This is a genomic window from Pseudomonas sp. NPDC087690, from assembly GCF_044743175.1.
In the GTDB taxonomy this organism is placed as follows: domain Bacteria; phylum Pseudomonadota; class Gammaproteobacteria; order Pseudomonadales; family Pseudomonadaceae; genus Aquipseudomonas.
On sequence record NZ_JBIUVX010000036.1, the window covers coordinates 1 to 52,203 of the forward strand.

Below are 52,203 nucleotides of genomic sequence, written 5' to 3' on the forward strand. Positions count from 1 at the left end.
CGGCAGGTGTGTCAAATCTTCCCGACCGTTCGACGCGTTCATGCCTCGAACCGGCAGCCTACTCATAGACTATTGCGTTGTGGTGAAAGTCACAGCACCAAGGACATGAATGTACACTTGTGCACTGAAATTTTTATTCAAGCCCCTTTTGAGGCTTGTTCGGGTGCCTAAGACTGCCGCACTTTCGCTTTTCACGCCAGTCGCAGATGGTCGAAAGGCCCACACTACGACACCCAGCGCTGCAGAATCTGCTGCAGATCATTACGTTTGAACGGCTTCGCCAGATAATCGTTCATGCCTGCCTCCAGGCAGGTTTCGCGGTCACCCTGCAACGCGTTGGCGGTCAGTGCGATGATCGGCACGTCGCTGCGTCCCGGCAGTTGGCGGATCTGTCGCGTCGCCTCATAGCCATCGATGATCGGTAAGCGGCAATCCATCAGAATCACTTCGAAATCACTTTCTTCAGCGCTGCGTACGGCCTGCGCGCCATCGACGGCGACGCTGACAGTAAAGCCCAGACTGCGCAGCATCGCTTCGATAACCGTCTGGTTCACCGGATTGTCTTCCACCAGCAAGACATTGCGCCCTTCACCCTGTCCTTTGCCGTTCAGCGCGCGCGGCGCGGCCAATGGCGGTAGCGCTTGCTTATAAAGCGCCAGCGGGATCTCCAGAGTAAAGACCGAACCGCGACCTTCCTCGCTCTGCGCGCGCAAAGTGCCGCCCATGCGTTCTGCCAGGGTGCGGGCGATTGGCAAGCCGAGGCCGGTGCCGCCATAGCGCCGCGAGATCGAACTGTCGGCCTGCTGGAAAGCGTTGAACATCAATTCCAGACTTTCGGAAGAAATGCCGATGCCGCTGTCGCGTACCGAGCAGGTGAACCACAGCAATTCGTGATCCAGCGATTGCCACTGCGCCTCGATGCTGACCCGACCCTGTTCGGTGAACTTCAGTGCGTTGCCGACCAGGTTGACCAGAATCTGCCGGATCCGCGTCGGATCGCCCTGCACCTGCAAACTGCGCATGTCGTCCGGGATCCGCAGATTCAGCGCCAGGCCGCGTTGCACCGCGCTGTGCTGGAACGACTGCGCGCAGGCACCGATCAGCTCGGTGAGGTTGAACGGAATGTGCTCCAGCTCAAGTTCTGATCGCTCGATGCGCGAGAAGTCGAGAATGTCATTGATGACTTTCAGCAAGTGCTCGGTGGACTCCGACGCGAGGGCTGCATACTCGATCTGCTCCTCAGTCATCTCGGTGGTTTCGAGCAACTGCAACATACCCAGCACACCGTTCATGGGGGTGCGCAGTTCATGGCTCATCATCGCCAGGAAGTCGGATTTTGCGTTGTTGGCCTTTTCCGCTTCTTCGCGGGTCTGGATCAGTTGCGCCATGGCTTGATGCTGCTCGCGGCTGGCCTGTTCCAGCGCCTGTGCGAGGTTGTTGATGTGCTGCGACAAAGCCCCCAACTCAGTGTCGTCGACAATCGGCAACGGGGTCTTGTAGTCGCCGTCCTGAATCGCCTTGACCGCATCGCCGATGTCGCGAATCGGCTGCGACAGGCTACCGGCCAGACGCCGAGCCAGGACAAAAGTGAAGAGCAGGGCGAACAACGCGAGAATCCCGGCCTTGAGCAGAATTTCCTGCTGGCGCTGACTGAAGGCATCGTTGGACAGACCGACGATCACGCGTCCCAGATAATCCTCGGCGGCCGCACCATTACTGACTTTGCCGTCCTGGAAGAAATCATTGTGCAGAGAGATCCGCTGCAGTCGCACCGGGGCCTGAAACACTTCGACCTGATGCGGGCGATTGTGGGTGTCAGCCGGTTGTTCGACGTACACCAGAATCCGGTTGGCGCTGTCCTGCACTTCAAGAAAACGCACATTGGGCGTAGCCAGTGTGGCTTTGAGCAGGCTCTCCAGCACTTCATTGTTGCCGGAAATCACTCCGTACTCGGTGGCAGGGGCCAGTTGGTTGGCGATCAGTTGGCCGGTGTGGTTCAGCTCCTGGCGCAAATCCTGGAGGCGCACAAACGTGAAGAAGCTGATCAACAGCAAGGTCAGCAACAGCGCCGGGCCCAGGCTGATCAGCTGGGTGCGGGTGTTGATGTCCCAGCGGCGACGGAAACTCATGGGCGGCGTTCTCCTTCGGCCAGCGCTCTGGCGACAGACGCATCATTCAGCGGTTCGATACCTAATGAACGAGCCACCTGTGCATTACTTGAAACATTAAAACGTGCGGGATAGAGCGCTCGCGGCCAAGCAGCCGAGGGTTGGTCAAGCAATTGATCAAGGATTGCCAGCCAATCGTTCTGATCGCTGTAGCTGCTGGCCAGGCTGCCGGCACGGACGAAAGCGACGTTGGGTCCGACCAGCGCGACTTGCCGCGAGTAGCTGCTGAGCAACAGGTTCTTCGCGGTCTTCGGGTTGTAGAGATCGGGATCGTCGAGGCCCAACAGCACGTCGCTGTTTTTCAGCACGGCTTGCAGTGGGCGACTGTCAAGGGTGTTGTCCCAGCGCTGGCTGACGATTTGCAGATTCAGCGGTTGTGCAGCCAGATTCAGTTCTTTCAGCAAAAACTCGCTGTGTTGATCGAACAGCACGCCGACCCGCCGTGCCTGCGGCAAGATTCGCCGGATCAATTGCAGTTGCCGACTCAGTGGCGGATCGCTCCACAGCAGGCTCAGGTGTGCAGGTTCTGCGTCACCAAAACGCTGGCGCGCTTGCAAGCGGCTGATGCGCAGCACCAGCGTTGCCGGACCTTGGGGTTCTTGCAGGCGCCAATCCAGGCTTGGCAGATCGAGGAGGATCAGGCGCAGGCTGGCCGGCAGTTTGCCCGGTGCCGGGAGACTGTCCAGCGGCTGGAAACGCACGTTGTCGGTCGGGCGCAATTCGCTCAGAGCCTGAACGAACGCTTGTACGCCGGGGCTTTCCTCGGCCCCCGTGAGCAGAATGTCCGCGGCCTGGACCGCGACACCGTGCAGCCACGCAGTCAAAAACAGACAGACCCCGGCCAGCCAGTGGCCAAGGGTTGGCGTCTTCCGTGACAGGCCGTGACGCATCCTAGAACTCCAGTTCGGCGCTGAAGTACATCACCCGGCGCTCGTCGTAGTTGTTTTCGACGAAGGTAGTCGGCTCATGGTCGAGACGTTGTTGCAACACGCCGGCCAATTGCAGCTGAGCCTTGCCCAGCGGGATGCGTTTGGCGATGCGCGTGTCGACCCGTTCGAAGCGGTAGCCATTGAGCGCGTTGTCACCATAATAGAAGAGGGCGCTGTTCCAGCCATGCCCCCAGTCGCGCAGCCAGCCGGCGGAACCGCTGTTGCGCGAAGTGAATTGCTGATCGAGCGGATTGCTCGCCTCGGCATCGACAAAAGCGTAAGTGAAACGCAAGCGGTCGGCCCTGCTCACACGCCAGTCGAGCTGGGTTTCGGTACCGCGAAAACGTGAGCTGTTGGCGTTGCTGGCGATGTACTGATTGTTGCGTAATGGCTCGCTGATCATCCCGGTGATTTCGTCGTAGAACAGCTTTACGTCGAGTGCCAGACCCAGTTCGGCGAAATAGCCGTTGTAGCCCAGTTCACGCGAGCGCATGTGTTCCTGATCGAGATCGCCCGGACCGCGCGTCTTGACGAAGTAGCGCGCCGAAGACTGTCCGTAGGCCGAGGGCCGCAGGTTGTTGACCTGATAGCTCCAGTTCACATTGTTCTCGAACATGTCCGGCGAGCGGATTGCTTCCGAGTACACCGCGCGCAAGCCGTGGCGCGGATTGATCAGATAATTGACGGCAAAGCGCGGCGTCAGCGAACTGCCGATCAGTTGCGTGTCTTCGAACATCGCGCCGCCCTGCAACAACCAGTGCTCAGTGGCGCGCCATTCCAGTTGGCCGAACGCACGCCAGGTGGTGTCGTCCAGCGTGCCATTGAAATAGGTTTCGGAATCGGCGCGGTCGTAACGATAGTTCATGCCACTGACCAGACGCAGGCTGTCGGACAGGCTGAGGGTGTCCTGCAATTCGAGGTCGTAGCGCGATTCGCGGGCGCTCTGGTCGATGTCGCCGCACAAGGTCTGGCTGGCGCCATTGCGCCATTGATCCAGCACCCGATTGGCCAGAGCCATTTCCTGCGGTGTGCCCGGTGCTGCGCCGGGGCCGGTGAAACGGGTGATGTTGCGCGCCAGGCGTTCGGTGTAATTGGGGTTGAGTTGCCACAGTTGCGTCAACTCGGGGCTGAATGACACCTCGGCATCGCAGGCGCGCCAGGTTTGCTGGCGATCCCAGTGTTGCGCCGAGCCTTGTATATAAAGGCTGTGTTCGGGATTGATGTCGAGGTTCCAGCGCACCGAACCGGCGTAATCCTTGGCGACTACGTCAGAATTGTTCCCGGCGGCGGTAATCCCGGAGAACACCGGCCGATAGGTGTAGGGCCGCTGATTGGTGCCGTCTTTGGCGTTGACCTGCCAGTCGAGACTCTGGTTATCACTGAGGGTGTGGCTGACCGCAAGACTGAAACGGTTCAAGCGGCGGCTGTCACGGTAATCGGCGCCACTGCGATCGCTGTCGAAGCCGTCATCTTCCTGACCGGACAGCGACAGGCGCAGATCGCCGCCATTCCAGCCGGTGCCCTGGCTGGCATAGAAATCATTGATGCCACGCTGGCCGCGGGTATATTTCAGACGCGTTCCATGGCTATCCGCCGGGTTGCGCGTGATGATATTGACCACCGCCATCAGCGCGTTGGCGCCATAACTGACGGTGTTCGGGCCGCGAAAGACTTCGATGCGCTCGATGTCCTCCATGGCCACGGGGATGTCACTCCAGTCCACCGTGGCCAGACCTGCGCGGTACACCGAACGGCCGTCGATCAGCACCTGCATGCGCCGCGCTTCGGTGGCATTGGTGCCGTGGTAATTGACCGCCGCCTGATTGCCGCTGATGTTGCCGACCATCATCCCAGGCACCAGGCGCAGCAGTTCGCTGATGTCACGGGCACCGCTGGCGTTGATCAATTCGCTGTCGAGTACGGTCATGCTCCCCGGCACTTCTGCCGGTGTCTGTTTCAGGCGCGTGGCCGTCAGCACCTGCGGCAGTGCCTGGTTGTCCATGAACAGGTCGTCCGCCAGCACTAGCGGGCTGAACAACAGCGCCAGCAACAGGGGCGAACGGGGAGGGCGAGGAGCGAAAAACACGACGCAGCCTTGATCGTAAAGATTTGGCGCGCATGTTAACCGAGCACCGTGACTTTTCCATTCACGTTAGTAGCATTTTCCTAGGTTTTATTGGTCTTCTTCCTACAAGTGTCGGTAATTGTTGCTGGGGCTGGCCGCGACCGGGCTGCCCCGTATAATGCCGCCATCGCCACTGGTATGGATTAACGGATTGCATATGACTGAACAGCGCCCGATTGCGGTCCTGGGAGGCGGAAGTTTCGGTACCGCCGTGGCCAACCTTTTGGCCGAGAACGGCCATCAAGTCCGGCAGTGGATGCGTGACCCCGAGCAGGCCGAGGCCATCCGGGTCAATCGCGAAAACCCGCGTTACCTCAAAGGCATCAAGATTCTGCCGGGCGTGACCGCCGTCACCGACCTGCAGGAAACCCTCGACGCCTGTGATTTGTGCTTTGTCGCACTGCCGTCCAGCGCGCTGCGCACGGTGCTCGCGGCCCACGCCGAGCGCTTGAGCGGCAAGATGCTGGTCAGCCTGACCAAAGGCATCGAAGCGCAGACCTTCAAATTGATGAGCCAGATTCTTGAAGAGATCGCCCCGCAAGCGCGCATTGGCGTGCTGTCCGGGCCGAACCTGGCGCGGGAAATCGCCGAACATGCGCTGACCGCCACGGTGGTCGCCAGTGAGGACGAAGAACTCTGCAAGCAGGTGCAAGCCGCGTTGCATGGTCGTACTTTCCGCGTCTACGCCAGTGCTGATCGCTTCGGCGTCGAGCTGGGCGGGGCGTTGAAAAACGTTTACGCGATCATTGCCGGCATGGCGGTCGCGCTGGAAATGGGTGAGAACACCAAGAGCATGCTGATCACCCGCGCACTGGCGGAGATGACCCGCTTTGCGGTGAATCAGGGCGCCAACCCGATGACCTTCCTCGGTCTGGCCGGTGTCGGCGATCTGATCGTCACCTGTTCGTCGCCGAAGAGTCGTAACTATCAGGTCGGTTTCGCGCTGGGTCAGGGCTTGAGCCTCGACGAAGCGGTGTCGCGCCTCGGAGAAGTCGCCGAAGGCGTCAACACCCTGAAAGTGCTCAAGGCCAAATCCCAGGAGGTCGGCGTGTACATGCCGCTGGTCGCCGGGCTGCATGCGATCCTGTTCGAAGGACGCACGCTGGAGCAGGTGATCGGTCTATTGATGCGAGCCGAGCCAAAAACCGACGTCGACTTTATTTCCACCAGTGGTTTCAACTGAGTGAGCCGGGAGCAGCAAGCCATGAACGATCCGAAAACCGAAGCCAAGTACGAATCCATCCTCCTGCGGGTGCTGTGGATGATCGTCTACGTGCTGGTCTGGCAAGTGGCGCAGTTCATCCTCGGCGCGGTGGTGCTGGTGCAACTGATCTATCGTTTGATCTATGGCGCACCGAGCGCCAGCCTGATGAACTTCGGCGACAGCCTGAGCCAGTTTCTGGCGCAGATCGGCCGCTTCGGCAGTTTCCACAGCGACCAGAAACCCTGGCCGTTCGCCGACTGGCCAGCGCCGCGTACCCCGGAAGGTGAAGCGCCGCACACCGTGCCGCCGACACCGCATCCGGTTCGAGATGAGGAACCCAAGCTATGAAACTCTGGGTATTGCGTCACGGTGAGGCCGTGCCTTACGGCTCGTGCCCCGATTCCGAACGGGAGTTGACCGAGCACGGTCGCAAAGAAGCCTTGAGCAGCGCTGCCCATTTGATTGGCCAGCCGCTTACTGCGATCTACGCCAGCCCTTATCTGCGGGCGCAGCAGACTGCACAGATTGTGCGCGAAGCGCTCGGGTTCGAACCGGAGATTCGCACGGTGGAGTGGCTGACGCCGGAAGTTGATCCGGACAAGGTTACCGATCAACTGGTGTCGGTAAGCAACGTGCTGCTGGTCAGCCACAACCCGCTGGTGGGCAATTTGCTGAGCTATCTGCAGCATGGCGCCGGACATCCTCCGGAGCGGGTCAGCACCGCCGATCTGGCTGAGCTGGAAAGCCCGGAGTTGCTGATCGGCTCGATGACCCTTAACAGCCTTAAACACCCGTGAAGTTGTAAACACCGACCCCTGTAGGAGTGAGCCTGCTCGCGATAGCGGTCTATCAGTCGCTATTTATGTCGACCGACAGACCGCTATCGCGAGCAGGCTCACTCCTACAGGTACCGCGTACACCATGAAATTATTTGTTTGAATTTTCCAACCAAGCACTTGCTTGGTTGACTACGCTTGCTCCAGACCAAAATCACAGGAGCGAGTCGCATGTCTGCCGCATTCCGATTGCCGCTGGACGTGTTTTACGAACGTGAAGCCCGGCATCCGCGCCAGCGCTTTCTGGTGCAGCCCACTGGCGGCGGGCAGGTCGAGACCCTGACCTGGGCCGACGTCGGCCATCAGGCCCGCTGCGCCGCGCACTGGTTGCGTGCCCGTGAGTTGCCGCACGGCAGCCACATCGCCCTGATCTCGAAAAACTGCGCACACTGGATCATCGCTGACCTCGCTATCTGGATGGCCGGGCACGTTTCTGTTCCGCTCTATCCCAATCTCACCGCCGACTCCGTAGCGCAGGTGCTCAATCATTCGGAAAGCGTCCTGGCGTTCATCGGCAAACTCGATGACTGGCCGGGCATGGCCAAAGGCGTGCCGGCCGATTTGCCGACCATCAGCCTGCCGCTGCATCCGCCTGGCGAATTCGATTTCAACTGGGCAGACCTGCAACGCAGTTCGCCGATCCAGGACGATCCGCGTCCTGCCGCCGAGCAACTGGCAACCATCATCTACACCTCCGGCACCACCGGCCTGCCCAAAGGCGTGATGCACAGTTTCGCCAATCTCGGTTTCGCCACCACGCGCGGCACGCAGCTGTTCGGTCTCAACGAGAACGACCGGTTGCTGTCGTACCTGCCGCTGTGCCACGTCGCTGAACGCATGTTTGTAGAACTGGCCTCGATCTATACCGGGCAGACGGTTTTCTTCGCCGAGAGCCTCGATACGTTCATCACCGATTTGCAGCGCGCGCGGCCGACCGCGATGTTTGGCGTGCCGCGAATCTGGACCAAATTCCAGATGGGCGTGTACAGCAGGATCCCGGCAAAACGTCTGGATTTTCTTCTTGGTCTGCCTTTCATCGGTAAACGGGTCGGGCACAAAGTCCTCGCCGGGCTGGGGCTGGACGCCCTGCGCGTGGCGTTGTCCGGTGCGGCGCCGGTACCGCAGACCTTGCTCGCCTGGTATCAGAAACTCGGTCTCGACGTGCTTGAGGTCTATGGCATGACCGAGGGTTGCGGTTACTCGCACATCTGTCTGCCAGGGCAATACAAACAAGGCTGGATCGGTAAACCGTGCCCGGATGTCGAAGTGCGCATCGATGAGTTGGGTGAAGTGCAGGTGCGCAGTCAGGCGAACATGCTCGGCTATTTCAAGGAACCGCAGAAAACCGCCGAAACGATCACCGAGGACGGCTTCCTGCGTACCGGTGACAAGGGCGAGCAGGATGCCGAAGGGCGTCTGCGCCTGACCGGGCGACTCAAGGAAATCTTCAAGACCAGCAAGGGCAAATACGTCGCTCCAGCGCCGATCGAAAACCGTTTGGCCGTGCATTCACGGATCGAGCAAGTGTGCGTGGTCGGCGATGGCCTGAGCGCGCCACTGGGGTTGTGCGTGCTGTCGACGGTCAATCAGGAAGAGGCCCGGGCCAGCCTGCATTCGAGTCTGGAAAAACTCCTGGAAGAGGTCAATGCGGTGCTCGACAAGCACGAACGCCTGCGCCGCCTGGTGGTGGTCAAGGACAGCTGGGCGGTGGAGAACGGCTTTCTTACGCCGACGCTGAAGATCAAGCGCAACGTCATCGAAGACACCTATGGCGCGCGTTTCGAAGAATGGAGCGAGCGCAGCGAGGCGGTGCTGTGGCAGGATTGAGCGACCACTACAACAACAAAGGAAGTCTGCGATGAGCTTGTGGCGTACTACTCCCGACATCGAGCAGTTGAACGCGATCCAGAAAAATACCATCGGCGAAGTGCTCGACATCCGCTTCGAAGCGTTCGACGAAGAATCGCTGACTGCAAGCATGGTCATCGACCATCGCACGCACCAGCCTTACGGCTTGCTGCATGGCGGCGCGTCGGTGGTGCTGGCGGAGTCCGTGGGTTCGATGGCCAGCTACCTGTGCATCGACGCCAGCAAGTTCTATTGCGTGGGGCTGGAAATCAACGCCAACCATTTGCGCGGCTTGCGCAGTGGCCGGGTGACGGCGGTGGCCAAGCCGATTCACATTGGCCGCACCACCCATGTGTGGGATATCCGTTTGACCAGTGACGAAGGCAAGGCCAGTTGTGTGTCACGGCTGACCATGGCGGTTGTGCCGTTGGGTGAGCAGCCACCCTCACCCTAACCCTCTCCCAGAGGGAGAGGGGACTGACCGAGTGGGTTGTTCGAAGTACATCGACCTGAGATATCGAGTCGAATACAGATTCGCAATAGCATGGAGATCGGCTCCCTTTCCCCTCGCCCCCCCTGGGGGAGAGGGGACTGACCGAGTGGGTTGTTCGAAGTACATCGACCTGAGATACCGAGTCGAATACAAATTCGCAATAGCATGGAGATCGGCTCCCTTTCCCCTCGCCCCCCTGGGGGAGAGGGGACTGACCGAGTGGGTTGTTCGAAGTACATCGACCTGAGATACCGAGTCGAATACAAATTCGCAATAGCATGCAGATCGGCTCCCTTTCCCCCTCGCCCCCCCTGGGGGAGAGGGGACTGACCGAGTGGGTTGTTCGAAGTACATCGACCTGAGATATCGAGTCGAATACAAATTCGCAATAGCATGGAGATCGGCTCCCTTTCCCCCTCGCCCCCCTGGGGGAGAGGGTTGGGGTGAGGGGGTAGCGATCCGGCTGACTCACCATAGCCCTGACCGGACTGTCATCATTCCTGGCAGTTACGGTCATTGCTGTAAGGCACGGTCTTACGGACAATCAACACCACGTTTCCCGCTCATGGATTTTCCGGTATGTCGCAACCGATCTTTTTCGCCCACGCCAACGGGTTTCCCTCGGGCACCTATGGCAAGTTGTTCGCGGCGCTGGCGCCCGAGTACCGGGTCGCGCATCTGGAGCAGCACGCCCATGACCCGCGTTTCCCGGCGGATGACAACTGGTACAACCTGGTTGACGAGCTGATCCACCATTTGCAGCAGCAGGATCAACCGGTATGGGGTGTCGGCCATTCTTTCGGCGGTGTTTTGCACCTGCACGCGGCGCTGCGTTGCCCTGAGCTGTATCGCGGCGTGGTGATGCTCGACTCGCCAGTGCTGACCCGCACCGATCAGTGGGTGATCCGTGCCGCCAAGCGCTTGGGTTTCATCGACAAACTGACACCGGCGGGGCGCACATTGGGCCGACGTGAAGAGTTCGCCGATCTCGACAGTGCGCGCAGCTATTTCGCCGGTAAAACGCTGTTCCGGGGCTTCGACCCGGAATGCTTCGATGCCTATCTGCAATACGGCTTGCACCAGGTCGGCGACAAGCTGCGCCTGCGTTTCGACCCCGCCACTGAAATCAGCATCTATCGTGGTGTGCCGCACACCAGCCCCGGTCGCACCCGGCAGTTGCAGGTGCCACTGGCGGTGGTGCGCGGGCACAAGAGCCGCGTGGTCATGCGTCATCACACCCGCTTCGTTTCGCGCCTGGCACAAGGCGAGGCGCTGAGCATGCCAGGCGGGCACATGTTCCCGCTGGAGCGTCCGCAAGACACTGCGCGGTTGTTGAAGAACCTGTTTACCCGTTGGGAAAACCGTCAGGACAAGGATTGCGCATGAGCCCGACCTTCGAAGAAGTGCGCCTGAGCCTGCCGCATATCGAGCTGGCGGCGCATTTGTTCGGTCCCGAGGACGGTTTGCCGATCATTGCGCTGCACGGCTGGCTCGACAACGCCAACAGCTTCGCGCGGCTGGCGCCGAAGCTCAAAGGTTTACGCATCATTGCCCTGGATATGGCCGGGCATGGGCATTCCGGGCATCGACCGAACGGCGCCGGTTATGCGCTGTGGGACTACGCCCATGACGTGCTGCAAGTCGCCGAACAACTGGGCTGGAAGCGTTTCGGCCTGCTCGGGCATTCGATGGGCGCAATTGTTTCCATGGTGCTGGCCGGCTCGATGCCGGAGCGCATCAGCCATCTGGCGTTGATCGACGGCGTCATTCCTCCTACAGACAAAGGCGAAAACGCAGCCGAGCGCATGGGCATGGCCCTACAGGCGCAACTGGATCTGCGCGAGAAACGCAAACCGGTCTACAACACCCTCGACCGCGCCATCGAAGCGCGCATGAAGGGGCTGGTCGCGGTCAGTCGTGAGGCGGCTGAACTGTTGGCGCAGCGCGGATTGATGCCGGTGCCGGGCGGCTACACCTGGCGCACGGATAATCGCCTGACTTTGCCGTCGCCGCTGCGCCTGACCCAGGAGCAGGCAATGGCTTTCGCCCTGCGCGTCAGTTGCCCGGCGCATTTGGTGGTTGCCGCTGATGGCATGCTGGCCAAACACTCCGAACTGCTGGAGCGGCTACCCTTTAGCCAGGAACAGCTGCCGGGCGGGCACCATCTGCACTTGAACGACGAGCCAGGCGCGGGTCTTGTCGCAGACTGTTTCAATCGGTTCTTCGCCATTCCTTGACTTGCCGTGGGCAACTGTCGAGGCTGGGCGGGTTGAAATGGGAGACAACCACGATGGATCTTTATACCGCTGCGACCCCGAATCACACAGTCACTCCGATCCGATGAGCCTGACTATGCGGTCACTCAGTCTGTTGGCACTGTGCTGTTTCAGTTCCGTTTCTTTCGCTGCCGACGTGCCGGGCAGTCACGATCTGCAGATCGTGCCACGGCTGGCCGATGCGCAAATCGTCGACTATCGCCCGCCGGCCGAGCTGGAGCGCATCTATCCGTTGGGCTCTATCCGCAAGATCAGCGGCCAGTTACGTTTCGACGGCCAGGTCACCGCCCGTGGCCAAATCACTTCGGTGACCTACGAGTTACCGCCCGAACATTCCGCCACCGAAGCCTTTACCGCTGCCCGCGAAGCCTTGCAGGAGCAGGACGCCGAGTTGCTGTTCTGGTGCCAGGCCCGTGATTGTGGTGAAAGCAGCCTGTGGGCCAACGAGGTATTCGGCAACTCCAAGTTGTACGGTGCTGACGAGCAGCAAGCGTATCTGCTGTTGCGACTGGCAGCGCCGCGAGACAACACGCTGGTGGCGCTGTACAGCATCACTCGCGGCAATCGCAAAGCCTATCTGCATGTTGAACAGTTCGAAGCAATTGCGCCGCTGGGCGAGTTGCTGCCGACCTCGGCGACCCTGTTGCGTCAACTCAAAAGCACCGGCGAACTGGATTTCCCCGATCGAGTCGATGATCCGGATGACACCTGGCTGCGCCTGATCTCCCGTGGCCTGAACCTCGACACGACATTGCGCGTCACGGTATCCGGGCCCAAGGCCGAGGCCTGGCGTCAGGCCCTGATCAATCAGGGCGTGCGCGCTGCGCGGATGGAAACCGGCACTGTCGAGGGTAAAGGCCTGCGCATCGACCTGTTGCGATAAGCTGTGGCGAGCGAGCACGCACGGCGTGTTCGCCTACTCTTGGCCTGACTGACTTTTTCGAGACCTTACATGCTCAATAACGATCGCCTGCTGGTGCAGATCCTGCTGCTGGTGTTGTTTGGTGCCAGCTTCTGGGTGATGGCGCCGTTCTGGTCGGCGCTGTTCTGGGGCGCGGTGCTGGCGTTCGCCAGTTGGCCACTGATGCGCCTGCTGACCCGTTTGCTCAATGGGCGCGAGGCGTTGGCCGCGGCGATTTTGACCCTCGGCTGGATGTTGCTGGTGGCGGCGCCGCTGGTCTGGCTGGGGTTCAACCTGGCCGATCATGTGCGCGATGCCACGGCGTTTATCAAGGACGTGCAGGTTGATGGCCTGCCGGAGGCGCCGGTATGGCTGGCTACTGTGCCGTTTGTGGGTGAACGGCTCGTCGGCCTCTGGAACAGCATCGATCAGCAGGGCGCGGCATTGATGGTGTCGATCAAGCCGTATCTGGGTCAGGTCGGCAACTGGTTGCTGGCGCGCAGTGCGCAGATTGGCGGCGGGATTCTCGAGCTGACGCTGAGCATTGTCTTTGTGTTCTTTTTCTACCGCGACGGCCCGCGACTGGCGGCGTTTGTGCACAGTCTGCTGGAGCGCCTGATCGGTGATCGCGCCGGCTATTACATCGAACTGGTCGCCGGTACGGTGCAGCGGGTGGTTAACGGCGTAATCGGGACGGCGGCGGCGCAGGCGATTCTGGCGTTGATCGGGTTTTTGATTGCCGGCGTTCCCGGGGCTCTGGTGCTCGGGATTGTGACGTTTTTGCTGAGTCTGATTCCGATGGGGCCGCCGTTGGTGTGGGTGCCGGCGACGGCTTGGCTGGCGTGGAAGGGTGAGTACGGGATGGCGGTGTTTCTCGGGATCTGGGGAACGTTCATCATCAGTGGCGTGGACAACGTGCTCAAGCCGTATCTGATCAGCCGAGGCGGCAATTTGCCGTTGGTGATTGTGTTGCTTGGGGTGTTTGGCGGGTTGATTGCGTTTGGGTTTATCGGGTTGTTTATCGGGCCTACGTTGTTGGCGGTGGCTTACAGTTTGTTGACGGATTGGAGCAAGAGTCAGTCTCGGGTTGAGGATCGGCGGTAGCTGTTTTGGGTTTTGGGTTTTGGGTTTTGGGTTTGGGTTTGGGTGTATATCCATTGCTGCGGTAACGGCGGCTTAGGGTTCCGCCCTTCACGGCGGGTCACCTTTTCCAAACGCCGAAAAGGTAACCCAAAAGGCTTGCTCCTGCGTGCGGCCCGCTCGCTGGGGCTCGGGGTTCCTTCGCTCCGGGATCAATCCGGGCGCAGCGCCTACGGTTTGCTGCGCTGCACCTCCTCTCGCTGTGTTTGGCTTCGCCAAACGGTCGCTGCGCTCCCACCCCCGGATCAATCCCTCCGCTCAGCCTTCCGACGTCGCCCGTGGATCAAGATCAAGATCAAGAGCAGGCGAGCTGACACTCGGCCTATTGAGTGGTGAAGAGCGTGGGGTGTTCGGCGTTTGATTTGCGTTCAACGCGGTATCGCACGTCGGTGTACCTCTCCCAAACACCTCGATCAGTCCCCTCTCCCTCTGGGAGAGGGCTAGGGTGAGGGGCTTTTGATCTGTTTCAGAATCTGAGTTCGACTCGGTGTTTCACGTCGGTGTACCTCTCCCAAACACCCCGATCAGTCCCCTCTCCCTTTGGGAGAGGGCTAGGGTGAGGGGCGTCGACTCAAGTCGCCACATTCAAATACTTGCCCACCGACGCAGTGTTTTCCAGCGAGTACTGCTTGCTCAAATTGGCAATCATGCGATTCAGCGCTTCTGCCGTGCTCTGGGTCGATGCCGTCTGTTCTTCGTCCGGTCGTTCATGCCCGGCCTGTAAAGCCGCTTTCAGCTCATCACTGCTCACGCCACCACTGCTGTCGCTATCGAGAACCTTAAGCAGCGCGGCACTGGTGTCAGTGCTGGTGGTTGAAGTCGCGCTGTCGCTGGTTTGCAGTGCGCTGCTGAGTTCGGTCGCGGTCACGCTGCCATCGCCATCCGCGTCGAGCTGGCTGAACAGTTCGTCGCTGTTGATTTGTGGTGGCGGTGGCGGTGGGGTCAGGCTGGCGGTGAGTTCGTCCTGGCTGACGGTGCCGTCCTTGTTCTTGTCGAGGGCGGAGAAGAGTTCGTTGCTGTCGGCGGTACTGCCGGCGCTGGTCAGGCCGCTGCTCAGTTCGTCGCTGCTGATGGCGCCGTCGCCGTCGATGTCGAGGGCGCTGATCAGGGCGTCGGCGAGGTCGGTGTTCGGTGCTTGATCCTGTGGCGGCGGGGGCGGCGCCGTGGCCGTCATTTCTTCGGCGCTGAGGCTACCGCTGTCGTCGCTGTCGAGATCACCGAACTGCTTGCTCAGGTTGACCAGCAGGCCGTCGTCGGACTTCTGTGACAAGGCACTTTTCAGTTCGTCCTGATCCACTGCGCCGTCGCCGTTACTGTCGAGCTTGGCGAACAGTTCTTTTTGCAGTTGCTGGCTGCGCGAATTTTGTGTGGCGGTGCTGCTGGTGCTGGTATAGCTCGTGTAGTTGCTGACGCTACCGATCATCGGGCTCACTCCCTGGAATGGCAAACCGGCGGGTGTACCGGCTTATGCAGGGTCAGGGTGCGAGTTGTCCGGGGTATGTGGGGTTTGTACCGGACGGTACACACGGCAGAATGAACACCGCCAAACCCTGTGGGAGCGAGCCTGCTCGCGAAGAGGCCAGTACATCCAAAAAAGATGTTGGATCAGATGACGCCTTCGCGAGCGGGTTCGCTCCCACAGTGAGTCGGTGGCGTTCTCAGGGGCGTGGCAGGCGAATGATGGCGGTAAGGCCGCCGCCCGGGGTTTCTTCAAGATTGAGCTGGCCGCCCAGACGCTGCGCCGCCTCGCGGGCAATGGTCATCCCTAGCCCCACACCGCCGGAATTGCGATTGCGCGAACCTTCCAGCCGATAGAACGGTTCAAACACGGCTTCGCGTTTGTCGGCGGCGATTCCCGGGCCGTGGTCGATCACGCGAATCAGCAATTGCTCGCGCTGATCCTGCAATTCGATTTGCGCCTGCCCGGCATAGCGCAAGGCGTTATCCATCAGATTGTTGATGCACGAGCGCAGTGCCATCGGCTGCACGGGCAAGGGCGTGCAATGGCCGCTGACCTGCACGTCGGCGCCCTGATCCTGCGCATTCTCCGCCAGCGATTCGACCAGTGCCTGCACATCCATCATTTGCAGCGCTTCGCTGGTGCGCTGTTCATGCAGGTAGGTGAGCGTGGCGTCGAGCATGCCGATCATGTCGTCGAGGTCCTGACGCATCTGGCCCTGCAGTCGTTCATCGCTGATGTTTTCCAGGCGCAGTTTCAGACGTGACAGCGGTGTGCGCAGGTCGTGGGAAACCGCGCCGAGCATGCGCGCGCGTTGCTGCACCTGCTCGCGAATGCGTTGCTGCATCAGGTTGAAGGTGTGCGCCGCTTGCCGTGCTTCGCGCGGGCCGGACTCGTCCAGTGGCGGACTGTCAAGGTCTTCGCTGAGGCGCTCAGCGGCGTCGCTCAGACGCTGGATCGGCCGACTGAGCAGTTTGGCGCCGTACCACGCCGCGATCATCAGCGTGATGAATTGAAAGGTCAGTGGCACCACCGGGCCACCGAACCAGGGGCGCGGTGGCCGCTGCGCATAGCGTGGATCCGGCATGGGCCGTTGCCCTTCGACACCCTGGGAAAACTCTGGCGGCGGTGGTGGCGGTGGCGGGCCGTAGAGGCGGAACCAGGTGAACGCCAGCAAGTGCGCCAGGACAATCGCCACGAACAGCACGCCAAACAGGCGTCCGAACAGCGTGTCGAAGCGCGCTCGCATCAGCCGATGTCCCGTGCGTCGAACAGGTATCCCTCACCGCGTACGGTTTTGATCAACTGCGGGGCTTTCGGGTCGTCGCCGAGCTTCTGGCGCAGGCGCGAGACCAGCAGATCGATGCTGCGGTCAAATGCTTCGATTGAACGGCCGCGCGCGGCATCGAGCAGTTGTTCGCGACTGAGCACTCGGCGCGGGCGTTCGATAAAGACCCAGAGCAGGCGGAATTCGGCGTTGGACAGCGGCACCACCAGGCCGTTGTCGGCGATCAACTGGCGCAGAACGCTGTTCAGGCGCCAGTTGTCGAAACGAATGTTGGCCCGTTGCTCGGTACGATCATCGCGCACCCGACGCAGAATGGTCTGAATGCGCGCCACCAGTTCGCGCGGCTCGAAGGGTTTGGCCATGTAGTCATCGGCGCCCAGTTCCAGGCCGATGATGCGGTCGGTCGGTTCGCAACGGGCGGTGAGCATCAGGATCGGGATGTCCGATTCGGCGCGCAGCCAGCGGCACAGCGACAAGCCGTCTTCGCCGGGCAGCATCAGGTCCAGCACGACAACATCGAAATGCTCGGCGAGCAGCGCCTGACGCATCGCCGCGCCGTCGGTGACGCCGCTGGCGTGGATGTTGAAGCGGGCGAGGTAATCGATCATCAGCTCGCGAATCGGCACGTCGTCGTCGACGATCAGCGCGCGAATGCTCCAGCGCTTGTCGTCTTTTGGCTCATCCGTCGCGGTCGTTTGGGTGTTGTGCATGGGGCTGTTCATCTGCCAGTAGGCCGCCAACCACAAAGATGGGCTGCGAGGTTGTGGTTTCAGCATAGGCGTCCTGCCGTGAGGCGGGAAGTGCTGATGTAAGGGCGTGTTGCGGCTGGCGAGGCTAGCGCGGGCGCGTGTTGGCGGCATGTCGGTTGTGTATCGGAGTCGACACAATAGCAGCGGACGCTATGCTGATCACGGTCAGCGCGACGATTTACCGATCATCGGGTGCCGCGCCGCCGCCGGTTCCGCTACAATGCGCGCCGATTTCGACCTGCCTGAGAGCCCATTCATGTCCGCCTGCCAGACTCCTATCATCGTCGCCCTGGATTTCCCCACCCGTGACGCCGCACTGAAGCTGGCCGACCAGTTGGACCCGAAACTGTGCCGGGTCAAAGTGGGCAAGGAACTCTTCACCAGTTGCGCCGCGGAAATCGTCGGCACCCTGCGTGACAAGGGTTTCGAAGTATTCCTCGACCTGAAATTCCACGACATTCCCAACACCACCGCGATGGCCGTGAAAGCCGCTGCCGAGATGGGCGTGTGGATGGTCAACGTGCATTGCTCGGGTGGTATGCGCATGATGGCCGCCTGCCGTGAAGTGCTGGACAAGCGCAGTGGCCCGCAGCCATTGCTGATCGGCGTCACCGTACTGACCTCGATGGAGCGTGAAGACCTCGCCGGTATCGGTCTGGACATCGAACCGCAAGAGCAAGTGCTGCGTCTGGCCGCATTGGCCGAGAAGGCTGGCATGGACGGCCTGGTGTGCTCGGCGCTGGAAGCCACTGCACTGAAAACCGCACACCCATCACTGCAACTGGTGACCCCGGGGATTCGTCCGGCGGGCAGTGCGCAGGACGATCAGCGCCGCATTCTGACCCCGCGTCAGGCACTGGATGCCGGTTCCGATTATCTGGTGATCGGCCGTCCGATCAGCCAGGCGACGGATCCGGCCAAGGCATTGGCTTCGGTTGTAGCCGAAATCGCCTGATCAGACACCGCGAAACCCTGTAGGAGTGAGCCTGCTCGCGATAGCGGTGTGTCAAACAACGTTAATGTTGACTGACACACCGCTATCGCGAGCAGGGCTCACTCCTACATTTGTTTTCTGGTGATTTTAGATTTTCAACACCAACTTGCCGAAATTCTCGCCGCTGAACAGTTTCATCAGCGTCTCTGGAAAGGTCTCCAGGCCTTCGACAATGTCTTCCTTGCTCTTGAGTTGCCCCTTGGCCATCCATCCGGCCATTTCCTGCGCGGCGCTGGCGTATTGCGCGGCATAGTCCATCACTACAAAGCCTTCCATCCGCGCACGATTGACCAGCAGCGACAGGTAGTTGGCGGGGCCTTTGACCGCTTCCTTGTTGTTGTACTGGCTGATCGCTCCGCAGATCACCACCCGCGCCTTCATGTTCAAGCGACTCAGCACTGCGTCGAGAATGTCACCGCCGACGTTATCGAAATACACGTCGACGCCTTTCGGGCATTCGCGCTTGAGGCCGGCAATCACATCTTCGTTCTTGTAGTCGATGGCGCCGTCGAAGCCCAGTTCATCAATGAGAAATTTGCACTTGTCGGCACCGCCGGCGATTCCCACCACGCGGCAACCTTTGATCTTGGCGATCTGCCCGGCAATGCTGCCTACCGCACCTGCCGCGCCTGAAAGCACAACGGTATCGCCAGCCTTCGGCGCGCCGACATCCAGCAGGGCGAAGTAAGCGGTCATGCCGGTCATGCCCAGCGCGGACAGATACACCGGCAGCGGCGCCAGTTTCGGATCGACTTTGTAGAAACCTCTGGGTTCGCCGAGGAAATAATCCTGCACGCCAATGGCACCGTTGACGTAGTCCCCGACGGCAAACCCTGGGTTATTCGAGGCGACGACTTTGCCTACGCCCAATGCGCGCATGACTTCGCCGATTCCAACCGGCGGGATATAGGATTTGCCCTCGTTCATCCAGCCACGCATGGCCGGGTCGAGCGACAGGTATTCGTTCTTGACCAGAATCTGTCCCGCCGCCGGTTCGCCGACCGGTATTTCCTGATAGGTGAAGGTCTCGCGGGTCGCGGCGCCCACCGGGCGTTTGGCGAGCAGGAACTGGCGATTGGTCTGGGAGGTCATGGCAGGCACTCGAATTGAATGAAGCCTTGTTGATAGACCTTCAGCGCCGATCTCGCAAGGTTGGCTGACGCGGCGAATGCACGCCGATCCAGTGCAGTGATGATCACCCGCACAGTTTTATCACTGCGATGCATGGCCACATAAACAGCCATTGGATAGTGCTGACGCGTGGCCGGCCTCAATGGCTATGCTGCGATGCCACACATCCCCTGCATCTATCCCTTCGAGGACACAACAATGAGCATGACGTTTTCCGGTCAGGTTGCCGTAGTCACCGGCGCGGCCAACGGTATCGGTCGTGCGACCGCGCAGGCGTTCGCTGCCGAAGGCCTGAAAGTGGTGGTCGCCGACCTGGACGCGGCAGGGGGGGAGGGCACGGTCGCGTTGATTCGTACAGCCGGTGGCGAAGCGAACTTTGTGCGTTGCAACGTGACCATCGAAAGCGAAGTGAAAAATCTGATGGACGAGGTCATCAATACCTACGGCCGTCTGGACTATGCCTTCAACAATGCCGGCATCGAAATTGAAAAAGGCAAACTGGCCGACGGCTCGATGGATGAGTTCGACGCAATCATGGGGGTCAACGTCAAAGGCGTCTGGTTGTGCATGAAGTATCAACTACCGCTGTTGCTGGCGCAGGGCGGCGGAGCGATCGTCAACACCGCCTCGGTGGCAGGGCTGGGCGCGGCGCCGAAGATGAGCATCTATGCGGCGTCGAAGCATGCGGTGATTGGTCTGACCAAATCGGCCGCCATCGAATACGCGAAGAAGAAAATCCGCGTCAACGCGGTGTGTCCGGCGGTGATCGATACCGACATGTTTCGTCGCGCTTATGAGGCCGATCCGAAAAAGGCTGAGTTCGCCAACGCCATGCACCCGGTCGGCCGCATCGGCAAAGTCGAGGAAATCGCCAGTGCCGTGTTGTACCTGTGCAGCGACGGTGCGGCATTCACCACTGGCCACTCGCTGGCTGTGGATGGCGGTGTCACCGCATTCTGAACAGAGCGCAGGAAAGACAGCCCGCATTCGTTGCGGGCTTTTTTGTGGATCACGTTCAGTTCCGTGAAGCCCCTTAAACAATGTGTATCAAATGGTTAGAACGGTCGCTTTTGGCGGCGTTGTCGCACAGCCTGTCCGGCGCGGCTGTGATTTACTGCCGCCAGCAAAACGGACAGGAGTTTGCGTGCTCATGGAATTGAGAATTGACCGACAGGCAATGGTGCCAGTCGTACAGCAGATTGTTGACGGAGTGATCGACTGGATCGTGCGAAGTGATGTGCCACCTGCCACACGGTTGCCTTCAGTACAGCAAATCGCACGCAGCAATTTGCTCAGTCAGTCATGCGTGGTTCAGGCTTGTGATCGACTCGTGGCACAAGGCGTTCTGGCGCCGCGCCAAGGTTCGGGATTCATGGTGGCAGCAGCGCCTCGCCGTGCGATAAATGCGCCTGTACCGGCGAGTATCGATCGGCTTCGGCCAGAGGCGGGAAGTGTTTGCGGTTTACCGGGCACGTTGAATCTCGGCGATGGCGGGTTACCTGAAAACTGGCGTGAGTCTGATGACTTGAGCTATGCGATAGGTCAGGTCGCTCGCACCGACATGAGCAGTCTGTTCAACTACAGCACGCCACTGGGGCTGCCGGCGCTGCGCGAACAGATCGTCAAACGCCTCAAAATGATCAATGTTCAGGCTGGCGCCGCGCAGATAATGACCACCTGCGGTGCGACTCAAGCCCTTGACCTGATTGTGCGCGCCCTGCTGAAGGCTGGCGATTACGTGGTGGTCGAGAACCCGGGACATGTGCAGCTGTTCGATCTTTTGCGATTGCACGGCGTGCACTTGCTCGAAGTTCGCCGCACCCCGAACGGGCCTGACATCGACGCGCTGGCGCGCGTGCTGGAGCAGTTCCGGCCAGTGGCAATGTTTATCAACAGTCATCATCACAATCCCACCGGCTCCTGTTTGAGTCCGACCGTAGCCCGGCAGGTCCTGCAGCTGTGCAATGCCGGTGATGTGCGCGTGATCGAAGATGATGTCTACGCCGATTTGCATAATGGCAATGGCACACGGTTGGCGGCACTTGATCAACGAGTGATTTACGTCGGCAGTTTCTCAAAAACCCTGAGCAGCTCATTGCGGGTGGGCTTCGTTTTCGCCGATCTTGAGCTGATCGCACGGCTTGCGCGGATCAAGATGATCAGCAGTGCGGGGTCTTCAGGCTTTAATGAGGCGGTACTGGCTCGTCTCCTGGCCAGTGGCGCCTATCGCAAGCTGGTGCATCGTCAGCGTCAGCGCTTGAGTGTCGACCGTGCAGCCGCGTTGCAAGTACTGGAAGACGCCGAGTGGGAAGTGTTCGGAAAACCGTGCGGTGGCTTGTTCATCTGGGCGCGTTCGCCATCTGCCGATCCTGCCCGATTGCGTCGACAGGCGCTGGGCAGTGGTGTATCGCTTGCCGCGTCGGGAGCATTCAGTCCCGGTGGCGAGGTGTGCGAGTGGCAGCGTATCAACGTCGCATACGCCTGCGACCCCCGTGCACGGCAGTTTTTCCGCAGCACCCGCGTGGATCGACCTCAAGCGTTCTGAAAACGACGCGGGCGTAGCTTTTTGCCATTATTCCGACGCCAGAGACTTGTGCCGGTCCATGGCCATTGCGAATCTTCGTCCACACACTTTGGCAAGGGGCTTCGCGCAATGATTTCGGCCGTGCAAGGACGTTTTGCCAACCTCGGTATGGCGAAAAAACTGGGTGTCGGGTTTGTGCTCGTACTGCTGTTGACCGCGCTGGTGGCAGCAATGGGTGTCTGGTCCCTGCAAACCATCAGTCAGCGTTTCAATGGGCTCAAGCAGATGTCTTCGCTCAACAGTGGCCTGCTCAACGTACGCCTGCTGGAGCAGGAATACGCCTTGCGCAACAATCCGAAAACCGCCGATGCCTTGCGCGAAGGTGTTGTTGCTCTTATTGCCCTGGCCAACCAGCTCAAGGCGCAGTCGCCGGCGAATGTACCGGTGATGAGTGATGTCGAACAGTCGCTTGATGCCTATCGCAAGGCGTTCGACGAGTTTGTCTCGTTGACACAGGCCAAGGATCTCGCGCTGGAAATGGCCAGTTGGTCGGTGTCCAGCGTGGCCAACAACCTCGATGTGTTGCAGGCCGGACTGGCCGATGATGGCGCCTATACCTTGAAAGACACCGAGGGCAAGGACGGTGCGCAGTTTATCGAGCAGGCCAGTCAGGTCAGTCAGGTATCACGCTTGATGTTGCAGGCCATGAACGAAGCACGGATTCGTCTCGATCAGAGTCGCAAGGGCGATGCCGACAGTGCCGGCAAGGGCAATATCGAGCAGGCCGCGCAGGCGCAGGCGCAAGCCGAGGAGCTGAAGTCCACGGTCAAGGATGAGGGGTATCTGACGGTGCTCAATGAGGTGTCCGGGCACATCGCCGGGTTCAACGACAAACTGGCCGAATACACCGGGTTGCTGGCGCAGGAAAAAACCGTTTACGAACAATTGCACCAGCGTGCCGCGCAAGTGATGGAGCGGGTGGATCAGGCGTATGTCGCTGAAGATGGCGCGATGCAGGCGGAACTGAAGAAGAATTCATTGCTGATTATCGGCTCTTCGGCATTGGCACTGGTGGTCGGGTTGATCGCAGCCTGGGTGATAACCCGGCTGATTGTTTCGCCGTTGCGCAGCGTGATTCAGGTGGCCCAGCAGATTGCCGCCGGTGATTTGAGCGCGACGATTGGCGTGACGCGCCGGGATGAAATCGGCCAGTTGATGTTGGCGATGCAGCAGATGGGCGCAGGACTGAGCACGATTGTCAGCGGCTTGCAGGCCGGCATCGAGCAATTGGCCAGTTCTGCGCAGTCGCTGTCGACGGTGACCGAGCAGACCAATCTTGAAGTCAGCAGTCAGAAGGAGGAAACCGAACAGGTTGCCACCGCTATGAACCAGATGACGGCGACTGTTCACGATGTCGCGCGTAATGCCGAAGAGGCCGCGTTGGCGGCGCAGACGGCGGATGACAAAGTCGAGACGGGTCAGCAGGTAGTGCGTCAGAGCATGGCGCGCATTGAGCAGTTGGCGGACTCGGCGTCTTCTGCGAGTACCAGCATCGAGAGTCTCAGTGCCGAGATTCAGAATATCGGCACGGTGCTCGAGGTGATCAAGAGTGTTGCCGAGCAGACCAATCTGCTGGCGCTCAACGCGGCAATCGAAGCGGCGCGCGCCGGTGAGCAGGGCAGGGGCTTTGCGGTGGTGGCCGATGAGGTTCGCGCGCTTGCACGGCGTACACAGCAATCGACCGAGGAGATCGAGCGGTTGGTCAGCGCCTTGCGGGCGGCGGCGCATGCTTCGGTGCAGCAGATTCAGAGCAGTGGTGAGTTGGTGAAGCTGGCGGTCAGTGATGCACTGCAGACGGAAAGTGCATTGGGGAGTATTGCGGCAGCGGTTTCATTGATACAGCAGATGAATCAACAGATTGCGGCGGCAGCGGAGGAACAGAGTTCGGTGGCAGAGGAGATCAATCGCAGTGTGACGAGCATTCGTGCCAGTGCGGATCAGTCATCGATGGCGATGCGCGGGAATGCGGCTTCCAGTGTTGAGCTGGCGCAGTTGGGGAGTGAGTTGCGCGGGATGGTTGGGCATTTTCGGCTTTGACGCTTTGACGCTTTGACGCTTTGACGCTTTGGGCTGGCGGCCTTTGGGCCGACCATGCTCTTGGGGTTTTGGGTGAGTGTCCGGTTCTGCGGTTGTTGCGGCTGGCGGTTTCGCCCTTACGGCGAGTCACCCTGCTGGCGATGGCAGTCGTCCATTCACCCGATCCCCATCGGTCACCCACAAAAAAGCCACCTCGGCGGTGGCTTCTTTTCCTGCATCGACGATCAGTCGTAGATCACTTTTTTCTTCCAGTCTGCATCCGCTTCGACGTCTTTGAGGCCGGCGGTGAGTTGGTTTTCTTCGCCTTCGACCGGGGCGATTTTGTCCATGACCTGGGCGTTGGCGCGAGCGAGCAGTTTTTCCAGGTATTGCAGTTGTTCTGCATACATCTGTGGATCCTGCTGTTTGCGCAGGTATTGCACGCCGCGTTCGAAGGCGAGGCGAGCCTGGCCGGGCTGGTTTTGTTGCAGGGACTGTTGGCCGAGGTTGTTGAAGAACTCGATGTGCAGCAACACCAGGATGTGGCGCACTTCACGAACCCAGTGTTTGGCTTCGTTTGGTGGCAGAAAGCCGTCGTGGGCGGCGCGGGTGATTTGGCCGTGGAGGGCTTCGAGGAGGAAGCGTACGTCCTTGGCCTTGGCTTCGGTCATGATCGGTGCTGGTGGGTTGTTGACCGGGATCGACTCGCCCTGGGCGACCAGTCCACTCAGTTCGGTGATGCGTGCCTTGGTAGTGGCGCTGGTTTTTTCCAGGCTCAACAGGCGCTGGCAAACGTTGAGTTCCAGGCGCGTCAGCAGCAGCTTCAAAGCCGGGGTCATGAATTGACCGGGGAAAGTTTCGGTCAGTTCGCCGCAACGACGCAGGCGGTCGTTGAGTTCGACTTTGGTGCGGGCCTTCTCCAGTTTGTTGTTTTCCACCACATGGTTCATGTAGCCAATGGCGATCAGAATTGCGATCCCGGCTACGACTAGCAGGGTGATCATGAGTGGTGTCACCGGTAAGACCTCTTTATAGGGTTCGCATGCGAGTGTAGTGGCTGGGCATTTAACCGCCTAGCGCCGCTCGACTGGTTGGTTCGGCAGGTTCAATCTGTATCGGCCGCGCGCTGCTTATATGAATGCTGGCGCTACGGGTTCAGATTGCCATCACTGTGCGGTGGACTATAACGTCTTGGCGAGTGGCGGAATATAGGCGTCAATCGTCGGACGACGGAAAAGCCGGATTGCAGCTGCAAAGCAGGTCGAAGTCATTGATTTAAATAAATTTATATCAAGGGGTTGACGACCTCTCAATCCATCCATAGAATGCGCGCCACTTGCAGCGTAAAGCACACAGCGAAGCGCGGCAGGAAGTGAATGTTGTAGTGTGTCCCCTTCGTCTAGTGGCCTAGGACACCGCCCTTTCACGGCGGTAACAGGGGTTCGAGTCCCCTAGGGGACGCCATTTGCGGGAATAGCTCAGTTGGTAGAGCACGACCTTGCCAAGGTCGGGGTCGCGAGTTCGAGTCTCGTTTCCCGCTCCAAATTCTAAAGACGCCGCTCAGTGAGCGGCGTTTTTATTAGTGAAAGTTGTAGCCTGTGTCCCCTTCGTCTAGTGGCCTAGGACACCGCCCTTTCACGGCGGTAACAGGGGTTCGAGTCCCCTAGGGGACGCCATTGCGGGAATAGCTCAGTTGGTAGAGCACGACCTTGCCAAGGTCGGGGTCGCGAGTTCGAGTCTCGTTTCCCGCTCCATATTCACAAAAACGCCGATCAGTGATGATCGGCGTTTTTGTTTGTGCGCGATTTGTCGTCGCCAATAAAAAAGGACCTTCGCGGTCCTTTTTTGCGTCTGCCAGAACCCGGCCATGCGCTGACCGGGTTCGAAGGATCGATCACAGCTTCGGCAATTGCCCGATGCGCCCCATCATTTCGGTGACGATTTGCAGGTCCAGCAAGAACTGGTCAATGGTCTTGAACTCGCCATCGGTGTGCCCGGTGTATTTCACCTCGGGACGCGCCAAGCCAAATTGCACGCCGTTAGGCAGTTCATGCACCGACGTCGCACCGGCAGAGGTACCGAACTCGTGCTTCATGCCGAGATTTTCTGTCGACACTGCCAGCAATGCCTTGACCCATTCCCCTTCCGGGTTGCGGTACATCGGTTCGGCGACCGAGTAATCGAAGTCCACGGCTACGTGAGTTTTCTTTGTCCAGGCGTTGAGCTTGTCGGCGATTTCAGCCTTGAGCTTCTCTGGTGATTTGCCCTTTGGTACACGCAGATTGACCGCCAGTTTGAAGGCTTTGTCATCCTCGCCGACATAGGTCAGGGAGGTGGTCAGCGGCCCCATGAACGAATCGGAGAAATCCACGGCGAGTTTTTTGCCCAGATAATCCAGTCCCCAGTTATCCGCAGCGTAATGTGCAGCGTCGGTGAACTGGTTGTGCTTGAGCGGCACTTTGCCGTCCAGTCCATTGATGAAGCTCAGCATCCGGGCGACCGGGTTAACACCTGACTCGGGCTCGGAGGAGTGCGCGGAAACACCGGTGACCGTCAGTTTGACGTCTTTGCCATCAACCTTGGCGGTGACCTGGAAGTCGCTACCGTTGTGCTTGGCGTATTCAGTCCCGGCTTTTTGCAGGCTTGCTGCCAGTTCGCCAGGCTTGTCGGTCACCAGGGTCACGACCGAGGCTGACGGTATCTGGTTGGTGGCCAGGCCACCTGTCATCGAGGTGATCTCTGCGCCTTTGCCTTCAGCTGTGCGCTTGGCAAATTTGGCCATCACGGTGCCGTAGCCTTTTTCGGCAATCACCACCGGGTAACCACCGTCGAGCGCCATGTTGTAGGCCGGCGTGGGGTTTTTTTCGAAGTAATAGGGAATGGCGTCGCCGGTGGTTTCTTCGGTGGTATCGACCAGCAGCTTGAAGTTGCGCGCCAATGGCAGTTTTTCTTCTTTGATCACTTTCATTGCGTACATCGCAACGACGATGCCGTTCTTGTCATCTTCGGTACCGCGACCGTACATGCGATCGCCAATCAGGGTGACTTTGAACGGATCAAGCTTGGTACCGTCCTTGAGCACCCAGTTTTCCGGGGTCACTGGCACCACGTCAGCGTGTGCGTGGATGCCGACGACTTCGTCACCTTTGCCTTCCAGGGAAATTTCGTAGACGCGGTTGTCGATGTTGCGGAAGTTCAGATTGAACGACTCGGCAAGGCTCTGGATCTTGCCGGCAATCTTGATGAACTCAGGGTTGTCGTGCTGTGCGACGCCTTCCTTTTGGAAGGTTGGAATTTCGACCAGTTCGCGCAGGGTTTGCAGCGCGGCCTTGCCGTATTTGACGCGCGTGTAGATGCCCAGCAGACGATGGATTTCGTTCTGCTGCTCAGCGGTCAGGGTTTTATTGTCGAGGAAAGCGCTGATGGCCGGACCGAGATTATCGCTTTTGGCGATGTCGCTCTTGGCCAGGCTGCCCAGAAACTCGCGGAAATCCGTGACGTTTTTGTCGTCGAAGGATTTGAGGATGACCGCGCTCTGCTGCGGGGTGATGTTGGCTTGAGCGGCGGTGGTGAATGACGCGAGGCTGGCCAGCATCAGGGTAGCGGCGGCCAGTTGCTTGAGGGAGAAATCCATTACGGAGGCTTTCCTTGCGGGCAATTGATGAGAGATGTTTCTGTCGGCTGTGTCAGAAACATTTTGCAAACTAACACTGTGGGCGAGTAACCAGGGAGTCCTGAAACTTGATCTGTCGCACAGAAACGCAAAAGAGGCGCAGAAATGAAAAAGTCCCGGCAAGCGATTGCCGGGACTTTTTTGTCGCTTACATCGACAGCATCAAGCGCCCGGCGAACAGAATCAGGATCACTCCCATGCTGCGTTCGAACCAATGGCCCATGCGCATGAACAGCAAGCGCACTTTATTGCTGGAGAAAAACAGCGCGACGATCACGAACCACAACGCGTTCACAAAACACATCCACAAACCATAGAACGCCTGGACTTGCAGGGGGGTGCTGGCACTGATGATCGTGGTGAAAATCGCCAGAAAGAACAGCGTTGCCTTGGGGTTGGTAGCGTTGGTCAGGAAACCTGTGCTGAACGCCTTGAACAACGACTGTTCCACCAACGGTTCATCGGCGGCTTTTTCGCCTTCAAGGGTGGTTTTCGGTTTGCTGCGGATCAGGCTGACACCCAGATACAAAATGTAAGCACCACCGACTACCTTGGCCACGGTCAACAACCACGGGGTGGTGTGCATCAATGCGCCGACACCGAGCAGGGTGTACAGCACGTGCACGGAAATCCCCGCACCAATGCCCAGCGCCGTGCAGATCCCCACCAATCGGCCGAAGCGTACGCTCTGACGGATGGTCACTGCGAAGTCCGGGCCGGGGGCGACCACGGCGAGAAAGTGGATAGTAGCCAGCGCTAGAAACTCGCCCAGGTAATTCGAATACATTTCAACTCCAGAAGGTCAGGGGTGAAGCATTGCCGCGATAGCCGACAAAGAAGGAAAGGCTCAAGCGCGGGTCCGCCACGCCCGGGGTCACCGAGTGCATGCAGCGCGAATTGAACATGATGAAGTCGCCGGGCTGCGGTCGCACCTCAAGGGTTGGCGGCCCGAGCAGCGCCGGGTCGATGCCGTAGCTGTCGCCGCGCATCTCGTCGAATTGGTCGGGAGTAATGTTGTCGTCCCACATCTGCAATGCGCCGCCGTCGGTTGGCATGTTCAGATAGACGTTGCAGGCGAATTGCGCCTCCAGGCTGCGGGCCTGGAAACTGTCCGGCGCATCCTTGGCAAAGATGTCGTGGTGGGCAAGGAAGCACACGCCGGGCTTTACCACGCGCGAAAGGCCGACGTACATCTTGCGGCCGTAGAGGTTTTCCAGATGCGCCCCCGCCGGCCATGATTCGTCGAGCATGCAGCGCAAGGTGTCGACCGGCGAAGAGTAGGGCGCGCAGCGATTGCGCAATTCAGCGATGTTGCTGGTGGCGCGTTCGAAGTAGTCCTCGATCAGCAGCGGCTGGTTTTCCGCTTCATAAAACGCCATGCCGATGCGGCCGATGCTGGGTGCGTTGATGTAGCCCTCAAAGCCCGGTGCCAGGATCTTGTCGCCAATCTCGATCGCCAGCGGCTCCGGCAGAAAGCCTTTGACGCGGATGGCGAGGACTTCTTCGTTGGCCAGTTTTTTTATGCACGTCTCATCGAGACGCTCGACGTCTAGCATCATGTTATTTAGGTCCATCTATCGATAGTCAACGGAACCTGCGAGTGCGGTTCCCCCGGCGCCGGATGCTGCGCGAGGGCAGCGTCCGGGAATGCTCAATCCACGCGGTAGTGGACGGATAACGTGCCTTTCTTCTGCGAAAGGGACGCGATCGTGACTGTGCCAAGTTCCTTCAGGCTGCGTACATGGGTGCCACCACAGCCATAGGCCGGGAGTTCACCGAAGCCGATTTCCCGCGCGCCTTCGCGCAGGGATATCAGGCGTGGCAGATCGTGTTCGATCCATTGCTCAATGCCGATTTGAACGGTTTGGGCGTCGACTTCCTGAGCGGCGTCGCCAGGTTTGAACTGCACCCGACCTTCGTCCGGCCAGTGGTGCGCCTTGACCGGCATCCAGCCCATGGCCTGGATAAAGTGCCCGATCAGATGTCCGGCCGAATGCATGCGGGTGTTGAAGCGGCGGCGCTCTTCATCAATCCGTATAGCGGTCATGCCAAGCGTTACCGGTCTGTCGACAAAGTGAATGATGCGGTCTGGCTCCTGGACCACGCGCAGCACTTGGGCTTCACCGATCCAGCCGGTATCGCAGGGCTGCCCACCGCCTTGCGGATGGAACAGCGTGGCGCGCAACACCACGGAAAATTCATGCTCGTGGGGCGTGCAGTCGAGGACTTCCACATTAGCCTTGAGGTCATCACTATGGAAAAAGAGGCGAAGCGTCATATTCCATGCCCTTATTAAAGTTTCTATTTTTATTATATGAATCGTGTAATAACGTGATAATCCGTTCAAACATCAAAGGACTTGTGCGCTGTGAGCATAAATCTCCCACTTCCACTGCTCGGTGAAATGGCGATTTTCGTCAAGGTCGTGGAGACCGGCAGCTTCTCTGAAGCAGCACGACAGCTCGGGTCATCACCCTCAGCGGTCAGTCGCAGCATTTCTCGGCTGGAAAAGGCCTTGGCCACGCGGTTGCTGCAACGCACTACGCGCAAATTACGTTTGAGTGATGGTGGCGAAGAGGTGTTCAAGCGCTGCCAGGAGATGGTCAGCGCCGCCAAGTCAGTGATGGAAATCAGCGGCCAGTTCACCCATGAGGCAGAAGGACTGGTGCGGGTCAGCGTGCCGAAAGCGGTGGGGCGCTTTGTGGTTCATCCGCATATGCCCGAGTTTCTGCGGCGCTATCCCAAGGTCGACGTCGAGTTATTGCTGGAAGACCGGCAGGTTGATCTGATTGACGATCATGTTGACCTGGCGATCCGCATCACCGATAGACCACCGGCCGGGCTGGTGGGCCGTCAACTACTGACCATTGACCATTTGCTCTGCGCCACGCCGCAATATCTGGCCGAACACGGCACGCCGACTCACCCTCACGACTTGCTCAATCACAGTTGTATTTATCTGGGCGAGACGCCGAGCGATGCGCGCTGGAAATTCAAGAAAGGCAGTAAAGCGGTAACGGTCGGCGTGCGCGGTCGCTATGCCGCCAATCACACCGGCGTGCGTTTGGGCGCGGTGTTGCAGCACATTGGTATCGGCAGCCTGCCGTATTTCACGGCGCGTTATGCGTTGGAGCAGAGGTTGATCGTGCAGGTACTGCCAGACTGGACGTTCCTCGCCTCTTATCATGGCGGGCTCTGGCTGTTGCACTCGCCCACTCGGTACCTGCCGCCGAAGTTGCGGGTGTTTATCGATTTTCTGGTGGAGTGTCTGGAGAAGGAACCGACCCTGAGCAAACCCGGTAAGCCGGGTAATGCAAGTAACACCGCGATGGCGTACGAGCTACCTGAAAGCGAGGGGTTGTTGTAGCGCAAAAGCAAAAGATCGCAGCCTTCGGCAGCTCCTACATACGCGGTCAATGTAGGAGCTGCCGAAGGCTGCGATCTTTTGATCTTCAACCAACAAACTGAATCAGTGCTTGCTGTCCTGAGCGGACATCGCCAGCAACTGCTTTTCCTGGTTCCAGTCGAACGGTTCATCGTTCTGTTCGGCTTCGTAACGACGTTCCTCCAGCGCCTGATACAGGTCGATCTCTTCATCGGCCAGGTAGTGCAGGCAATCACCGGCGAAGAACCAGAGCAGATCCCGCGGGATCAGGTGGGCAATTTGCGGGTAACGGGTAATCACTTGAGTCAGGATGTCCTGGCCCAGGTATTGGCTTTCGATCGGATCGATCGGCAGCGATGCCAGCAGTTCGTCGAAGCGCTCCAGAAACAGGGCATGGCTTTCTTCGGGAACCTGTTCGGCCTCACCTACGGCGACCAGGATACTGCGCAGGTGGTCGAGCAATACGAGATGATCGGCAACGACGTTGGACACGAGATAAGTCCTCAAGAGCAAAACGGGCGCGGGAGTATAAAGCTCCTGCGCCCATTTATCACACATAAACGGCGATATGCTGGTCGGGATCAGCGGACTTTGCCCTCTGCCTGTTTCAGCTCTTCTTTATCGAAATCATCGACATCGATCACCTTGCGCCGCGCTGCTTCGGCATCACGCAGACTTTGCGCTTCAACCGGTTGCAGCACACCAGCCTCCAGTGCGGCGTCGATGGCGTGTTCGCCTGCGGCCGGTTTGACCTGACCGCTTTTCAGCGAAGTGTGCAGCTTCTTGTGCAACGGCTGCGCGGCGTTTAGCAGATCGCTTGCGTGCTGCAGCGCACCGACCGCATCGTCCGCCGATTGCGGGCGATAGCAACCGGCTAGCAGCTCTTCAAGCGCCGGGTCGCCTTTGGCTCGACCAATCACCCCAGCCACTTCGGCACCGAGTTTGTCCGACGGACCTTTGTGACGACGGCCAAACGGGAAGACGATGACGCGTAGCAGACAGCCGAAGACTTTGTTCGGGAAGTTGCGCAGCAATTCATCCATCGCCCGCTCCGCTTGACCCAGGCTTTCTTCCATCGCCCAGCGGAACAGCGGCTCCATGTACGCCGGCGAATCCAGATCGTGATAACGCTTGAGCGCCGCCGAGGCCAGATACAGGTTGCTCAACACATCACCGAGACGTGCCGAAAGGCGTTCGCGGCGTTTCAGTTCACCGCCGAGCAGCATCATGCTGAAGTCGGCAAGCATTGCAAAGGCTGCTGCCTGACGATTGAGCGCGCGGAAATAGCCCTGGCTGATCTTGTCGCCCGGCGCATGTTCGAAATGACCGAAGCCCAGGTTCAGCACCAACGTGCTGGCGGCGTTGCTCACGGCGAAACCGATGTGTTTGAGCAGCAGACCGTCGAACTCTTTCAGCGCCTGGTCCTTGTCCTCGCGACCGGCGAGGGCCATTTCCTTGAGCACGAACGGATGGCAACGAATTGCGCCCTGACCGAAGATCATCAGGTTGCGCGAGAGAATGTTCGCGCCTTCCACCGTGATGAAGATCGGCGCACCGTTCCAGCTACGCCCCAGGTAATTGTTCGGGCCCATGATGATCGCCTTGCCACCGTGCACGTCCATGGCGTGGCTGATGCATTCGCGACCGCGCTCGGTCAGGTGGTATTTGAGGATCGCCGACAGTACCGACGGTTTCTCGCCGAGATCCACTGCGTTGGCCGTGAGCATGCGCGCGGCGTCCATCATCCATGCGTTGCCGCCGATTCGCGCCATCGCCTCCTGAATGCCTTCGAACGCCGACAGCGGCACGTTGAATTGTTCACGAATCTGCGCGTATTGACCGGTCACCAGACTGGTGAACTTGGCCGCACCGGTACCGACCGCCGGCAGCGAGATCGAACGGCCGACCGACAGGCAGTTCATCAGCATCATCCAGCCTTTGCCGAGCATCTCCTGACCGCCGATGAGGAAGTCCAGAGGGATGAACACGTCCTTGCCGGAGTTCGGGCCGTTCATGAACGCCGCACCCAATGGCAGGTGACGACGGCCGATCTCGACACCGTCGGTATCGGTCGGAATCAGCGCCAGGCTGATGCCGAGGTCCTCCTTGTCACCCAGCAGATGCTCCGGGTCATACGCCTTGAACGCCAGACCTAGCAGTGTCGCCACCGGACCGAGGGTGATGTAGCGCTTTTCCCAGTTCAGACGCAGGCCGATGACTTCCTGACCTTGCCACTGACCTTTGCAGATGATCCCGGTGTCGGGCATCGCCCCGGCATCGGAGCCAGCGAGCGGACCGGTGAGGGCGAAGCACGGAATGTCATCGCCGCGAGCCAGTCGTGGCAGGTAGTGATTGCGTTGTTCATCGGTGCCGTAATGCAGCAACAGTTCGGCCGGGCCGAGGGAGTTGGGCACCATCACGGTGGAGGCGAGGTCGCCGCTGCGGGTCGCAAGTTTCATCGCCACTTGCGAGTGCGCATAGGCCGAGAAGCCTTTACCGCCAAATTCTTTCGGAATGATCAGGGCAAAGAAACCGTGTTCCTTGATGTGCGTCCAGGCTTCCGGCGGCAAGTCCATCGACTGGCCGATCTGCCAGTCGGTGACCATGGCGCAGAGTTCTTCGGTCGGGCCGTCAATGAACGCCCGTTCTTCGTCAGTCAGTTGCACCTTCGGATAGGCCAGCAGTTTGTCCCAGTCCGGACGCCCGCTGAACAACTCGCCATCCCACCAGACGGTGCCGGCATCGATCGCGTCGCGCTCGGTCTGCGACATCGGCGGCAGGGTTTTCTGGAACCAGTTGAACAGCGGCGCGGTGAAATGTTTGCGGCGCAGGTCGGGCAGCAGCAGCGGTGCGGCGACCGCGGCCAGCACGACCCAGAACACCAGCATCAGCCAGCCCGGTGCGTGACTGAAAATACCCATCGCCAAGAGGTACACGGCAACGATGCCCAACGCGGGCAGAGGGGAAATACGCCGGTGGGCGAGATACGCCACGCCGACCAGCAAAACCAGTATCCACAACAACAGCATATTCAGTCCTCCGTGAACCAAGGCAAATCGACCCTCCAGAGCTTAGACGGCATCTGCAAAACCGGGTGGTCAGACCAAGGTGATTGAAATCGTGGGAAACCCCGGATGGTTTTCGTAGGTTCGGTGGGCAACGCGTGTGGGAAATCGTTCGATCAATCCGCGTCTTTGCGTCCAAGTTTGGCCGAAACGTCGTTATCTCTGTGCTTGAGCTGTCGCTAGACTCCAGGCTCATTCAGGAGATTGTCGTCATGCACGAGTATCTGAGTCCCGGCCGCTTCATCGATAGTGACCACCCGGCGGTGGTGGAGTTCGCCGAACAGCATCGTGGGGTCAGTCGCGATCCGCTCGCGCAGGCGATCAGCCTTTATTACGCCGTGCGCGAGGCCGTGCGCTACAACCCCTACACCTTCAGTCGCGATCCGCAGACCTTGCGCGGCAGCTATGCGTTGGCGACGGGGGAGAGTTATTGCGTGCCGAAAGCCACGCTGCTCGCCGGTTGCGCGCGGCATTGCGGAATCCCCGCGCGGATCGGCCTGGCCGATGTGAAAAACCACCTGTCGACGCCGCGCCTGCTTGAATTGTTGAAAAGCGACATGTTCGCTATGCACGGCTACACCGAGTTTTTCCTCAACGATCGTTGGGTGAAGGCCACACCGGCGTTCAACCAGAAACTCTGCGAACTGTTCAACGTCGCGCCGCTGGAGTTCGACGGTATCAATGACAGCGTTTTCCACCCCTACAACCGTGATGGCGCGCAGTTGATGGAGTATCTGGTCGATCACGGCCAATTCGCCGACGTGCCGGAAACCTTCTTCTTCGAGCATCTGCAAAAGTGCTATCCGCATCTGTTCACCGATCAGCAGCCGCCATTGCTGGGCGATATGCACAGTGATGTGAGACGTGTCTGATCCGGCGTATGCTGCCTGCCCACTCATTTGAAAAGAGGCGGTCATGCTGAAGATCTGGGGACGGAAAAACTCATCGAATGTCCGGAAGCCATTGTGGGCTGCTGAAGAGCTTGGCCTGGCCTACGAGGCGATCGATGCCGGCGGCGCATTCGGCGTTGTCGACACACCCGAGTACCGGGCGATGAACCCGAACGGCCGGGTGCCGGTGATCGAAGACGACGGTTTCGTGTTGTGGGAATCCAACGCGATCGTTCGCTATCTGCTGGCCAGACATGCGCCCGACAGCGCCTGGTATCCGGCGGATCCGCAAGTCCGTGCCGGCGCTGACAAGTGGATGGACTGGACCACGTCGAGTTTCGCCGGGCCTTTTCGCACGGTGTTCTGGGGTGTGCTGCGCACGCCCGCGGACAAGCAGGACTGGGCGGCAATCAACGCCGCGATCAAGGAATGCAACGAGTTGCTGAACATGGTCGATCAGGCACTCGTCAGCCAACCGTATCTGTCCGGTACAGATATCGGCATGGGCGATATCCCGCTCGGCAGTTTCATTTATGCCTGGTTCGAGATGCCCATCGAACGCGCGCCGCAACCGCATCTGCAAGCCTGGTACGAACGCCTGAAGCAACGTCCGGCCTACCAAAAAGCGGTTATGACCGCGTTGACTTAATACCTACTATCGACACACTTGACTGTACTTGTACGGCGGCGGCAAGCACCATTGCGCACTTGCGCTGCGGTTCGATCCCTCGCCGCCGTCTCCTTTTTTCCTTCAATGGTGCGTAAATCAGATATGAGTTCCGCTCTGTCCATCCGGCAGCTAACCAAAACCTACGGCAACGGGTTCCAGGCCTTGAGTGGTATCGATCTGGACGTCGCCGAAGGTGATTTTTTCGCCTTGCTCGGCCCCAACGGCGCCGGCAAATCCACGACCATCGGCATTCTCTCGACCCTGGTGAACAAGACCAGCGGCACGGTGAATATCTTCGGTCATGACCTGGACAAGAATCCTGCGCAGCTCAAGCGCTCGATCGGCGTGGTGCCCCAGGAATTCAACTTCAACCAGTTCGAGAAGACTTTCGACATCGTCGTGACTCAGGCCGGTTACTACGGCATTCCGGCGAAGATCGCCAAGGAACGCGCCGAGCAGTACCTGACGCAACTGGGCCTGTGGGACAAGCGCGATGTGCCGTCGCGTTCGTTGTCCGGCGGCATGAAACGGCGCCTGATGATTGCCCGTGCGCTGGTGCACGAACCGCGTCTGCTGATCCTCGATGAACCGACCGCAGGCGTCGACATCGAGCTGCGCCGCTCAATGTGGACGTTCCTTACCGAACTGAACCAGAAAGGCATCACCATCATCCTCACCACGCACTATCTGGAAGAGGCTGAGCAGTTGTGCCGCAACATCGGCATCATCGACCACGGCACCATTGTCGAGAACACCAGCATGAAACAATTGCTGGGCCAACTGCACGTGGAAACCTTCTTGCTGGACCTGAAAAACGACTTGAGCGCCGCGCCGCAATTGCTCGGCTACCCGGCCCGGTTGATCGACAGCCATACGCTGGAAGTTCAGGTCGACAAATCCATGGGCATCACGGCGTTGTTCAGCCAATTGGCGCTGCAGAACATTGAAGTGCTGAGCCTGCGCAACAAAACCAATCGCCTTGAGGAGCTGTTCGTGTCCCTGGTGGAGAAAAATCTGTCGAAGGTAGCGGTATGAGTTCTGAATTGCGTCCCAACCTCGTCGCCCTGCAGACCATCGTTTACCGCGAGGTCAAACGCTTCACGCGGATCTGGCCGCAGACCCTGCTGCCGCCGGCGATCACCATGGTTCTGTACTTCGTGATCTTCGGCAACCTGATCGGTCGGCAGATCGGCGACATGGGTGGCTTCACCTACATGGAGTACATCGTGCCGGGGTTGATCATGATGTCGGTGATCACCAACTCTTACGGCAACGTGGTCTCGAGTTTCTTCGGCAGCAAGTTCCAGCGCTCCATCGAGGAATTGATGGTGTCGCCGGTGTCGCCGCACACGATTCTGATCGGCTTCACCATTGGCGGCGTCTTGCGTGGCCTGATGGTGGGCGTGATCGTGACGATTCTGTCGCTGTTCTTCACCCATTTGCAGGTGCATCACCTGGGCGTGACCATCCTTGTGGTGGTGCTGACAGCAACAATCTTTTCGTTGCTGGGCTTTATCAATGCCGTGTTTGCGCGCAACTTCGATGATATTTCGATCATCCCGACGTTCGTGCTGACGCCGCTGACGTATCTGGGTGGCGTGTTCTATTCGATCACGTTGCTGCCGCCGTTCTGGCAAACCGTTTCGTTGGCCAACCCGGTGCTGCACATGGTCAACGCGTTCCGTTATGGCATTCTCGGTGTGTCGGATATCAAGATCGGTATTGCGATCACCTTCATGCTGGTGGCGACGGTTGTGCTGTACCTCGGTTGTGCACGGTTGCTGGTGAGTGGGCGCGGGATGCGTACCTGACTCCAGACCGAGTCGTGGCCATCGCGAGCAGGCTCACTCCTACAGGGGAACGCATTCCAATGCAGGAGTGAGCCTGCTCGCGATGGGGCCAATCCAGACGCCACCAATCAAAACGGCCTCCCACTGCGGAGGCCGTTTTGCATTCAGCGCATGCGGTTTTTCTTGCGCCGCGCCCATTGCCGCGCGACCCACCAGCGCCAATACATCATCACCAGGCAATAGGCGAGGGCGCCTAGCACCAACCCCACTACCACCGAGCCGAGCAGAAACGGCTGCCACAACGTCGACAACTCGCCGCTGATCCATTCCCAGGTCAGCTCATCCGGCAGATGCCGGGCAGGCACATCCATCAACCACGCTCCCGCCTGATAGGTGCAGAAGAACACTGCCGGCATGGTGACCGGATTGGTCAGCCAGACCAGACTGACGGCAATCGGCATGTTGCCGCGAACAGTGATCGCCAGCGCCGCCGCTACCAGCATCTGCGCGGGAATCGGCAGGAAAGCCGCAAACAAGCCCACCGCCATCGCCCGTGCGACAGAGTGGCGATTGAGGTGCCAGAGGTTCGGGTCATGCAGCAACTTGCCGAGAAAGCGTAAGGATTTGTGTTCCCTGATGCTCGTCGGGTCGGGCATGTAACGTTTGAATAAGCGCCGGGGCATAAGGCTTCTCGGTCGGTTAAGGCGGCAAGTATGTCTGGATTCTACGAGGCGCCCATTCAGACTTTGTGACAATTGTTGACGACGGACGTGCCTGACACCCGCTATGCCTAAGTGCGGGACTCTCAAGGACGGGCTTATGCGCACAGGGATGATGGCGCTGGCAGTCGGTCTGCTGGTGCCGATGTTTTTACCGGCATTGCCGTCGGTCGGGTGGATGTTGCTGTTACCGGTGTTGGGTTTGATGTTGCTGCCGTTTCGCAGCTATCCGTTGGCGTTTTTGCTGTTCGGCTTCACTTGGGCCTGTGTCAGCGCGCAGTGGGCCTTGAATGATCGACTGCCGGCGCGTCTGGATGGCGAAACCCGCTGGCTCGAAGGGCGTGTGGTCGGTTTGCCGCAAAACGCGGACGGCGTGGTGCGTTTCGAGTTGGTTGATGCCCGCTCTCGTCACGAAAAATTGCCCACGCGGATGCGTCTGGCCTGGTATGCCGGGCCGCCGGTCAACAGCGGTGAGCGCTGGCGGCTGGCGGTCAAACTCAAGCGTGCGAATGGTTTGCTCAACCCGGATGCTTTCGATCATGAAGCGTGGCTGTTGGCGCAACGCATCGGTGCGACGGGCACGATCAAGGATGGGCAGCGCCTCAGCGAAGCCCGGTGGGCCTGGCGCGACGGCATTCGTCAGCGCTTGCTCGCGGTGGACGCGCACGGTCGGGCCGGTGCGCTGGCGGCGTTGGTGCTGGGCGATGGTTCAGCGCTCAGTCGTGAGGATTGGCAGATTCTGCAGGACACCGGCACCGTGCATTTGCTGGTGATTTCCGGTCAGCACATCGGGATGCTGGCGGCGGTGATGTATTTGCTGGTCGCCGGGCTCGCGCGGTATGGGCTGTGGCCGCTGCGTTGGCCATGGCTGCCGTGGGCTTGTGGACTGGCGTTTGCAGCAGCGCTCGGTTACGGCTTGCTCGCCGGTTTCGAGGTGCCCGTGCAGCGCGCCTGCGTGATGGTGGGATTGGTGTTGTTGTGGCGCCTGCGTTTTCGCCATCTGGGGGCATGGTGGCCACTGTTGCTGGCCTTTAATGGTGTGCTGTTGCTCGATCCGCTCGCCAGTCTGCGTCCGGGTTTGTGGCTGTCGTTTGCAGCAGTGGCGGTGCTGATCTTCACCTTCGGCGGTCGTTTGGGCGCGTGGCGCTGGTGGCAGGCCTGGACGCGCGCGCAGTGGTTGATCGCCATCGGTTTATGCCCGGTGCTGCTGGCGTTGAACCTGCCGATCAGTCTCAGTGGGCCGCTGGCAAATCTGTTGGCGGTGCCTTGGGTCAGTCTGCTGGTGCTGCCGCCGGCGCTGCTCGGGACTTTACTGCTGTCGGTGCCTTATGTCGGCGATGGGCTGCTGTGGCTGGCCGGTGGTTTGATCAATTGGCTGTTTCGAGCGCTGGCGCTGATTGCTGGGCTATGGCCTGCATGGGTTGCGCCTTCGATACCCGTTTGGGTCTGGGCCATTGGCAGCCTCGGCGCGATGTTGTTGCTGTTGCCCCGTGGTGTGCCGATGCGGCTGCTGGGCTGGCCGTTGCTGCTGATTCTGGTGATGCCGCCGCGCGAGCGCTTGAACGAGGGCCTGGCCGATGTCTGGCAACTGGATGTCGGCCAGGGTCTGGCGATCCTGATCAGAACCCGTCACCACACGCTGCTGTACGACGCTGGCCCACGTTTCGGTGATTTCGATCTCGGCGAACGTGTGGTGTTGCCGGCGCTGCGCAAACTCAACGTGGAGAAACTCGATCTGATGCTGCTCAGTCACGCCGATGCCGATCACGCGGGCGGTGCGCTGGCGATTACACGTGGCATGAAGGTCGTCCGGGTACTGAGCGGCGATCCGCCGGGGCTGCCCGCCGAATTGAGCGCTGAAGTCTGCAAAAGTGGCGCGCAATGGCAATGGGACGGCGTGCGCTTTCAGCTCTGGCAATGGGCGGATGCCCACGACAGCAATCAGCGCTCCTGCGTGTTGCAGATCGAAGCCAATGGTGAGCGAATCCTGCTGACCGGCGACATCGATACCCACGCGGAACAAAGCCTGCTCGACAGCCCGATGGCTGTGCCGACGCAATGGCTGCAATCACCCCATCATGGCAGCCGCAGCTCCTCATCCATGGCGCTGCTGCAAACGTTGCGGCCCGAGTCGGTGCTGATCTCCCGAGGCCATGGCAATTCCTTCGGCCATCCGCACCCGACCGTGCTGGCGCGCTATCGCAAACAGGGTCTGCGCATTTACGACAGTGCCGAACTAGGCGCCATTCATCTGCAACTGGGCCGCTTCAAACCGCCCTGGACGATGCGTCAACAGCGGCGTTTCTGGCGGGATCCGCCGGCAGTCGCCCGTTGATCGGGGCGCAGGCGAACTCGACATTACGGTCGTCGGGGCGGCGGGTCTTAATCGCTGACCGGTATGGTAAAGTGGCGCACTTTTTCGAGGGGACTGTCACTGTGTGGGAATTGGTCAAATCCGGCGGCTGGATGATGTTGCCGATCATTTTGAGTTCCATCGCGGCCATGGCGATTGTCGCCGAGCGTCTGTGGACCCTGCGCGCCAGTCGCGTCACCCCCGAGCATCTGCTGGGTCAGGTCTGGGTCTGGATCAAGGACAAGCAGCTCAATAAAGAAAAACTCAAGGAATTGCGCGCCAATTCGCCGCTGGGGGAAATCCTCGCCGCCGGTCTGGCGAATTCCAAGCATGGTCGCGAGATCATGAAAGAGTGCATTGAAGAGGCCGCCGCCCGGGTCATTCACGAACTCGAGCGCTACGTTAATGCGCTGGGCACCATCGCTGCGATGTCGCCGTTGCTCGGTCTGCTGGGTACGGTGCTGGGCATGATCGATATCTTCAGCGCATTCACTGGCTCAGGCATGACCACCAACGCTTCGGTATTGGCCGGTGGTATTTCCAAAGCGCTGATCACCACTGCAGCAGGCCTGATGGTCGGTATTCCGGCGGTGTTCTTCCACCGGTTCCTGCAACGCCGTATCGATGAACTGGTGGTGGGTATGGAACAGGAAGCGATCAAGCTGGTTGAAGTGGTGCAGGGCGACCGTGACGTCGATCTGGCCGAGGGCCGCGCGTGAAATTCCGTCGCAAGCCTCGGGAAACCATCGATATCAACCTCGCGTCGCTGATCGACGTGGTGTTCATTCTGCTGCTGTTTTTCGTCGTGACCACCACGTTTACCCGTGAAACCCAGTTGCGCGTCGATCTGCCGGAAGCGGTCAGCGGCTCGCCGGCCGAAGACCAGCAGCTCAAGCAACTGGATGTCGCCATCAGCGCCGAAGGCGTGTTTTCGGTGAACAACAAGATTTTGCCGAAAAACGATCTGGCGACGTTGATGGAAGCCATGCAGAAAGAATCCAACGGTGACACCAACATGCCGTTGTCGATCAGTGCCGACGGCAAGACTCAGCATCAATCAGTGATCACCGCCATGGACGCCGCCGGCAAGCTCGGTTTCAGCCATCTGCGCATGACCACGGTTGAGGCTGCGCCGAAATCCTGATGAGCCTGTCCGATCGTTTGCTCGCTGCGTGGTACCAGGGGCACCCGGCCCTGACGCTGCTGCGGCCGCTGGAAATGTTGTATCGCCGTGTGGTGGTGGGTAAACGCCAGCGCTTTCTCGACGGTGTAGGCGAGATCTACCAGCCACCCGTGCCGTTGATTGTGGTAGGTAACATCACCGTTGGCGGCACCGGCAAGACACCGATGATTCTCTGGCTGATCGAGCATTGCCGGCGCGGTGGTTTGCGCGTTGGCGTGGTCAGCCGTGGTTACGGCGCCAAGCCGCCGCAAATGCCGTGGCGCGTCGAGGCCGATCAAACTGCTGACGTCGCTGGCGACGAGCCATTGCTGATCGTCCAGCGCACCGGCGTGCCGCTGATGATCGACCCGGATCGCAGCGCTGCGGTCAAAGCCTTGCTCGCCAGTGAACCGCTGGATCTGATCCTCTCCGATGACGGCATGCAGCATTATCGTTTGGCGCGGGATCTGGAGCTGGTGCTGATCGATGCCGCCCGTGGTCTCGGCAATAAACGCTGCTTGCCGGCAGGCCCGCTGCGTGAACCGATCGAACGTCTGCGAAGCGTCGACGGCGTGCTGTTCAACGGCGCCACTGCAGATCGCGACGACGGATTTGCCTTCCATCTGCAGCCGACGGCGCTGGTCAACCTGCGCAGCGGCGAGCGCAAGCCGCTCGAACACTTTGCGCCCGGCCAGAGCGTGCACGCGGTCGCCGGGATCGGCAATCCGCAGCGTTTCTTCAATACCCTCGAAGCGCTAGACTGGCGAGCAGTCCCGCACGCGTTTGCCGATCACGCCGAATACAGCGTGCAGGCCTTGAATTTCACACCGTCATTGCCGTTGGTGATGACCGAAAAGGACGCGGTGAAGTGCCGTGCCTTCGCTGCTGCCGACTGGTGGTATCTGGCGGTCGATGCCGTGCCGTCGCCGGCCTTCGTGGCCTGGTTCGACACACAGCTGATGCGCCTGTTACCCGATCGGCTTTTGCCTTAATTCTTTTATCCAGGGAAAGTTCATGGACACCAAATTGCTCGACATCCTCGCGTGCCCGATCTGCAAAGGCCCGCTCAAGCTCAGTGCCGACAAGACCGAGCTGATCAGCAAGGGCGCCGGCCTGGCTTACCCGATCCGCGACGGCATCCCGGTGATGCTCGAAAGCGAAGCCCGCACCCTGACCACCGACGAGCGTCTGGATAAATGACCACCGCCTTCACCGTTGTCATCCCGTCGCGTTATGCCTCGACCCGCCTGCCGGGCAAGCCGCTGCTGGACATCGCCGGCAAGCCGATGATCCAGCACGTCTGGGAACAGGCGAGCAAAAGCAGCGCGACCCGAGTGGTCGTTGCCACTGACGATGCGCGCATCGTCGAGGCCTGCAAAGGCTTTGGCGCCGAAGTGGTGCTGACCCGTGAAGATCACAATTCCGGCACTGATCGTCTGGCCGAAGTCGCAGCGAAACTGGGCCTTGAGCCCGACGCGATCGTGGTCAACGTGCAGGGCGACGAGCCGCTGATTCCGCCAAGCGTGATCGATCAGGTCGCTGCCAACCTCGCTGCCCATACCGAAGCGCGCATGGCCACGCTGGCCGAGCCGATCGAGGACGTCGACACCCTGTTCAATCCGAACGTGGTCAAGGTCGTCAGTGACGTCAACGGTCTGGCGCTGACCTTCAGCCGCGCGACGTTGCCATGGGCGCGCGATGCGTTCGCCAAGAGCCGCGAGCAATTGCCGGAAGGCGTGCCGTACCGCCGCCACATCGGCATCTACGCCTATCGTGCCGGTTTCCTCCAGGATTTCGTGAGCTGGGGCCCGTGCTGGCTGGAAAACACTGAATCCCTCGAGCAATTGCGTGCCCTGTGGCACGGCGTGCGGATTCACGTCGCCGACGCGCTGATTGCGCCGCCAACCGGCGTCGACACCGTTGAAGACCTCGAGCGCGTTCGTCGCCTGCTGGGGGCCTGATGCGCGTTCTGTTTGTGTGCCTGGGCAACATTTGCCGTTCGCCCACGGCCGAGGGTGTGTTGCGCTATAAATTGCGTGAAGCCGGGCTGGCGGATCAGGTCGAAGTGGCCTCCGCCGGCACCGGTGACTGGCACGTCGGCAACCCGCCGGACAAACGCAGCCAGGCCGCCGCGAAAGTGCGCGGTTATGACCTGTCGATGCAACGCGCGCGGCAGGTCAGCCGTGCTGATTTCGCCAGTTACGACCTGATTCTGGCCATGGACAACAGCAACCTGCGCAACCTCAAAGCCCTGCAACCGTCCACCGGCAAAGCCGAGCTGGATCTGTTCCTGCGCCGCTATGCCGGGTTGGTCGATGAAGTGCCGGACCCGTATTACGACGGCGATCAGGGTTTCGAGCAGGTGCTGGATCTGATTGAAGCGGCGTGTGACCAATTGTTGATCGAAGTGAAGGGCCGGTTATGAGTTTGCAGGTGCAACCGCAGGTTTCCCTGAAACCGTTCAACAGTTTCGGCGTCGATGTCCGCGCGCAACTGTTCGCCGAAGCTCACAGCGATGCCGATGTCCGTGAAGCGCTGGCGTATGCCACCGCGCACGGCGTGCCATTGCTGGTGATCGGCGGTGGCAGCAACTTGCTGCTGACGGCGGATATCCCGGCGCTGGTGCTGCGCATGGTGACACGCGGGATCCGCGTGATCAGCGATGACGGCAGCCGTGTGGTGATCGAAGCTGAAGCCGGCGAACCTTGGCATCCGTTTGTTCAGCACACGCTGGCGCTGGGTTTTTCCGGCCTGGAAAACCTCAGCCTGATCCCGGGCACCGTCGGTGCTGCGCCGATGCAGAACATTGGCGCTTACGGCGTCGAGATCAAGGATGTGTTTGCCGGGCTCACGGCGCTGGATCGTCAGACTGGCGAGCTACGTGATTTCACCCTGGAGGAATGCAACTTCGCCTACCGCGACAGCCTGTTCAAACAGCAACCGGGGCGTTGGCTGATTCTGCGGGTGCGCTTCACGCTCAATCGCGTCGCGCATCTGCATCTGGAATATGGCCCGGTGCGTCAGCGCCTGAGCGAGCAGGGCATCGAGCAACCGACGCCGTCTGACGTCAGCCGCGCCATCTGCAGCATCCGCAGTGAAAAACTGCCGGATCCGGCGGTGCTCGGCAATGCCGGCAGTTTCTTCAAGAATCCGCTGGTGTCGGCGGCCACTGTCGCGCAGATCAAAGCGCAGCACCCGGATGTGGTGGCTTACGCACAACCGGACGGGCAGATGAAGCTTGCGGCGGGTTGGCTGATCGAGCGCGCTGGCTGGAAGGGTTTCCGCGAAGCCGATGCTGGCGTGCATAAATTGCAGGCGCTGGTGCTGGTCAACTACGGCACGGCGACCGGTCTGCAATTGTTCGATCTGGCGCAACGCATTCAGAAAGACATTGCAGAACGTTTCAATGTCGAACTGGAAATGGAGCCCAACCGGTATTGAGGCTACGCTTTCCAGACGCCATCCAAAGCCCTGCATTGATGAAAAAGTGCAGGGCTTTTTTGTTAACGCTGGGTTAACTTAGCGAGCTAACGATAACCGTCATTTGCTCCACCAAAGGCCCGGTGCAGACGTTCGCGTCGGCACAAGAGAGCCTGATTAGCCTGAGTCGATCTGCGTGAACCACCGCCGATTAAACGGCGGCAGATTGCTCGACCCCATAACCATCATAAATATGCGGGCGTGCCCATGATTACCCTGAAACTCAACGGTCAAGACCATCCCCTCGATGTCACGGAAGACATGCCGCTGCTCTGGGCTATCCGCGACGTTGCCGGTTACAACGGCACCAAATTCGGCTGCGGCATGGGCCTGTGTGGCGCGTGTACCATCCACATTGACGGTTTGCCGGCGCGCAGTTGCATCACCCCGATCGGCTCGGTGATCGGCCAGAACGTCACCACCATCGACAACCTGCATGCCGACCCGGTCGGGCAGATCGTCCAGCAAGCCTGGCTCGACACAGCCGTCGCGCAGTGCGGTTTCTGTCAGGGCGGGCAGATCATGTCGGCCACCGCGTTGCTCAAGACCCATCCGAACCCAAGCGACGAGCAGATCGAAGAAGCGATGGTCGGCAACATTTGCCGCTGCGGCACCTACAACCGGATCAAAACCGCTATCCGTCAGGCGTCCACGCATTTGAAGGAGGCAAAAGCATGAGCCGTCTGCCGAATGATTTCGCCCTGAGCAATCTCAGCCGCCGGGGTTTTCTCAAAGGCGTCGGCGCCACCGGTGCGCTGGTGCTGGCGGCGAGTTGGGGCTGGCAGGATGCGTTGGCCGACGAGAAGGAAAAGAAGTTCGGCGCCGACGGCATGCCCAACGGCTGGATCGATGATCCGAAAGTCTATGTCAGCATTGCCGCTGACGGCACGGTGACGGTGGTGTGCAACCGCTCGGAGATGGGCCAGGGCGTACGCACCAGTCTGACCATGGTCGTTGCCGATGAACTGGACGCCGATTGGGCGCACGTCAAAGTGCAGCAGGCGCCGGGCGATGAAGTACGTTTCGGCAATCAGGACACCGACGGTTCGCGCAGCATGCGCCACTGGTATGAGCCGATGCGTCGTTGCGGCGCTGCGGCCCGTACAATGCTCGAGCAAGCGGCGGCTGCGCAGTGGAAAGTACCGGTCGGCGAATGTCATGCGCAGTTGCATAAAGTCATCCATAAACCGTCCGGTCGTGAACTGGGTTATGGCGAACTGGCCGCTGCCGCCAGTGCATTGGCGGTGCCCGCGCGTGACAGTCTGCGCCTCAAGCAGCCATCGGAATTCCGCTACATCGGCAAGGAAGGCACCAAAGCCATCGATGGCGACGACATCGTCAACGGTCGTGCGGTGTACGGCGCCGACGTGCATTTTGACGGCATGCTGTACGCGACCATCGCGCGCCCGGCAGTCTACGGCGGCAAGGTCAAATCGCTGGATGACAGCGCCGCGCTGAAAGTCCCCGGCGTGCTCAAAGTGATTCAGATTGAAGGTCGCCCAATGCCTTCGGAATTTCAGCCGTTGGGCGGCGTGGCCGTCGTGGCCAGCAATACCTGGGCCGCGATCAAGGGCCGCGAAGCGTTGAAAATCGAGTGGGACGACGGCCCGAACGCCAGTTACGACTCGATTGCCTATCGCAAGGAGCTGGAAGCCGCCGCGCTGAAACCCGGCAAAGTGGTGCGCAACACTGGCGATATCGACAAGGCGTTGAGTGGCGCGGCCAGCACCCTTGAAGCGTCTTACTATCTGCCGCATCTGGCGCAGGCGCCGATGGAACCGATGGTCGCCATCGCCCGTTACAAGGACGGGGTTTGCGAGGCGTGGGCGCCGAGTCAGGCGCCGCAAGTCACCCGTGAGCGCGTTGCCGAGCGTCTTGGGCTGCCGTTCGACAATGTCACCTTCAACGTCACCTTGCTTGGCGGTGGTTTCGGTCGCAAGTCGAAACCGGACTTTGTCGTTGAAGCAGCGATTCTCGCCAAAGAGTTTCCCGGCAAAGCCGTGCGCGTGCAGTGGACCCGTGAAGATGACATCCACAACTCGTATTTCCATACCGTGTCCGCCGAATACCTCAAGGCCGGCGTCGGCAAGGACGGCATGCCGTCCGGCTGGTTGCATCGCACCGTCGCGCCGAGCATCACCGCGCTGTTCGCGCCGGGCATGAACCATGAAGCAGCTTTCGAGCTGGGCATGGGTTTTACCAACATGGCTTACGCGATTCCCAATGTGCGCCTGGAAAACCCCGAAGCGACTGTGCATACGCGGGTCGGCTGGTATCGCTCGGTGTCGAACATCCCTCATGGTTTCGCCATCCAGAGTTTTGTCGATGAACTGGCGCACAAGGCCGGCGAGGATCCGCTCAAGTACCAGATCAAGCTGCTCGGCCCTGATCGGCAGATTGACCCGCGCACGCTGAGCGAGGAGTGGAACTACGGCGAATCTCCCGAGCGTTATCCGATCGATACCGGACGCATGCGCACCGTGCTGGAAACGGCTGCGAAGGCTGCCGGTTGGGGACGCAAACTGCCCAAGGGCCGTGGTCTGGGCCTCGCTGTGCATTACAGCTTCGTCACCTACGTGGCGGCGGTGATTGAAGTCGAAGTCAAGGACGACGGTTCGTTGATCGTGCACAAGGCTGATATTGCCGTGGATTGCGGGCCGCAGATCAACCCTGAGCGCATTCGCTCGCAGTTCGAGGGCGCTTGTGTGATGGGCCTCGGTAATGCGGTACTGGGTGAAATCAGCTTCAAGGACGGCAAGGTCCAGCAGGACAACTTCCACATGTACGAAGTGGCGCGCATGTCGCTGGCACCGAAGGAAGTCGCGGTGCATCTGGTGACACCACAGGGCGACGTGCCGTTGGGCGGCGTCGGCGAGCCGGGCGTGCCGCCGATTGCGCCGGCGCTGTGTAACGCGATTTTCGCGGCCACCGGCCAGCGGATTCGCAATCTGCCGGTGCGCTATCAGTTGCAGGGCTGGCAGAAGGCAGGCGCCTGATGGACAGCGTCGATCTCAACGTCCTGCGCAGCGTCCTTGCATGGCGCCGCGCCGGACAGCGAGTGGTGCTGTTCAGCGTGGTGCAGACCTGGGGCACGGCGCCGCGTGCTCCCGGTGCCATGCTCGCCTTGCGTGAGGATGGCGTGGTGATCGGTTCGGTATCGGGCGGCTGCGTCGAGGATGACTTGATCGCCCGTCTGCACGATGGGCGGATCGCCACTGACGGGCCGCCGGTGCAATTGATCACTTACGGCGTTACCCGTGAAGAAGCGGCGCGTTTCGGTTTGCCTTGCGGCGGCACTTTACGGCTGACCGAGGAGCGGGTTGGCGATCCGGCATGGGTTGCCGAATTGCTCGCGCGTTGTGAAGCGCACGAGATCGTTGCCCGTGAGCTGAACATTGAAACCGGTGAAGTGCTGCTGTCGGCGGCGAGCAAGTCCGATTCGCTGGCCTTCGACGGCAAAACCCTGCGAGCCATCTACGGCCCGCGCTGGCGATTGTTGTTGATCGGCGCCGGACAGTTGTCGCGCTACGTCGCAGACATGGCGCGGCTGCTGGATTTCGAAGTGCTGATCTGCGATCCGCGCACCGAATTCGTCTACGGCTGGGAAGAGCATCACGGCCGTTTCGTCCCGGGCATGCCGGACGACGCAGTGTTGAGTATCCAGACCGACGAACGCACAGCGATTGTCGCGCTGACTCACGATCCACGTCTGGATGACATGGCACTGCTGACGGCGCTCGATTCGCCTGCCTTTTATGTTGGCGCGCTCGGTTCGCGGGTCAACAGTCAGAAGCGTCGCGAGAATCTGGCTCAGCTAGGCTTGTCGGTACAGGCGATTGATCGCTTGCACGGGCCGATCGGTTTGCACATCGGCAGTCATTCGCCGGCGGAAATCGCCTTGTCGTTGTTGGCGGAGATCGTCGCGATCAAGAACGGTGTCGAGTTGAAGCAGAAAAAAACACTGGAGGACGCATGAGTCGATCCATTGCAGTGATTGTGCTGGCGGCGGGCGAGGGCAGCCGCTTTCGCCAGATGGCGGGTGCGGACAAGGACAAGTTGCTCGCCGATTGCGCTGGGCTGGATGGCGCGGTGCGTTCGGTGATCGAGCAGGTATTGGTGAATTTGCCTTCGAGTCTTGATAAGCGCGTGTTGGTCACGACCGAAGCACGGCCGCAGGCAATGCGCATGGCGCAGGCGTATGGCTGCGATATTGTTTCGATTGAATCGACCGGGATGGGCGACAGCATTGCCGCCGGCGTTGCGGCTTGCCCAGATGCCGATGGCTGGTTGATTGTGCTGGGGGATATGCCGTTTATCTTGCCGTCGAGTATCGAGCGGGTGGTCGAGGCGATTGCTGATGATGCGGTGAGCGTGCCGGTGCAGGCTGGCGAGTTTGGTCATCCGGTGGGGTTTGGGCGTTCGTTTGGCGCGGGGTTGCAGGCGTTGAGCGGTGATCGTGGTGCTCGGCCTTTGTTCAAGCAGGGCAGGGTGGTGGAGATTGCCGTCGATGATCCAGGAGTGCTGTGGGATATCGATGTGCCGGAATCTCTGGTATTTCCTCAACCCTGACCCATGCATAGATCCCCTGTTGGAGTGAGCCTGCTCGCGATAGCGGTGGTTCAGATAAATGTGTGTCAACTGACACACCGCTATCGCGAGCAGGCTCACTCCTACAGGGGATAGCGCTAAGGCCTAAATTGCAGGCATAAAAAAAGCCCCGCCTGAATAATCAGGCGGGGCTTTTTAACGGCTTCGGGAATTACACGAGTGGTTTAGGCTCGTGTTCTTTTTCCTCGGCCTCCTGGTGTTGCTCGACCGCGTCCTGAACGGAGCGTGGTGCTTCAGCGATCACCGCGTCAACCACAGCTTCTTCAGCGACCGGGGCAGGAGCTGCCTCGACCACTTCGGCGACCGGAGCAGCAGCGGCAGCCAGTTCGGCTTCCTTCTGCAGACGCTCTTCTTCACGCTTGCGACGACGCACTTCACGCGGATCGTTTGGCGCGCGGCCGCTAGGGGTCAGGGCGCTGACCGGAGCCGGTGCTTCAACCACTGGAGCTGGCGCTTCGGCAACGACAGGTGCTTCGACAACCGGCGCTGGTTCAGCAACGACCACTGGCTCGGCAACTTTGGTCTCTTCAACCACAGGAGCTTCAACCGCAGGCGCTTCAAACACAGGCTTTTCAACAGCCGGTGCTTCAACCACTGGCGCTGGTGTTTCAGCGACAGCCGGCTCGGCAACCCAGTTGAAAGCAGTCTGCTCTTCGCGAACTTCACGCACGGTTTCGGTTACGGTTTCAGCGACGGTTTCAATCACCGGCTCGGCAACCACAACTGGAGCTGGCTCTACCTGAGGCAGGGTTTCCTGAACCGGTGCCACTTCGACTTCCGGAGCAGCAACCACTTCGACTGGAGTCGTCGCTTCAACAACCGGCGCTTCTACTGCAGCAGTTTCCTGAACGGCCGCGGTGGCGCGTTCGGCTTGCTCGTGGGCTTGGGCTTCGGCCGGAGCGCTGATCACGGTGCTGGCAACGGCTGCGGTAACAGCGAGGCCGGCGGCCAGATCGGCAGTGCTAGGCTCTTCAGCGTTTTCGCCGGCTTCGGATTCCTCCGAACCTTCGATCACGTTGCCGTTGGCATCACGCTGACGCTCACGACGGTTGCTGCGACGACGCTGACCGCGCGAACGACGACGTGGGCGATCGCCTTCGGCGTTCTCCGAACCGTCTTCCGGCAGTTGCTCTTCGTTCACGTTCACTTCTTCTTCAGCGACGGCAGCAGCGGCCTGCTCGGCACGCGGTTGACGCTCTTCACGCGGCGGACGCGGTGCGCGCTCTTCGCGTGGCTGACGGGCCGGACGTTCTTCAGCGTTTACGGCTGCAGCGGCTGCAACTACTGGAGCGGCGTCCAGTGGCTCGCGCAGTTCACGCACACGCTCTTCACGCTCGCCGCGAGGCTTGCGATCTTCACGCGGCGCACGTGGTGCACGTTCTTCACGAGGGGCGCGTGGTGCGCGTTCTTCGCGGGCTGCTGGCGCTTCGGTACGAGCTTCGCGTGGCTCACGGGCTTCACGTGGTGCGCGCTCTTCGCGCGGCTCGCGTGGGGCACGTTCTTCACGAGGTGCACGTTCTTCGCGCGGCTTGCGCTCTTCATCGCGGCGACCGTTACGGTTGCGGCTCTGCTGACGACCGTTGCGACGCTCTTCGTTACGGGCCGGACGCTCGGTAGCCGGTTTTTCAACCACGGCCGGAGCAACTGGCTCTTCTTTGGTGGCGAACAGGCTGACCAGCGACTTCACCAGACCTTTGAACAGGCTTGGTTCTGGTGCGGCAACCGGAGCCGGTGCAGCGGCGACTGGTGCGGCGGCTTCGGTCGGAACCGGAGCATTGGCGCGAGCCGGTGCAGTCTTGACTGCGGCTTCCTGGCGAACCAGAGTGCGGGTCGCAGCGGCTGGCTGGACTTCTTCGACTTCGGCAGCGGCAGCAGCGATTTCGTAGCTGGACTGGTTGGTCGCGGCTTCCGGGCTGTCGTCACGCAGGCGCTGAACTTCGAAGTGCGGCGTTTCGAGGTGATCGTTCGGCAGAATGACGATGCGGGCACGGGTGCGCAGTTCGATCTTGGTGATCGAGTTGCGTTTTTCGTTGAGCAGGAACGCAGCGACCGGGATCGGCACTTGTGCGCGAACTTCGGCAGTGCGGTCTTTCAGGGCTTCTTCTTCGATCAGGCGCAGGATCGCCAGCGACAGCGATTCAACGTCACGGATGATGCCGGTGCCGTTGCAACGCGGGCAGACGATGCCGCTGCTTTCGCCCTGGGATGGACGCAGGCGCTGACGGGACATTTCAAGCAGGCCGAAGCGCGAGATGCGGACGATCTGC

General features: G+C 60.1%; 47 protein-coding genes, 4 tRNA genes and 1 pseudogene. 35 read left to right on the plus strand and 17 right to left on the minus strand.

Features of this window, described 5'->3' with window-relative positions:
* Positions 1 to 224: 224 nt before the first annotated feature.
* Genes ACIPIZ_RS23765 through ACIPIZ_RS23775 form a run of 3 tightly spaced genes read right to left on the minus strand, consistent with a single transcriptional unit; the run spans position 225 to position 5,183 of the window.
* Positions 225 to 2,129 (minus strand): response regulator, encoded by a 1,905-nt coding sequence (locus tag ACIPIZ_RS23765; RefSeq protein ID WP_122853818.1) that lies wholly within the window; start codon positions 2,127 to 2,129, stop codon positions 225 to 227.
* The gene (locus ACIPIZ_RS23770; protein ID WP_122662624.1) at positions 2,126 to 3,058 is read right to left on the minus strand and encodes an ABC transporter substrate-binding protein; all 933 of its coding nucleotides are present in this window, start codon (positions 3,056 to 3,058) and stop codon (positions 2,126 to 2,128) included. The genes ACIPIZ_RS23765 and ACIPIZ_RS23770 overlap by 4 nt, the downstream gene beginning before the upstream one ends.
* Before the next feature lies 1 nt (position 3,059).
* Positions 3,060 to 5,183: a TonB-dependent receptor plug domain-containing protein gene (locus ACIPIZ_RS23775; RefSeq protein ID WP_401167797.1), complete on the minus strand. Its 2,124-nt coding sequence runs from the start codon at positions 5,181 to 5,183 to the stop codon at positions 3,060 to 3,062.
* Positions 5,184 to 5,379: 196 nt separating this feature from the next.
* On the opposite strand from ACIPIZ_RS23775, the gene ACIPIZ_RS23780 reads away from it, so the two are divergent.
* The 9 genes from ACIPIZ_RS23780 (at position 5,380) to ACIPIZ_RS23820 (ending at position 13,884) form a co-directional block, all read left to right on the plus strand.
* Positions 5,380 to 6,405 carry an NAD(P)H-dependent glycerol-3-phosphate dehydrogenase gene (locus ACIPIZ_RS23780; protein ID WP_064391581.1) on the plus strand — a complete coding sequence of 342 codons (1,026 nt, stop codon included), beginning with the start codon at positions 5,380 to 5,382 and terminating at the stop codon, positions 6,403 to 6,405.
* A 21-nt stretch (positions 6,406 to 6,426) separates the two neighbouring features.
* Complete coding sequence (locus ACIPIZ_RS23785; protein ID WP_064391579.1) at positions 6,427 to 6,774, plus strand: DUF4389 domain-containing protein; 348 nt, start codon at positions 6,427 to 6,429, stop codon at positions 6,772 to 6,774.
* On the plus strand, positions 6,771 to 7,223 hold the full coding sequence (sixA, locus tag ACIPIZ_RS23790; RefSeq protein WP_064391578.1) for a phosphohistidine phosphatase SixA: 453 nt from the start codon (positions 6,771 to 6,773) through the stop codon (positions 7,221 to 7,223). Before ACIPIZ_RS23785 ends, sixA begins: the two co-directional genes overlap by 4 nt.
* A 210-nt stretch (positions 7,224 to 7,433) precedes the next feature.
* Complete coding sequence (locus ACIPIZ_RS23795; protein ID WP_064391576.1) at positions 7,434 to 9,089, plus strand: AMP-binding protein; 1,656 nt, start codon at positions 7,434 to 7,436, stop codon at positions 9,087 to 9,089.
* A 31-nt stretch (positions 9,090 to 9,120) separates the two neighbouring features.
* Positions 9,121 to 9,564: a hotdog fold thioesterase gene (locus ACIPIZ_RS23800; protein ID WP_064391574.1), complete on the plus strand. Its 444-nt coding sequence runs from the start codon at positions 9,121 to 9,123 to the stop codon at positions 9,562 to 9,564.
* A gap of 618 nt (positions 9,565 to 10,182) precedes the next feature.
* The gene (locus ACIPIZ_RS23805; RefSeq protein WP_401167803.1) at positions 10,183 to 10,989 is read left to right on the plus strand and encodes an alpha/beta fold hydrolase; all 807 of its coding nucleotides are present in this window, start codon (positions 10,183 to 10,185) and stop codon (positions 10,987 to 10,989) included.
* On the plus strand, positions 10,986 to 11,840 hold the full coding sequence (locus ACIPIZ_RS23810; protein ID WP_253482290.1) for an alpha/beta hydrolase: 855 nt from the start codon (positions 10,986 to 10,988) through the stop codon (positions 11,838 to 11,840). The genes ACIPIZ_RS23805 and ACIPIZ_RS23810 overlap by 4 nt, the downstream gene beginning before the upstream one ends.
* A 115-nt stretch (positions 11,841 to 11,955) precedes the next feature.
* Positions 11,956 to 12,762, plus strand: coding sequence for a DUF4892 domain-containing protein (locus ACIPIZ_RS23815; RefSeq protein ID WP_064391568.1), 807 nt, complete (start codon positions 11,956 to 11,958; stop codon positions 12,760 to 12,762).
* Positions 12,763 to 12,831: 69 nt separating this feature from the next.
* Positions 12,832 to 13,884 carry an AI-2E family transporter gene (locus ACIPIZ_RS23820; RefSeq protein WP_122662613.1) on the plus strand — a complete coding sequence of 351 codons (1,053 nt, stop codon included), beginning with the start codon at positions 12,832 to 12,834 and terminating at the stop codon, positions 13,882 to 13,884.
* 607 nt (positions 13,885 to 14,491) lie between these two features.
* Here the strand turns inward: ACIPIZ_RS23820 and xopAW are convergent.
* The 3 genes from xopAW to ACIPIZ_RS23835 form a co-directional block, all read right to left on the minus strand.
* Positions 14,492 to 15,343, minus strand: a complete 852-nt coding sequence (gene xopAW, locus ACIPIZ_RS23825; protein WP_401167806.1) for a XopAW family type III secretion system calcium-binding effector — start codon at positions 15,341 to 15,343, stop codon at positions 14,492 to 14,494.
* Positions 15,344 to 15,578: 235 nt separating this feature from the next.
* On the minus strand, positions 15,579 to 16,628 hold the full coding sequence (locus tag ACIPIZ_RS23830; RefSeq protein WP_064391561.1) for a cell wall metabolism sensor histidine kinase WalK: 1,050 nt from the start codon (positions 16,626 to 16,628) through the stop codon (positions 15,579 to 15,581).
* Positions 16,628 to 17,389, minus strand: a complete 762-nt coding sequence (locus ACIPIZ_RS23835; protein WP_105709229.1) for a response regulator — start codon at positions 17,387 to 17,389, stop codon at positions 16,628 to 16,630. Before ACIPIZ_RS23835 ends, ACIPIZ_RS23830 begins: the two co-directional genes overlap by 1 nt.
* Positions 17,390 to 17,672: 283 nt before the next feature.
* Between ACIPIZ_RS23835 and pyrF the strand changes: the two genes are divergently transcribed.
* Positions 17,673 to 18,371, plus strand: coding sequence for an orotidine-5'-phosphate decarboxylase (gene pyrF, locus ACIPIZ_RS23840; RefSeq protein WP_161806667.1), 699 nt, complete (start codon positions 17,673 to 17,675; stop codon positions 18,369 to 18,371).
* A 126-nt stretch (positions 18,372 to 18,497) separates the two neighbouring features.
* Here pyrF and ACIPIZ_RS23845 read toward each other — a convergent pair whose 3' ends face one another.
* The gene (locus ACIPIZ_RS23845) at positions 18,498 to 19,502 is read right to left on the minus strand and encodes an NADP-dependent oxidoreductase (protein ID WP_064391557.1); all 1,005 of its coding nucleotides are present in this window, start codon (positions 19,500 to 19,502) and stop codon (positions 18,498 to 18,500) included.
* Entirely contained in the window at positions 19,499 to 19,654 is a 156-nt protein-coding gene (locus tag ACIPIZ_RS23850) for a hypothetical protein (protein WP_158262984.1), read from the minus strand. The genes ACIPIZ_RS23845 and ACIPIZ_RS23850 overlap by 4 nt, the downstream gene beginning before the upstream one ends.
* Before the next feature lie 85 nt (positions 19,655 to 19,739).
* On the opposite strand from ACIPIZ_RS23850, the gene ACIPIZ_RS23855 reads away from it, so the two are divergent.
* From ACIPIZ_RS23855 to ACIPIZ_RS23870, 4 genes and pseudogenes are all read left to right on the plus strand, one after another.
* Positions 19,740 to 20,501: an SDR family oxidoreductase gene (locus ACIPIZ_RS23855; protein ID WP_064391556.1), complete on the plus strand. Its 762-nt coding sequence runs from the start codon at positions 19,740 to 19,742 to the stop codon at positions 20,499 to 20,501.
* 190 nt (positions 20,502 to 20,691) lie between these two features.
* Positions 20,692 to 22,086: a PLP-dependent aminotransferase family protein gene (locus ACIPIZ_RS23860; RefSeq protein ID WP_122661696.1), complete on the plus strand. Its 1,395-nt coding sequence runs from the start codon at positions 20,692 to 20,694 to the stop codon at positions 22,084 to 22,086.
* A 990-nt stretch (positions 22,087 to 23,076) separates the two neighbouring features.
* Positions 23,077 to 23,301: pseudogene (locus tag ACIPIZ_RS23865) on the plus strand (HAMP domain-containing protein); the annotation flags it as partial.
* Positions 23,299 to 24,162: a methyl-accepting chemotaxis protein gene (locus tag ACIPIZ_RS23870; RefSeq protein ID WP_401167842.1), complete on the plus strand. Its 864-nt coding sequence runs from the start codon at positions 23,299 to 23,301 to the stop codon at positions 24,160 to 24,162. The pseudogene ACIPIZ_RS23865 and the gene ACIPIZ_RS23870, both read left to right, overlap by 3 nt.
* Positions 24,163 to 24,386: 224 nt before the next feature.
* Here ACIPIZ_RS23870 and ACIPIZ_RS23875 read toward each other — a convergent pair whose 3' ends face one another.
* Positions 24,387 to 25,145 (minus strand): hypothetical protein, encoded by a 759-nt coding sequence (locus tag ACIPIZ_RS23875; RefSeq protein ID WP_064391550.1) that lies wholly within the window; start codon positions 25,143 to 25,145, stop codon positions 24,387 to 24,389.
* Positions 25,146 to 25,529: 384 nt separating this feature from the next.
* Between ACIPIZ_RS23875 and ACIPIZ_RS23880 the strand changes: the two genes are divergently transcribed.
* The 4 genes from ACIPIZ_RS23880 to ACIPIZ_RS23895 all read left to right on the plus strand — a co-directional run bounded on the left by ACIPIZ_RS23880 (position 25,530) and on the right by ACIPIZ_RS23895 (position 25,895).
* A tRNA-Glu gene (locus ACIPIZ_RS23880) sits at positions 25,530 to 25,605 on the plus strand.
* 3 nt (positions 25,606 to 25,608) lie between these two features.
* Positions 25,609 to 25,684, plus strand: a tRNA-Gly gene (locus tag ACIPIZ_RS23885).
* A 57-nt stretch (positions 25,685 to 25,741) separates the two neighbouring features.
* Positions 25,742 to 25,817, plus strand: a tRNA-Glu gene (locus ACIPIZ_RS23890).
* A gap of 2 nt (positions 25,818 to 25,819) precedes the next feature.
* Positions 25,820 to 25,895 (plus strand) — tRNA-Gly (locus ACIPIZ_RS23895).
* A gap of 140 nt (positions 25,896 to 26,035) precedes the next feature.
* On the opposite strand, the gene ACIPIZ_RS23900 is transcribed toward ACIPIZ_RS23895, so the two are convergent.
* The 4 genes from ACIPIZ_RS23900 to ACIPIZ_RS23915 all read right to left on the minus strand — a co-directional run bounded on the left by ACIPIZ_RS23900 (position 26,036) and on the right by ACIPIZ_RS23915 (position 30,092).
* On the minus strand, positions 26,036 to 27,775 hold the full coding sequence (locus ACIPIZ_RS23900) for a dipeptidase (protein WP_401167812.1): 1,740 nt from the start codon (positions 27,773 to 27,775) through the stop codon (positions 26,036 to 26,038).
* Between the two features lie 187 nt (positions 27,776 to 27,962).
* Positions 27,963 to 28,601 (minus strand): LysE family translocator, encoded by a 639-nt coding sequence (locus ACIPIZ_RS23905; RefSeq protein ID WP_064391546.1) that lies wholly within the window; start codon positions 28,599 to 28,601, stop codon positions 27,963 to 27,965.
* Position 28,602: 1 nt separating this feature from the next.
* Complete coding sequence (locus tag ACIPIZ_RS23910; RefSeq protein ID WP_064391543.1) at positions 28,603 to 29,373, minus strand: 2OG-Fe(II) oxygenase; 771 nt, start codon at positions 29,371 to 29,373, stop codon at positions 28,603 to 28,605.
* A gap of 92 nt (positions 29,374 to 29,465) precedes the next feature.
* Positions 29,466 to 30,092 carry an alanyl-tRNA editing protein gene (locus ACIPIZ_RS23915; protein ID WP_122661693.1) on the minus strand — a complete coding sequence of 209 codons (627 nt, stop codon included), beginning with the start codon at positions 30,090 to 30,092 and terminating at the stop codon, positions 29,466 to 29,468.
* Positions 30,093 to 30,182: 90 nt separating this feature from the next.
* On the opposite strand from ACIPIZ_RS23915, the gene ACIPIZ_RS23920 reads away from it, so the two are divergent.
* A complete protein-coding gene (locus ACIPIZ_RS23920; RefSeq protein ID WP_064391540.1) occupies positions 30,183 to 31,181 on the plus strand; it encodes a LysR family transcriptional regulator in 999 nt (332 codons plus the stop codon).
* A 102-nt stretch (positions 31,182 to 31,283) separates the two neighbouring features.
* Here ACIPIZ_RS23920 and ACIPIZ_RS23925 read toward each other — a convergent pair whose 3' ends face one another.
* The gene (locus ACIPIZ_RS23925) at positions 31,284 to 31,691 is read right to left on the minus strand and encodes a PA2817 family protein (protein ID WP_064391538.1); all 408 of its coding nucleotides are present in this window, start codon (positions 31,689 to 31,691) and stop codon (positions 31,284 to 31,286) included.
* A gap of 89 nt (positions 31,692 to 31,780) precedes the next feature.
* Positions 31,781 to 34,228: an acyl-CoA dehydrogenase gene (locus tag ACIPIZ_RS23930; protein WP_401167816.1), complete on the minus strand. Its 2,448-nt coding sequence runs from the start codon at positions 34,226 to 34,228 to the stop codon at positions 31,781 to 31,783.
* A 248-nt stretch (positions 34,229 to 34,476) separates the two neighbouring features.
* Here ACIPIZ_RS23930 and ACIPIZ_RS23935 point away from each other — a divergent pair, with 248 nt between their 5' ends.
* The 4 genes from ACIPIZ_RS23935 (at position 34,477) to ACIPIZ_RS23950 (ending at position 37,635) form a co-directional block, all read left to right on the plus strand.
* A complete protein-coding gene (locus ACIPIZ_RS23935; protein ID WP_105705332.1) occupies positions 34,477 to 35,136 on the plus strand; it encodes a transglutaminase family protein in 660 nt (219 codons plus the stop codon).
* A 43-nt stretch (positions 35,137 to 35,179) separates the two neighbouring features.
* The gene (locus ACIPIZ_RS23940; protein WP_401167820.1) at positions 35,180 to 35,803 is read left to right on the plus strand and encodes a glutathione S-transferase family protein; all 624 of its coding nucleotides are present in this window, start codon (positions 35,180 to 35,182) and stop codon (positions 35,801 to 35,803) included.
* Positions 35,804 to 35,926: 123 nt separating this feature from the next.
* Positions 35,927 to 36,859, plus strand: a complete 933-nt coding sequence (locus tag ACIPIZ_RS23945) for an ABC transporter ATP-binding protein (RefSeq protein ID WP_150648328.1) — start codon at positions 35,927 to 35,929, stop codon at positions 36,857 to 36,859.
* On the plus strand, positions 36,856 to 37,635 hold the full coding sequence (locus ACIPIZ_RS23950) for an ABC transporter permease (protein WP_064391527.1): 780 nt from the start codon (positions 36,856 to 36,858) through the stop codon (positions 37,633 to 37,635). Before ACIPIZ_RS23945 ends, ACIPIZ_RS23950 begins: the two co-directional genes overlap by 4 nt.
* A gap of 143 nt (positions 37,636 to 37,778) precedes the next feature.
* On the opposite strand, the gene ACIPIZ_RS23955 is transcribed toward ACIPIZ_RS23950, so the two are convergent.
* The gene (locus ACIPIZ_RS23955; protein WP_105705325.1) at positions 37,779 to 38,297 is read right to left on the minus strand and encodes a DUF2062 domain-containing protein; all 519 of its coding nucleotides are present in this window, start codon (positions 38,295 to 38,297) and stop codon (positions 37,779 to 37,781) included.
* Between the two features lie 136 nt (positions 38,298 to 38,433).
* Here ACIPIZ_RS23955 and ACIPIZ_RS23960 point away from each other — a divergent pair, with 136 nt between their 5' ends.
* From ACIPIZ_RS23960 to ACIPIZ_RS24015, 12 genes are all read left to right on the plus strand, one after another.
* On the plus strand, positions 38,434 to 40,668 hold the full coding sequence (locus ACIPIZ_RS23960) for a DNA internalization-related competence protein ComEC/Rec2 (protein WP_401167824.1): 2,235 nt from the start codon (positions 38,434 to 38,436) through the stop codon (positions 40,666 to 40,668).
* Between the two features lie 101 nt (positions 40,669 to 40,769).
* Positions 40,770 to 41,405: a MotA/TolQ/ExbB proton channel family protein gene (locus ACIPIZ_RS23965; RefSeq protein WP_007908216.1), complete on the plus strand. Its 636-nt coding sequence runs from the start codon at positions 40,770 to 40,772 to the stop codon at positions 41,403 to 41,405.
* Positions 41,402 to 41,830, plus strand: coding sequence for a biopolymer transporter ExbD (locus tag ACIPIZ_RS23970; protein WP_105705320.1), 429 nt, complete (start codon positions 41,402 to 41,404; stop codon positions 41,828 to 41,830). Before ACIPIZ_RS23965 ends, ACIPIZ_RS23970 begins: the two co-directional genes overlap by 4 nt.
* A complete protein-coding gene (gene lpxK, locus ACIPIZ_RS23975; protein WP_401167828.1) occupies positions 41,830 to 42,840 on the plus strand; it encodes a tetraacyldisaccharide 4'-kinase in 1,011 nt (336 codons plus the stop codon). Before ACIPIZ_RS23970 ends, lpxK begins: the two co-directional genes overlap by 1 nt.
* A 22-nt stretch (positions 42,841 to 42,862) precedes the next feature.
* Positions 42,863 to 43,048 (plus strand): Trm112 family protein, encoded by a 186-nt coding sequence (locus ACIPIZ_RS23980; protein ID WP_003174668.1) that lies wholly within the window; start codon positions 42,863 to 42,865, stop codon positions 43,046 to 43,048.
* The gene (gene kdsB, locus ACIPIZ_RS23985) at positions 43,045 to 43,809 is read left to right on the plus strand and encodes a 3-deoxy-manno-octulosonate cytidylyltransferase (protein WP_236430432.1); all 765 of its coding nucleotides are present in this window, start codon (positions 43,045 to 43,047) and stop codon (positions 43,807 to 43,809) included. Before ACIPIZ_RS23980 ends, kdsB begins: the two co-directional genes overlap by 4 nt.
* Complete coding sequence (locus ACIPIZ_RS23990) at positions 43,809 to 44,273, plus strand: low molecular weight protein-tyrosine-phosphatase (protein WP_122661688.1); 465 nt, start codon at positions 43,809 to 43,811, stop codon at positions 44,271 to 44,273. The genes kdsB and ACIPIZ_RS23990 overlap by 1 nt, the downstream gene beginning before the upstream one ends.
* Positions 44,270 to 45,289, plus strand: coding sequence for a UDP-N-acetylmuramate dehydrogenase (murB, locus tag ACIPIZ_RS23995; protein WP_401167832.1), 1,020 nt, complete (start codon positions 44,270 to 44,272; stop codon positions 45,287 to 45,289). The genes ACIPIZ_RS23990 and murB overlap by 4 nt, the downstream gene beginning before the upstream one ends.
* A 246-nt stretch (positions 45,290 to 45,535) precedes the next feature.
* Positions 45,536 to 46,006, plus strand: coding sequence for a (2Fe-2S)-binding protein (locus tag ACIPIZ_RS24000; protein WP_064391517.1), 471 nt, complete (start codon positions 45,536 to 45,538; stop codon positions 46,004 to 46,006).
* Positions 46,003 to 48,324: a xanthine dehydrogenase family protein molybdopterin-binding subunit gene (locus ACIPIZ_RS24005; RefSeq protein WP_122661686.1), complete on the plus strand. Its 2,322-nt coding sequence runs from the start codon at positions 46,003 to 46,005 to the stop codon at positions 48,322 to 48,324. Before ACIPIZ_RS24000 ends, ACIPIZ_RS24005 begins: the two co-directional genes overlap by 4 nt.
* Complete coding sequence (locus ACIPIZ_RS24010) at positions 48,324 to 49,304, plus strand: XdhC family protein (RefSeq protein WP_122661685.1); 981 nt, start codon at positions 48,324 to 48,326, stop codon at positions 49,302 to 49,304. The genes ACIPIZ_RS24005 and ACIPIZ_RS24010 overlap by 1 nt, the downstream gene beginning before the upstream one ends.
* A complete protein-coding gene (locus ACIPIZ_RS24015; protein WP_401167836.1) occupies positions 49,301 to 49,897 on the plus strand; it encodes a nucleotidyltransferase family protein in 597 nt (198 codons plus the stop codon). The genes ACIPIZ_RS24010 and ACIPIZ_RS24015 overlap by 4 nt, the downstream gene beginning before the upstream one ends.
* Before the next feature lie 190 nt (positions 49,898 to 50,087).
* On the opposite strand, the gene ACIPIZ_RS24020 is transcribed toward ACIPIZ_RS24015, so the two are convergent.
* On the minus strand, positions 50,088 to 52,203 hold a 2,116-nt coding region (locus ACIPIZ_RS24020; RefSeq protein ID WP_401167839.1), incomplete at its 5' end, for a ribonuclease E.

Excerpts from the sequence above, each read along its gene's own strand:
- ACIPIZ_RS23765 (WP_122853818.1), bottom strand. The coding sequence starts at position 2,129 with ATGAGTTTCCGTCGCCGCTGGGACATCAACACCCGCACCCAGCTGATC.
- ACIPIZ_RS23770 (WP_122662624.1), bottom strand. The coding sequence starts at position 3,058 with ATGCGTCACGGCCTGTCACGGAAGACGCCAACCCTTGGCCACTGGCTG.
- ACIPIZ_RS23780 (WP_064391581.1), top strand. The coding sequence starts at position 5,380 with ATGACTGAACAGCGCCCGATTGCGGTCCTGGGAGGCGGAAGTTTCGGT.
- ACIPIZ_RS23785 (WP_064391579.1), top strand. The coding sequence starts at position 6,427 with ATGAACGATCCGAAAACCGAAGCCAAGTACGAATCCATCCTCCTGCGG.
- sixA (WP_064391578.1), top strand. The coding sequence starts at position 6,771 with ATGAAACTCTGGGTATTGCGTCACGGTGAGGCCGTGCCTTACGGCTCG.
- ACIPIZ_RS23795 (WP_064391576.1), top strand. The coding sequence starts at position 7,434 with ATGTCTGCCGCATTCCGATTGCCGCTGGACGTGTTTTACGAACGTGAA.
- ACIPIZ_RS23800 (WP_064391574.1), top strand. The coding sequence starts at position 9,121 with ATGAGCTTGTGGCGTACTACTCCCGACATCGAGCAGTTGAACGCGATC.
- ACIPIZ_RS23805 (WP_401167803.1), top strand. The coding sequence starts at position 10,183 with ATGTCGCAACCGATCTTTTTCGCCCACGCCAACGGGTTTCCCTCGGGC.
- ACIPIZ_RS23810 (WP_253482290.1), top strand. The coding sequence starts at position 10,986 with ATGAGCCCGACCTTCGAAGAAGTGCGCCTGAGCCTGCCGCATATCGAG.
- ACIPIZ_RS23815 (WP_064391568.1), top strand. The coding sequence starts at position 11,956 with ATGCGGTCACTCAGTCTGTTGGCACTGTGCTGTTTCAGTTCCGTTTCT.
- ACIPIZ_RS23820 (WP_122662613.1), top strand. The coding sequence starts at position 12,832 with ATGCTCAATAACGATCGCCTGCTGGTGCAGATCCTGCTGCTGGTGTTG.
- xopAW (WP_401167806.1), bottom strand. The coding sequence starts at position 15,343 with ATGATCGGTAGCGTCAGCAACTACACGAGCTATACCAGCACCAGCAGC.
- ACIPIZ_RS23830 (WP_064391561.1), bottom strand. The coding sequence starts at position 16,628 with ATGCGAGCGCGCTTCGACACGCTGTTCGGACGCCTGTTTGGCGTGCTG.
- ACIPIZ_RS23835 (WP_105709229.1), bottom strand. The coding sequence starts at position 17,389 with ATGAACAGCCCCATGCACAACACCCAAACGACCGCGACGGATGAGCCA.
- pyrF (WP_161806667.1), top strand. The coding sequence starts at position 17,673 with ATGTCCGCCTGCCAGACTCCTATCATCGTCGCCCTGGATTTCCCCACC.
- ACIPIZ_RS23845 (WP_064391557.1), bottom strand. The coding sequence starts at position 19,502 with ATGACCTCCCAGACCAATCGCCAGTTCCTGCTCGCCAAACGCCCGGTG.
- ACIPIZ_RS23850 (WP_158262984.1), bottom strand. The coding sequence starts at position 19,654 with ATGGCTGTTTATGTGGCCATGCATCGCAGTGATAAAACTGTGCGGGTG.
- ACIPIZ_RS23855 (WP_064391556.1), top strand. The coding sequence starts at position 19,740 with ATGAGCATGACGTTTTCCGGTCAGGTTGCCGTAGTCACCGGCGCGGCC.
- ACIPIZ_RS23860 (WP_122661696.1), top strand. The coding sequence starts at position 20,692 with ATGGAATTGAGAATTGACCGACAGGCAATGGTGCCAGTCGTACAGCAG.
- ACIPIZ_RS23870 (WP_401167842.1), top strand. The coding sequence starts at position 23,299 with ATGGGCGCAGGACTGAGCACGATTGTCAGCGGCTTGCAGGCCGGCATC.
- ACIPIZ_RS23875 (WP_064391550.1), bottom strand. The coding sequence starts at position 25,145 with ATGATCACCCTGCTAGTCGTAGCCGGGATCGCAATTCTGATCGCCATT.
- ACIPIZ_RS23900 (WP_401167812.1), bottom strand. The coding sequence starts at position 27,775 with ATGGATTTCTCCCTCAAGCAACTGGCCGCCGCTACCCTGATGCTGGCC.
- ACIPIZ_RS23905 (WP_064391546.1), bottom strand. The coding sequence starts at position 28,601 with ATGTATTCGAATTACCTGGGCGAGTTTCTAGCGCTGGCTACTATCCAC.
- ACIPIZ_RS23910 (WP_064391543.1), bottom strand. The coding sequence starts at position 29,373 with ATGATGCTAGACGTCGAGCGTCTCGATGAGACGTGCATAAAAAAACTG.
- ACIPIZ_RS23915 (WP_122661693.1), bottom strand. The coding sequence starts at position 30,092 with ATGACGCTTCGCCTCTTTTTCCATAGTGATGACCTCAAGGCTAATGTG.
- ACIPIZ_RS23930 (WP_401167816.1), bottom strand. The coding sequence starts at position 34,228 with ATGCTGTTGTTGTGGATACTGGTTTTGCTGGTCGGCGTGGCGTATCTC.
- ACIPIZ_RS23935 (WP_105705332.1), top strand. The coding sequence starts at position 34,477 with ATGCACGAGTATCTGAGTCCCGGCCGCTTCATCGATAGTGACCACCCG.
- ACIPIZ_RS23940 (WP_401167820.1), top strand. The coding sequence starts at position 35,180 with ATGCTGAAGATCTGGGGACGGAAAAACTCATCGAATGTCCGGAAGCCA.
- ACIPIZ_RS23945 (WP_150648328.1), top strand. The coding sequence starts at position 35,927 with ATGAGTTCCGCTCTGTCCATCCGGCAGCTAACCAAAACCTACGGCAAC.
- ACIPIZ_RS23950 (WP_064391527.1), top strand. The coding sequence starts at position 36,856 with ATGAGTTCTGAATTGCGTCCCAACCTCGTCGCCCTGCAGACCATCGTT.
- ACIPIZ_RS23955 (WP_105705325.1), bottom strand. The coding sequence starts at position 38,297 with ATGCCCCGGCGCTTATTCAAACGTTACATGCCCGACCCGACGAGCATC.
- ACIPIZ_RS23960 (WP_401167824.1), top strand. The coding sequence starts at position 38,434 with ATGCGCACAGGGATGATGGCGCTGGCAGTCGGTCTGCTGGTGCCGATG.
- lpxK (WP_401167828.1), top strand. The coding sequence starts at position 41,830 with ATGAGCCTGTCCGATCGTTTGCTCGCTGCGTGGTACCAGGGGCACCCG.
- ACIPIZ_RS23980 (WP_003174668.1), top strand. The coding sequence starts at position 42,863 with ATGGACACCAAATTGCTCGACATCCTCGCGTGCCCGATCTGCAAAGGC.
- kdsB (WP_236430432.1), top strand. The coding sequence starts at position 43,045 with ATGACCACCGCCTTCACCGTTGTCATCCCGTCGCGTTATGCCTCGACC.
- ACIPIZ_RS23990 (WP_122661688.1), top strand. The coding sequence starts at position 43,809 with ATGCGCGTTCTGTTTGTGTGCCTGGGCAACATTTGCCGTTCGCCCACG.
- murB (WP_401167832.1), top strand. The coding sequence starts at position 44,270 with ATGAGTTTGCAGGTGCAACCGCAGGTTTCCCTGAAACCGTTCAACAGT.
- ACIPIZ_RS24000 (WP_064391517.1), top strand. The coding sequence starts at position 45,536 with ATGATTACCCTGAAACTCAACGGTCAAGACCATCCCCTCGATGTCACG.
- ACIPIZ_RS24005 (WP_122661686.1), top strand. The coding sequence starts at position 46,003 with ATGAGCCGTCTGCCGAATGATTTCGCCCTGAGCAATCTCAGCCGCCGG.
- ACIPIZ_RS24010 (WP_122661685.1), top strand. The coding sequence starts at position 48,324 with ATGGACAGCGTCGATCTCAACGTCCTGCGCAGCGTCCTTGCATGGCGC.
- ACIPIZ_RS24015 (WP_401167836.1), top strand. The coding sequence starts at position 49,301 with ATGAGTCGATCCATTGCAGTGATTGTGCTGGCGGCGGGCGAGGGCAGC.